Source organism: Bacillus sp. Leaf49 (assembly GCF_001426125.1).
In the GTDB taxonomy this organism is placed as follows: Bacteria; Bacillota; Bacilli; order Bacillales; family Bacillaceae; genus Bacillus; species Bacillus altitudinis.
Window position 1 is genome coordinate 1 of sequence record NZ_LMRK01000003.1, and the last position, 57,671, is coordinate 57,671.

Consider the following 57,671-nt stretch of genomic DNA (forward strand, 5'->3'; position numbering starts at 1 on the left):
CCAGTAGCTCCAGTTGCACCCGTGATTCCAGTGGCACCAGTAGCTCCGGTTGAACCTGTGATACCCGTGGCCCCAGTAGGTCCGGTTGAACCTGTGATACCCGTGGCCCCAGTCGGACCGGTTGAACCTGTGATACCCGTGGCGCCAGTAGGTCCGGTTGAACCTGTGATACCTGTAGCACCAGTAGATCCAGTTGCACCTGTGATTCCCGTTGCCCCAGTAGGTCCGGTTGAACCAGTAATTCCTGTAGCTCCAGTGCTGCCCGTTACTCCAGTAGAACCTGGAGCACCAGATGCTGCCAAAAGCGTATAATCCGGGGACGTATCTGGCGTACCTAAAGGTGGAGCAGAGTTCACAATATACGTACCACCTTCATAAGTGACCACTTGACCGACTGAATACATTGATGCTCTTTCTGGATCATATGTTTCAATACCACTTAATCCTACCCCTATAGGGCCAGTTTTCCCAGAAGCCGCCAAAAGGGTATAGTCGGGGGAAAGTCCAGGTATTCCTGAGGGAGCATCTACCTTAGCAATATAAGTACTGCCATTATACGTGACAACTTGACCAGCCTCGTAATCTTGTGATTGTGAGGGGTTAAAAGGGAGGACACCGGTTAATCCGCCAGCAGGTCCGGTTGGTCCGGTAGGCCCAACCGGACCTGCTGGGCCTCTTCGTCCAACCCTTTGAATTATTTTTGATTGTTTTTCTCCTTTTGCACAAGACGGATCCCCTTGAGGTCTGTTTTGTTTTGAATGTTCTTGTTTAATAAAAGGACAGTCTCTTCTTTGAGGACGATCATGACGTGATCTTTTGTAATGAGGCTGCTCATGATATCTACCGCAAAAGGGACATTTGTGATCGAATTGATTGTACAAATTGCCCATCTCCTAAAATTGATATTTCATTCTATGTACGAATTTTTAAATCGGAAGTAAAACCTAGAAAATTCATCATTTCGAAAATCATCGAATCAAATCATTTAAAAGTTAAATCGTTTTATGTTATGGTGTTGAAAGAATGAAACTAGTATGATTTTTGAAAGAAATGGGGCATCATGTATGAGTCAATCAGTTTTACAACGTGCAGCATATTCCGTGTTAAATTTATCCTCTGTAACAGAAGGTGGCACAATCAAAGAGTCATTTGAACATAGTATGGATTTAGCAAAAAAAGCTGAGAAGTGGGGCTACCATAGATATTGGCTTGCGGAGCATCATAATATGGAAGGGGTTGCGAGTTCAGCAACATCCGTCTTAATTGGATATATTGCCGGAGGGACTGAAAAGATCCGGGTTGGTTCTGGGGGGATTATGCTTCCAAACCATTCTTCACTCGTTATTGCAGAACAATTTGGAACACTGGAGACTTTGTATCCAGGGAGAATTGATTTAGGTCTTGGCAGGGCACCAGGAACAGATCAGTTAACGGCAAGGGCACTTAGACGTAATCTTCATAATGGGGAGGATTTCCCTGAGCAGCTTGAAGAACTTCGGCAATATTTCAAACCGACTGGTCAGGTCAAAAAACATGTAAGAGCCGTTCCGGGAGAAGGATTGGATATACCAATTTGGCTTCTTGGTTCAAGTGGTTTTAGTGCAAGGCTTGCAGGAGAACTGGGACTGCCATTTGCCTTTGCGGCACATTTCTCCCCTAAAAATACCATTCCTGCTTTAGAATTATACAGACAGTCATTTCAACCTTCAGATGTGTTAAAAGAACCTTATGCGATGGTTGGTGTGACGGTTTTTGCTGCTGATCAAACAGAGCGGGCTGAATATTTGGCGACGTCTCATTATCAGCGCTTCTTGAGCCTCATTCGCAATACACCAGGAAAACTCAAAGCCCCTGTTGAAAGTATGGATGGGCTATGGAGTCCATATGAGAAGGCGATGGTGGACGAACAATTAAGTTCGACGATGATCGGGGATAAACAAAAGGTGAAAAAAGAGTTAGAAGCCTTTATTGAGGCGACTCAAGCAGATGAAGTCATGATTAATTCTGATATGTTTGACCATCAAGAAAGAATGCGTTCTTATGAAATCATTGCAGAGATATTTCAAGAGGAACAAGAAAAATAAGAATAAAAAAAGAACTGCCAAGAGCAGTTCTTTTTTATTTATGCTTTAGTAAACACGCGAAATGGTTGTCCAACTGGCAGTACTGTACGACCAAAATGTGTATTCAGCACAACAGCTGCAGAACCATAAAATGAAAGAAGAGAAATAATCAATTCTGCAATACCAGCCATCGTATGAGTCACATCGTACATCACACCAAACGAGCTTAGGGACAGGCCAATGAATAAGAAATCAATAAAGACGAAAATCAAAAACAATACTTTATGTGTTTCCATTGCACCGATCGTCATAAATAAGCTGAAAATCAAATAACCAATAAAAGCAAAACCTAGTTGTTTTGGGTCCGCAGCTCCCGCAAGCGTTTTCCCAAAAACGCCCGCTTGAATGAGCCAAGTGGTTCCAACGCCCATCCAAAAAAGACCGAATGCGCCGAAGGCAGTGGCTCCAAAAATATTATGATGCTTTGAATCTTGTATGGACGCAATCAGCTGCGCGATTCCTCCAAGGAAGATAGCCCAAGGTAAAATAAGGGATGTGCCATCTGTGATTCCTAGTTTTTGTGAAGACGCAACAAGCGTCACCATTGCTAAACCAAACAAACCAAGTGGTGTTGGGTCTGCGATTGATAATCGAATTGCTTGAACATTCTGTTTTTCCATAATGACCTCCTACAATTTGCACTTACAAAAGATACTCGAATTCGATAGAAACGTCAAGCTCTTTTTTAGTAGACACTTGCAACGTCTTCCAAATAAATCTATATTTAATACAATACATCATACATGTGATAGAAAAAGAGGGATGAGAATGAGTAAAGGCTTAGCTGGAAAGACCATTGCCATATGCGGAACAAGAAAAACAGAAGAAATGCGTACACTTGTTGAAAAGCAAGGAGGACAAGCTGTTATTCGTTCTCTTCAGGGCACTGTATTTTTAGCCAAAGAGGAATTGAAGCCAGGCATAGAAACCTTTGTAAAGAAGGGAGCTGACTGGGTCATTTTAACAACGGGTATCGGCACAGACACATTAATTGAAAGTGCAGAAGAGCTGCAGCTTGGAGAAGCTTTTATGAACATTTTATCAAGTGCCCATATCGCTTCAAGAGGATACAAAACGTTTGCGGCTCTAAAAAAACACGGCATTCAGCCAGATGTTTCTGATGAAGATGGAACCGTTCGTGACCTCATTTCAAAGTTAGAAGACAAAGAACTTCAAGGTAAACGGGTCATGGTGCAGCTTCACGGCGAAAATGCACCAGCTCTCATTGATTTTTTACATCACAAGGGAGCAGACGTTTTGCAGCTCATGCCATATCAGCACACGCCCCCTGAACCAGAGGCGGCGGACACTTTGCTTCAAGAAATGAAAGAAGGGAAGGTCCATGCCGTTTGTTTTACAACCGCTGTTCAGGTTCATGCCTTTTTCAAACTAGCAGAAGAATGGGACAAAAAAGAAGAACTGCAACATCTATTCGAGCAGAATGTATTAGCTGTAGCTGTTGGAAAAGTCACAGCTGAAGCTTTAAAAGAAGAGGGGATAAGCCGCATTCTAGCCCCTTCACTTGAAAGAATGGGTGCAATGATTATGGAATTATCTCAATATATGAAAAAACAATCGACGCACGCATAGAAAAAACGCCTTTCACATGACGAGTGAAAGGCGTTTTTGTTAGATTGTCCGTTTTCGATTTGTGCGAATTTTTTTCAAAACGAAATACAGTACGATGAGAACGATGGCAATGACCATAATTGGTGTTGTATACGTGTGAGCGACACTTTGAATGTGGTCCCATTTTGTCCCAAGCTGCATTCCAAGATAAATAAATAGGATGGACCAAGGGATGGCGGCTAATCCGGTCAAAAGAACAAATTTCAGAAATGGCATCTTTGCAATACCAGCTGGAATTGAGATCGCGTGGCGCACGACTGGGATAAAACGAGCTGTAAATACGACACCCGTTCCATATCGGTCAAACCAGCGTTCTGCCGTGGCAATATGATGCTCATGGATGAATAAATACTTCCCATACTTTGTTAAAAAAGGTCTTCCGCCGTAAAGGCCGATCCAGTAAATAAAGCACTGGGCAAGTGTTCCTCCAATCACCCCAGCGATGACGGCTCCAACAAATCCAATGCTTCCTGTTGACACCATATATCCGCCGTAGGCAAGTACAATTTCACTCGGGATAATTTCAATCATCAGTCCAAGTGCAACACCTGCGTAACCAAGGCTTGTCAGCCAGGTTAAAATTTCATTAAACAAGGTTCCCATTCATTTCACTCTGCCTTTAAATACGAATTTTCTTCAAGCATCCTTATAAGAGCCTATGCTTGTTTTGCTTCTCTCATGAGTATGCTTTGCATATATGCTAGCATGGCTGGCCGCATATCATGACGCATCAATCCAATTTCAGCCGCTGCCTTAAATGAGCCCAGCTTATCACCAACGTCAAATCTCATCCCATCTAATTGTTTTGCATAAATGGGTGATTCATGTGCAATGATTTTCAGCGCATCTGTCAGCTGGATTTCGTTCCCAGCACCTCTCTCGATTCCTTGTAGAATAGGAAAAATCGATGGTGTTAACAGATACCTGCCCATCACGGCTAAATCGGAAGGAGCTTCATGAATAGCTGGCTTTTCCACTAAGTCTGTGACTTCAAACACTTGACCGTCTACTCTAGCTGGTCTTATCATACCATACTTACTGACATCTAGACGATCCACTTGCTGGACGCCAATGACCTCTCTTTGTTTGTCTTCAAAGACTTCCATAAGCTGAGAGAGTGCAGGTCTTTCTGACACCATGACATCATCACCTAAAAGGACCGCAAAAGGATCATTGCCAGTAAAATGACGTGCACATAATACCGCATGTCCAAGACCTAAGGGCTCCTTTTGACGAATATAATGAATATTGGCCATATCCGCAATATGTTTGATTTCAGCCAGCTGTTCTTTTTTTCCTTTTTCAAGCAACGTGTGTTCTAGCTCAATCGAACGGTCAAAGTGATCTTCAATCGATTTTTTATTTCTTCCTGTGATAATCAGTATATCTTCAATGCCTGATTGAACAGCCTCCTCAACTATGTATTGAATGGCGGGTTTGTCGATAATCGGCAGCATTTCCTTTGGCTGTGCTTTCGTTGCGGGTAAAAAACGTGTGCCTAATCCGGCTGCTGGTATAACGGCTTTTTTGATGTTCATTGAATCATCGCTCCATTTCTGATCGTTTATTTTCTGATGGAAACACCCATAGGCGGCTTCCAGTAAAAGTGATCATCATGCCAAGAAGGGTACCAATCGCTTTACTAATGAATAATGAGAAGCCTGCTTGCTGCATGACATATAAGACAACATAGGTGAGGAGACACGCGACGCCGTTGACTGTGGCCCACTTGATCCATTCCCACCTGTCCGCTTTCTTTTTTACTTGGAACGTCCATTTTCGATTCCAAACATAACTGTTTAGCATTCCTGCTGTATAGGACAGGCACTGTGCAAGAAAAGAGGGAACAAAGCAAGCAGTGAAAAAAAAGAAGAACAGAAAGTCAATCATCGTATTGCTTGCGCCTATAGTTAAAAATGTGGCATAGGTCCGAATATTTTTCTTTGTCATGCGAAGGATCATCACCTCCTAGTGTTTGAGTGGGTGTATGAATACTGTACAAAAGCGAGTTGACGAATCAGTGAAGAAAAGATGAAAAAAACATGAACAAGCGATATCTGTTTTTTCACCAGCTCGTGATATAATTTGTAAGATGAAACGAACGGTGGTGCACATGCATGTATTTAACAATTGGAGAAACAGCTGAATACTTAGAAGTATCAGAAGCATATGTTGAAAAATTAATCCAGCAAAAAAAGATTCGTTACGTATTTGACGGGGAATCGTATCTCATTTATCAAGGGCAGTTTCAAACCCATATGAAACAGCTAGAACAATATAAAGAGCTCATTCAAGACATCTTAAATGAACCAATCCCTGAGGACCCGGACGTAAAAGATGAAGATTAAAAAAGACTGTACGAGAAGGGAGAACCTTTTCATACAGTCTTTTTTATTGGCTGACACCCGTTTGGACAATGTTCATATGACAATTCACTTGGACATCTGCATCAGGGTAGAGTTTTTGCCATTTCTCCGGTGTCATGGCTTTATCTTTAGAGCGATATCTCAAACCAAGTCCAAGTGGATCAATTTTTTGCTTTTTAAAGGATTGAACAAGGTCTTGCCCTTGCTGGGCCACACGCTTCTCCACTTCTTTTTCAACATGCTGCAAAATAGAAGGCGTATCGATTTTTTTTGATTTCATGAATTCTTTTAACTCACCTTTCAGCTTGATATCAATGGTGATATGAGGCTTTTTTGAAAGGTTTTCAGTTGGTTTAATGTGATAAGACACATGTGATTTGATATTTTCAATAACAACATGGGTTTTCTTTCTGTCATTAAATCGAAACTCATAAATCCCATTTTTATGATTTTCAATCATCGCTTTAAACGTAAATGTATCTTCCCCTGGAATATGCCCAACCATTTTTTCTTGATCAAAAAGAGCGACACCTGACACTTTAATAGAGTTGCTTGTATTTTTAATGTAAGGGAGGTAGGCATCCACGCCTTTTGCCATCATCTGATTCATAAAAATATGCTGATTGGTCACAGGTTGATTGCCGTTTCGCATGTTTTGAGCCAGTAAATCTGAAAGATATACACCGATATTTAAGTTGGTTTGATTCATTTTTGTATGCAATAAATCTTCAACTTCTCCGTCTACTATGGCAAATACTTGACGAGACCCAATGATCGGATCACGATAGATGTAATTCATCAAATCAATCATACCCACTTCTTTCGCCAGCTTTTCACTTATTAAAATCACGAGTACTTGTCCCATGACAACGGGGAAAGGCGATTTTTCCGAAACAAGAAACTGAATATTACTAATGGTATTTGACTTAGCACTTACAATTTGATAGCTTCCTTGTTCTTCGCTTTTAAAAACAGGGAAAACAAAGAAGCCCTTCATTTCTCCATCTTCCAATAAGTCAAATCCCGCCGCCTGCGAGATACTTAATTCATCTAAGAGACGAGGCTGTGCACAGCTCGTTAAGAAAAGACTCAATAACATGAGACATATCAGAATAGAATGTTTCATGTTCGTTTTTTCACCCACCTTTTTTTCAGCAGCAGCCCAATGATCATACATCCAATCAATCCATAGATGAGGATGTATCCGCTATATTCCACCCATTTATTAAATGTCTCAAATGAGGTAGCTCTGATAAAAAATGAAAACATGACGAGAATGAGAAGGCTGAGAACTATTAACGTGGTGCGCTGGCTCGTGTGAAACACTTGTTTTGCCATTCTGCTGGCTGCCCATAATGGAATAGCGATATTCGGAACGATAAGCAAAAGCCATAGCGACACTTCAATAAATTCAAAGCGCTGGATAAACGGAAGTTTGACAATGCTGGTTAATGTCAATGTCGGCCATTTCGTTAGTTCGAGCTGAGCACTTGAGTAGTACGCTATAGAGACGAGAAATACAAGCAAATTCAGGCATGTCGTTAGCAACACTCCCATATGTGCAAATTTTTGCGACGTTTGTGCTTTTTTAATAAAGGGATAATAGACAAGCAATGTTCCAAAACCAAACATGGATAAAGAGGCATCTTTGACCCCCATCATGAGTTGTGAAAATGAATGATCAAACATTGGGAACATAAACCGGATGTGACTATATTTCATGACATAAAAGCAGATAAAGGTCATCCAGTACGTTAGAACAATGCTAAAGAATGCCCAGCCAGCGATTGTTCTAAATCCGCCTGTGTGAATGTAATAGACGAGGATGAGCAGCACTGATGCAAATAAAAGACCAGGAATTTCTTTAAACAGCCAAACATGGATCACATCCATATAATGAACAAGCACAATCAAAGACAATGAAGAAAAATACAAAATGTAGAGAATGTTGATGAATTGTCCGAGCCATTTACCAAACACAGATTGCGTAATGTCACTAAATTCGTCAGTAGGTGCTTTTTTAAACAAAAAGTAAATGAGGAAGATCATCAAATTGACGCTTGCACCAGCAATTAAAATGGCGATCCACCCATCATTATTAATCGTCCGGACAAGATTCGTCTGGAAATTTAAAATACCAACACCTACTTGATTGGCATTGATCAGAAAAAACACAAAAAAAGGGGACACTTGAAATTTTTCTTTCACAGAAGAAGAGCTCATGCCTTCACTTCCTTATTCATAAAAATCATTTTTCCCCTTACGGCCTTGCTTTGGCTTTTGGCGGTGTATTGTTTCATTTTGCGGCCGTAAATTTTCTGGACGTTTTTTCAAAAAGCGGAGCTGGGGACGAATCAAACTACCCTTTAAATCGGCCAATCGAAGTGGAAAGATTGGCTCTAAGTAAGGCTGGCCTATAGACGTTAATTTCATTAAATGTGTAAGAAGAAAAGCCCCCATTAGCGAAATCCCTAGCGCTCCCCACACTTGTGCAGCAAAAAGGAATGGGAAACGTAAGAGACGAATGGTTGTCCCCATTTTATAAATAGGGGTGACAAAAGAGGCAAGAGCTGATAATGCGACTATAATGAGTAGGATATTACTTGTTAATCCCGCTGCAACCGCAGCCTGTCCGATCACAATACCTCCAACAATCCCGAGCGTCTGTCCGACTTTTGCAGGAAGACGAGACCCGGCTTCCCTAAGCAGCTCAATCGATATCTCTAAAAATAATGCTTCAATAATAGGCGGAAAGGGCACGAGATAGCGTGATGCTACGATCGTTTCTAATAAGTCCTTAGGAATCAGTTCATAGTGAAACGTTAAAACAGCTACATACAAAGGGGTTGCAAAAATAGAAAAAATCACAGCAAAAATGCGTAACAGCCGAAAGGAGGATGCTGCGATCCAAGACATGTTATAGTCTTCCATTGTAGAAAAATACTCGAGTAAAATTGTAGGTGCAAGCAGGGTATGAGGCGAACCGTCAACCATAATGGCTATTTTTCCTTCCGTTAAACCTGAGGAAACCCTGTCTGGCCGTTCTGTATTTAAAAACAATGGAAAGATTGTATTGGACACATCATAAAGCATTTGCGCAAGATAATTAGAATCTAGAATTTGGTCATAGTCAACATCTTGAATCCGCTGAAGAACGGTTTCAATGTTCTGTGGGTTGGCGATATCCTCTATGTATACAACGGCTACTTTCGTTTGAGAAAGGGTACCAACTGTGTGTTCAACTACTTTAAGGTCAGGAGTGGGCAGCCTGCGTCTGAGCAAGTTTAAGTTTGTATCCAGCCCTTCCACAAAGGCTTCCTGCGCACTGATAATCCCGAATTCAATCTCAGGTTGGCTCACTTGTCTGCCTTTCTTTTCTTCAATCGGCAAAAGGAGCGCTTTGCCCCAGTCTGTCTCAATTCGAACAGCAATACTGCCTCGATGAAGAGCTTCTTCCACTTTTTGAAGGTCCCTCGTAATCACAGCTTGTTCGATTGGGATGTGTTCTTTCAGTTCTTCAAGGGTGGGTGTCAGATGCAATTGCTGAATAAAAGGCAAGATTTGTTCATGAAGGAGATTGCCATTAATTAAAGGACGAAAAAAAGAAATTCTATAAAGGAAACCTCCGGAACTTGATAATTCATTGATAAAATCAGAGGAACGCGATAGTGCCTCAAATACTGAATTCGGGTCTTTCTGTTTTGATTTGTTTTTCTTCAGCACTTGAACCATCTCCTTCCGCGATTTTCCTCTATTATCCAACCAATCGTCTGAAGATATGCATAAAAAAAGCGTTCAGCTTCATGAACTGGACGCTTTTTTTCCATATTGAACGGCTTCTAATAAAAAGTCAGCCAGATGAATCGCTCTCATGCTAGGCATATGTCCTGCCTTTTTGACGCCAGCTGCCATTTGTAATTGACAACCTGGATTCGACGTCACAATGGCAGCTGCAGCTGTGTTGCTCGCTTCCGTCATTTTATGATCTAAAATTTGCATCGACATGTCTGGCTGCAAGATATTGTAGATTCCTGCAGATCCGCAGCAGCGGCCGGCATCTTTCATTTCTTTAAACGTTACCCCTTGAATGGCTTTCATGAGCACCCTCGGCGCCTGTTGTACATTCATCCCATTTCGTAAATGACAGGAGTCTTGATAGGTGATCACTTGCGCTGGCAAAGCCAGTGGCACGCGGCGGTGAAACTCCAGCTCCACAAGGATGCTTGATATATCGGTTATTTTCTGTGAGAAGGCTTTACTTCGTTTTTGAAAATCTGGATCATCCTGAAGCAAATGACCGTAATCACTTAAAAAGGCGCCGCAGCCGCCCGCGTTCATGACAATCGCATCGGCATCTGTTTCCTCGAATGCTTCAATATTCCGCTTGGCTAACTGTTTTGCTTGGTCTTTTTCTCCGCTATGACCATGTAGCGCGCCGCAGCACGTTTGTATAGGAGGAACGATCACATCACAGCCTGCCAGCTGCAAGAGATGAATGGTCGCTTTGTTTGTGTTTGAGAAAACTGTATCCATTAAACAGCCAGTAAAAAACGCCACCCGTTTTTTTGCCTGACCAATGGCTTTATATTCATTCAAACGTTTTTTCTTTTGAGGTGGCACCTTTGGAAGTGCCTGTTCCATCAACTGTAAATGGGAGGGAAGCACCTTCAGTATGCGCGTCTTTCTGGCGGCTGTTTGCAGTCCAGATGTTTGATAAAATCGAAGAAAACTAGCAGCTTGTCGCATACGACTTTGTGACGGAAAGAGACCTTTAAACACAACACGTCTCATCAATTTGACAGGAAATGATTGTTTTTTATGTTGTTGAATAATGTCTCTGGCATCTTCTAGCAACTGTCCATACTTGACGCCAGAAGGGCAGACTGGTTCACATGCACGGCAGCCAAGACAAAGATTAAGGGAATGTTCAACATCTTCATCTGGCTCAATGACGCCATCTCTTACAGCTTTCATTAACGCAATTCGGCCCCGAGGAGAGTGCGTTTCTTGTTGTCCAGATTCAATATAGGTAGGGCAGGAAGGGAGGCAGAAGCCGCAGCGCATGCAATTAAGCAGCTCCTTTTCATCCATTTGCTCCTGAAACTGCTGCTGGATCTCTTTTTGCTTAGAAGAAGAACTCATGAGACCACCACCCGCTTTCTTGAGGCTTTTCCAAACACTTTATCTGGGTTCATGATATGTGCTGGGTCAAGTGCCTGTTTAATCGCCTTCATGGCAGCGATTCCTTCTTTTTTGACCTTCAGCTCCAAATAGGGCGCTTTCATAAGACCCACGCCATGTTCGCCTGTAATGGTGCCGCCAAGTGCAACGGCTTTTTCAAAAATGGCCTGAAAGGCAGCTTCTACACGTTTCATTTCTTCTTCATTTCTTGCATCTGTCGCACAAGTGGGGTGTAAGTTGCCATCACCTGCATGACCAAACGTACAAATGTTCACCTCGTACTTTCGTGCAATGTCTTCGATTGCACGAACCATATTGGCAATTTCAGACCGGGGAACGGTAGCATCTTCTAAAATCGTTGTAGGACTTAATCGAGCGAGGGCAGATAAAGCAGAGCGTCTCGCTGTTAAGAGCGCACTTGCCTCTTCTTCTGAATGTGCAATCTTGACGCTTTTAGCCCCGTGCTGCTCACAGACTTCTGCGATTTTTTGGATATCACGAGAAACAGCTTCAGGGTTGCCGTCCTGTTCAATTAATAACACAGCTTGAACGTCGGTGGGCAGGCCGATGTTTGCAAAATCTTCAACGACTTCAAGGGTCGGCTGATCCATAAATTCTAATGTAGCAGGAATGATACGCTCAGCAATGATGGCCGATACAGAAGTCGCAGCTTCTTCAAGGCTTTCGTATAAACAAAGCATTGTTTGTTTCGTTTCTGGAAGCGGCAGGAGCTTTAGCACTGCTTCTGTGACAATCCCGAGTGTTCCTTCTGAACCAACGAACAATCGAGTCATATCATACCCAGCGACATCTTTTGCAAGCTTTCCGCCTGTTTTGATGATGTCACCATTTGGCAAAACCACTTCAAGCCCAAGGACATAATCTCTTGTTACTCCATACTTTAACCCCCGCAGTCCCCCTGAATTTTCGTTAATATTGCCGCCTAATGTGGAAATTTTCATAGAGCTTGGATCAGGCGGGTAGAAGAGACCTTTTTCCTCTACTTGATGAATCAATTCCTGCGTAATTAAGCCAGGCTGCACCGTTGTGGTTAAATTTTCTTCGTCTATTTCTAATAATTGATTCATTCTAGTAAAGAGAATCACCAATCCGCCCTGAGTAGGGCATGTTCCTGCGCACAGATTCGTCCCTGAGCCTCTTGGGACGATCGGCACTTTGTAAGAGGCGCACAGTTTCACAATTTGCTGCACTTCTTCTGCTGTGCGAGGTGTCACGATGGCATCTGGCATCTGTTGGAAATTTGGTGTCGCATCATAAGAGTAGGCAAGACGATCCGCCTTGCTGTCTTGGACATTGGGCGCACCGACAATCTCTTTTAATTGATTTGAAAATTCTGAATCTAGCATATGCAATCACTCCCGCTCATTTAACGTCTCTTTTCTAAAAGTATAAAAAAAGAACCGTCACATGACTATAGACGATTCTACAAAATATCAGGCTGTTTTATCGTATTTTTTGTATCATGATCTAAAAGCAGCAAGGCCAAATAAAAAAGCATCGCATCTTGCATACGCTTTGGATCAAGTGTCGTTAAATCCTGAATCCGTTTTAATCTGTAATGAAGTGTATTAATATGGACATGCATAGCTTCTGCTGTATGTTTCAATGAGTAATCCGAAGCGATGAGTACCCGCAATGTTTTCACTAGTTCTGGATAGGGGAAAAGGGACGCAATCGTTCGATCAAGAAACGCATCTTTTGTTTCCTGACTGATTTCCTCCATAAAAAGTTCAAGCGTCAAATCTTCATCAAACACAATGGGTGTTTCAGCATGCGCCAATTTTAAAGCGCGAAACGCTTGATGAAAGGACTGCTTCATGACATGAGAAGCTGCTGGTTTTCCTGCCCCCATTAAAATCCTCGATGGTGACAGCGCTGCGAGCGCAGCATGAATATGGAACAAGCGCTTGTGCCATGTTTCTCGACCATCTGGTGTGGCTTGTAGCATGAGCAAAAAACGTGCATGCCCCCAGCGCACAATGATCTCCTGATTGGTCAGGTGCAATTTGTCCTTCATCAGTTTGTATTGATCCTGCTTCATAAACGATTCGTCCTTACAATCAATGAGAATAGCGACACGCTGCTTGTTGACATCAAAGCCAAGCCGCTGCGCCTTCTCGGTCATACCTGCCGCTGTCTCTGGCAGATGAAGCCAGTCGAATACAAATGCTTCAAGCTGCCGTTCATCTGTTTCCGTTTCTTGAAAAAATTCATGCTCTTGAATGAGCAGCTCCGTCATTTTCCGTAAAATGTCGCCAAAAGGGGAGACATGCCTTGGATCACCTGTCATTCCAATGACCCCAATGACTTCTTGTTTAAAATAAATAGGCAGATTGATACCGGCTTTGACGCCTTTCATCTGCAGCACATCATCCTTTGTGAGAATTCGTTTCTGCCCTTCTAAGGATGTGACATATGCTCCTTCATGAAATTGACCAATGCGTGCTGGATCTGTTGCAGCAATAATGGTACCGTTTGTTTGTGTGATGATGATTTCTTCCGTCAGTACCTTTTTGACCTCATCTACGATTTTTTCTGCCAGTGTCATTGTGAGCAAAACGGTCCCCTCCGAGATGTTTCTTTTTCCACTATCATACCATCATATGCTCAGGCATATCTTTCTTTTCATGTGTTATGCTAAAATAAAAAACGCATATGAAGTAGATGAAAGGAGATACAGTCATGTCACTGCAAAATCGCTTACAAGATTTATTGAAAGAAGGGCAGGCGCTCACAGACTTTGAATATAACAAAGCCGCAAGTCAAAATTGGCCGTTAGAAGGGGCAAAAATGACAGAAGAAGCACGCTTTGCTGATGTTTATATAGAACGTGTAGACAAGGAATCGGAGGAAATGATTCAAACAGAAAATGCTTCCTTTTTAAATACACCTCTTACATACGTAAAAAAACAACAAAAAGAATTCATTTATATCGAGTCGAAGTGGTTTGATGTGGTGAGAGCCGACGGACTTGCCATAGAATGGGATGAAGTATTTCAGACGTATACCGTGTTATTCGGATTGAAGCGTCCTAAAAAAGATACTGGATTACTAAAAGAGATGCTCTCAACATTAAATGGTGCTCAGCTTCAATTTAATGGGCAAGACGGGTTATTTGATATCAACATTCCGCTTCTTGAACTAGAGGACATCAAAGAAGATACACCTTTGATTGGTGTGATCTCAGCAGTGTACCGCTATTTATTCAACTTGCTCATACAGCTTGAAAATGAATGAATCAAAAAACGGCTCACATTCCTGAGCCGTTTTTTAGAGCCATCCTCTTATGAATTGAGCCTCACCCATCCCGAAGCTCCAATCGGCGTCTCCATTTTCCACGATGGAGATCATCACATCCGTCTTGGCAACCCTGCATTCTTTTTCTATACGTTCTGCGATTTGTGCATAAAGCTGTTCCTTTTGCTCTTTCGTCCGCTGTTTACTGACAACACTAATGACAACCAGATCCTTTGTTCTCGGATAACCAAGCCCAGTGTCCTCAATCATCATCTCTTCAGGGCGGTGCTGATGAACAATTTGATAGCGATCTCGTTCAGGTACCCCAAAGGCATCAACCATTGCTTCATGGCAGGTGTCCAGCAGTTTTTTTAATTCCTCTTTTGAACGGCCTTCTATCACGTCAAATCGTAACAACGGCATCAGGTCAACCTCCAAATATGTGTTTAATATACAATCATAATGTAACCAACACTTCGCCGTTTCACTCTTTTGCGACATAAGAAAAAAGCCAAAACATTGGCGCTTGGCTTTTTCGCTCTGGATTAAGGCGTGACAAATTTCACATCATGCTCTTTTCCATATTGAAGGTAATCTTCATTTGGTTGTTCATTCGTCACGACGATGTCTATGTCTTTTAAGTCACAAAACGTGGTCAAGGCATAATGGTCAAACTTACTATCATCGACTAATAAAAAGGTTTTGGCGTTTTTTTCAACGAGCGTTTTTTTAATATCTGTCTCAAGCGGGGAGGAATTCGTGACGCCATGATCAATGGATAAACCAGTTGATGCAATAAATGCTTTATTGACATTGTATGCTTTGAGACGCTCAACACTTTGATAACCAACGAAAGAATTTGTTTTTCGCTCTAGCATACCCCCGGTTGAAAAGATGGTGAGGTGTTCATAAGGCATAGCCTGTGTAATGAAATCCACGTTATTTGTCACAACGGTAATCCGTTTCTCCTTCAAATAGGGAAGCATCTCCAGTGTCGTTGTACCAGAATCAACAAAAATCATATCACCATGTTCAACAAAAGCGGCGGCAGCCTGTCCGATCAATTGTTTTTTACTCAGCTGACGAGTCTTTCGCTCCTGATACACCACCAATGTTGAGTGATTCACAGCGACGCCGCCGTACACTTTCTTTAGCACGCCGGATTCTACCAATGCTTGTACATCTCGGCGTATGGTGTTTTTTGAGACGCCAAAATGCGTCACAAGCTCATCAAGAGAGGCAGATTCCCGGTCAAATACATACTCTTTTATTTGCTGAATACGTTTTGTTTTTATCATGCTACAATCTCCAATCAATACGAATATGCTGATTCTATTATAACAATAATTCCACGTAAAAGATGTCACTGATCAACATGCGAGAATCGAATGATCTTTTTCTCTTATCTTTTCTCATTTTTCATAAAAGCGTATGATAGAGAAAAGAGGATAGAAAGGATATTCAATTCTATGAATGAACACAACATACAATTTTCAAAGCTTGCAAATTTTAGAGAGGTAGGGGGACTCCAAACAACGGATCAGATGGTCATCAAACAAGGAATGATTTATCGATCTGCTGATTTATCACATCTCACGAAGCAAGACATATTGACGTTCTCAACACTTGGAATTCAAACGGTTTGTGACCTGCGTACAAGCTCAGAACGAAAATCACACCCACCAAAGATCATGGAACATGACAAAATTGTTCATATCCCTATGCAGCCTGACAGCATGATGCCTAGCAAATGGACCATGTTTCGTATGCTGATAGCAGAAGGAAAATCTCTATCCTTTACACCGATCATGAAAGATGTATATCAAAGCATGCTCTATGAGCGAAAAAAAGAGATTCAGCAATTGTTTACATTACTGTCAGATGAAAAAAATTATCCGCTTATGCTTCACTGTACAAGCGGAAAGGACCGTACAGGCTTTTTATCTGCTCTTATTCAATTAGCAGCGGGTGTGCCGGTGCATACCGTTTTAAGTGAATACATGCGTTCCAATGAAGGCGTGAAAATGCTAGTGAAAAGACAAGAACGATTTGTTCGCATGATGAGTTTATATCGGGTGTCAAAAGAACAAATTCAGCCCCTGCTTGGTGTGCAGCAAGATTATCTTGAAGATGTACTGAATGAGATGATGGATACATACGGAAGTGCAGAGCGGTATTTACTAGAAGCCTGCGACGTCCCGAAAGATCAGCTACTTAAAATGAAAAACATCTTGCTTACACCATCTGCTGGCATTCCATCACAAAACGCAGAATAAACTTAATATGAGGTGATGCAAACCATGCTGAAAAAGATCAGTATGACGGTTCTGACACTAGTTTTCATGGGTGTCTTCTTATTGATTCCGTCTAGCAGTCTAGCTCGTTCGATGCCAAAAGGGAAGCTTGAGAGCACAAGAGAGATGCGTGCAGTGTGGGTCGCATCAGTTTATAACTTAGATTGGCCTTCAAAGAAAGGACTGCCCGCAGATGAGCAGAAACAAGAGTTCATTCAACTGTTAGACGACATCAAAGCGATGAATATGAACGCCGTCATCATGCAAATTAAACCAACAGCAGATGCCTTTTATCCGTCGAAATTCGGGCCATGGTCTGAATATTTGACTGGTACACAAGGGAAAGACCCTGGATATGACCCGCTTGAATTTATGATAGAAGAAGCACATAAACGCGGCCTTGAATTTCATGCTTGGTTTAACCCTTATCGAATCACCATGAATCATACCGATCTCAACCGGTTATCAGCCGATCATCCTGCAAGAGCACACCCTGATTGGACCATCGCCTACGGAAATCAGCTTTACTTTAATCCAGGCATTCCTGATGCTCAGGACTTCATTGTTGACGGGATAGAGGAAGTAGTGAAAAACTACGATATTGATGCGGTGCATATGGATGATTATTTTTACCCGAATAAAATCGCTGGTGTGCCATTTCCAGATCAAGAAACGTATGAAACTTACGGTCAGAAATTCACACATATAGAAGATTGGCGAAGAGATAATGTGAACGATCTAGTGAAGCAAATCAATAACACCATTAAGAAAGAAAAGCCGTATGTGAAATTCGGTATTAGCCCATTTGGTGTATGGCGCAACATAAAAGATGACCCAACCGGTTCAAACACAACAGCAGGGATGACCAATTATGATGATTTGTATGCTGATACAAGAGAGTGGATACAGCAGCACCATATTGATTATATCACCCCACAAATTTATTGGAGTATCGGCTTTCAGCCCGCTGCCTATGATGTGCTGACGAAATGGTGGTCAAATGAAGTGAAGGGGCAACCTGTTCACTTGTACATTGGCCAAGCGACGTATAAAATCAATCAAAACAGTGATCCTGCTTGGTCTGATCCCGAGGAGTATTTTCGCCAGATCGAGCTGAACAGGCAGTCACAGCTCGTACAAGGAAGCATGCATTTTAGTCTGAAAGATATCAATCGGAATCCCTTGAATGTAAAGAAACGATTAATAGAAGAAACCTATAGCAAACCGGCTCTCATACCAGAGATGCCATGGCTTCATCAAAAAGCGCCTAAAAAACCAATCATTCAATCGGTGAAAAAGACAGAGGATGGTGCAGTTTTACAGATACAAAATGATCCGCGCTCTAGTGCATCCTATTATGCAGTCTATCGATTGTCGAATAAAGGGACATACGAATTTGCGCAAACGGTCAGAAAAGAAACAGGTTCCTTCACACAAACGAAAGACATTTTAGCAAATCAAAAGAAGAGCTATACCTATAAAGTGACTGCACTCAATCGCCTTCATCATGAAAGCAAACCTTCTACAAAAACAGTAAAATAACAAAGACAGCATAAATGAGGGGTTTCCTCCATTTATGCTTTTTTGCTTTCTCTATTTTTCTACTATTTTTATTTTAATTTTCTGAATTCAATCAAGCTTGGCATGAAGCAGCTATTTCAATAATAAATATGATAGAAAAGCGCCAAAGGGGGAAGCACAATGAATTTTGAATTAACGAAAGAGCAGCAAATGATCCGTCAGATGGTCAAAGAATTTGCAAAAACAGAAATTGCACCACACGCTCAAACAGTTGATGAACAGGCAGCATTTCCCGAAAAAACATTTCAAAAAATGGGGGAGCTCGGTTTTATGGGTATACCCTTTCCAGAAAAATATGGAGGTTCTGGAGGAGATACGATCTCGTATGCACTGGCAGTAGAGGAAATTGGCAAGCAGTGTGCCAGTACAGGTCTAAGTTATGCCGCAGCGGTTTCCTTAGGCGCAAGTCCACTTTATTACTTCGGCACGGAGGAGCAAAAGATGGACCATCTTGTTCCATTAGCCTCTGGAACAGCGCTTGGCTCCTTCGGATTAACAGAACCAAACGCCGGATCAGATGCAAAAGGAACAAAAACAAAAGCCATTAAAGACGGACAAGAATATGTCATCAGTGGGGAAAAGTGCTGGATCACAAATGCCAATTATGCCAGAACGATTATTGTCACCGCTGTGACAGATCATGATGAAAACGGACGTCCGATCATCTCCGCCTTTATTGTGGAGAAAGGGCAAAAGGGACTTTCAATTACAAATCCATATGACAAAATGGGGGTTCGCGGTTCAGATACGGCTGAAATCATTTTAGACGAAGTGCGTGTACCAGCGCATCATATATTGGGAGACAAATCGAAAGGATTCAAGCAATTTTTATATACATTGGACGGCGGACGAATTTCCATTGCAGCCTTATCTGTCGGAATTGCACAAGCTGCACTTGATGCTTCACTTTCCTATGCAAAAGAAAGAAAGCAATTTGGAAAGACGCTCTCATCCTTCCAGGCCATTCAGTTTAAGCTGGCGGATATGGCGATGCAAATAGAGCTTGCAAGACAAATGGTCTGGAAAGCCGCTTGGCTGAAAGATCAAGGCAAACCATTTACAAAAGAAGCGGCCTATGCCAAACTGTTTGCTTCAGAAATGGCTACAAAAGCAAGTCTTGATGCTGTCCAAATTCATGGCGGAACAGGCTATATGAAAGAATGCGGTGTTGAACGGCTTGTGAGAGATGCCAAGCTCATGGAAATCGGAGAAGGAACCTCTGAAATTCAGCGGCTCGTGATCGCAAGACAGTTGTTAGCGTAATACCTTAATGAAAACGCTTACTACACATGAGGGAGGAAAGCAATGATGTCGATTCACCCGCAAACGATTGGCTCCCTATTAAGAGAAAAAAAAGAACAGCATCCAGCACATGAAGCCATTGTTTACCCAGAACGTTCTTTACGTTATTCGTACGAAGCGTTTTATCGAGAGGTCAAGGAAACAGGTAAAGGCCTCATGGCATTAGGGGTTCAAAAGGGAGATCACATCGCCATTATGGCACCAAATATACCTGAATGGCTCATTCTTCAATTTGCCTGCGCCTCCATTGGTGCTGTTCTTGTCACTGTGAATACCAATTTTCAATCACAGGAACTCGCCTATTTACTCAAGCACTCTGACAGCAAAATGTTGTTTATTGTAGACGGCTTTAAAGAAACGTCCTATGTCAACATGCTTGAAGAGCTGATTCCAGAACTTCAAACCGCTCATCAAGAGGAGATCACTTCCACACAATTTCCTTATTTAAAAAGATGTATCTATATCGGTCAGCATCTACCAAACGGCATGCTCAGCTGGGATCGTCTTCAAGTGGCAGCCAAAAGAACCGAAGAGTTTGAATGGGAGAAGCGAATGAATGAGCTCACGCCTGATGACGTTATTAATATGCAGTACACTTCAGGCACAACCGGCTATCCAAAGGGCGTCATGCTCAGCCACACAAACATCGTCTGTAATGCGAGTCAGATCGCAGATTGTATGAAATTAACAGAGCAGGACCGTATGTGTATCCCAGTGCCGTTTTTTCATTGCTTCGGCTCTGTTCTTGGTGTACTTGCTTGTCTCACAAAAGGGGGAACGATCATTCCACTTGAATCATTCCATCCAGAACGAGTCCTTCAAACAGTAGAAAAAGAAAAATGCACCGTTCTTCACGGTGTACCAACCATGTTCATCGCAGAGCTCGATCATCCAAATTTCCACTCTTATGACCTGTCCACATTACGAACGGGCATTATGGCCGGTTCACTCTGCCCATCCCATGTCATGAAAGCAGTCATTGAAAAAATGGGACTGAGAGAGCTCACGATTGCCTATGGTCAGACCGAAAGTTCACCGGTCATTACCCAAACAAGAACCGATGATTCGTTTGAAAGACGAGTTCAAACGGTCGGACGTGCGCTTCCTCAAATTGAAGTCAAAATTGCTTTACCAGGAACATCAGAAGAAGTGCCAAGAGGACAGCAAGGGGAGCTTTGTACAAGAGGCTATCATGTCATGAAGGGCTATTATAAAAACGAAGAAGCAACAAATGAAGTCATTGATGAGGACGGATGGCTTCATACAGGGGATTTAGCTGAGATGGATCATGACGGTTATGTGAAGATCACAGGCCGGCTCAAAGATATGATCATCAGAGGCGGAGAGAATGTGTACCCAAAAGAGATTGAGGATGTCCTATACACTCACCCTGCCATTCTTGACGCACAGGTTGTTGGTATTCCTGATGAGACATACGGCGAGGAAGCAGCCGCATTCATTCGGCTGAAACAAGGGAAGTCGGTCTCAATTGAGACATTAACGAGCTATTGTCAGTCACAAATGGCACGCTACAAAATCCCGAAATACTTTTTCATTACAGATGAGTACCCAATGACCGCCTCAGGCAAAATTCAGAAATTCCGCTTGAAAAAGCAGGCGCTTGATCTAATAAAGGAGTGAAGGCAGCGATGTTTGAACAAGTATTGATCGCCAATCGAGGCGAAATTGCCCGTAGAGTGATTCGGACATGTAAACGGCTCGGAATCAAAACCGTTGCCGTTTATTCAGAGGCTGATCAGCATGCACTTCATGTGAAAGAAGCAGACAGCGCCTATTATATCGGCGGCGCTAAAGTTTCTGAAAGCTATTTAAACATGGAAGCGATCATTAAGGTTGCCAAACAAACAAATGCTGATGCTATCCACCCAGGGTATGGTCTTTTATCAGAAAATGCGGCATTTGCTGAGCGCTGCCGGAGCGAGGGCATTACCTTTATTGGACCATCTGCACAAGTCATTCAGCAGATGGGAAATAAAATTGAAGCGAGAAAAACGATGGAACAAGCGGGCATCCCAATCGTTCCTGGTGTTTCAGCCCCGCTCCATGATGCAGACGAAGGGGTTCATAAAGCACAGACACTCGGCTATCCCATTATGCTAAAAGCATCGAGTGGTGGCGGCGGGATTGGTATGCAGCTCGTCCGCAACGATGAAGAGCTGCATCGAGCGTTTGAAGGAAATCAAAAAAGAGCACAAAGTTTCTTTCAAGATGGTACTTTATACATGGAAAAGGTGATTGAACACGCACGGCACATCGAAATTCAAGTTCTTTTTGATTCGTTCGGTCACGGCGTTCACTTATTTGAAAGAGATTGTTCACTCCAAAGAAGACATCAGAAAATTGTTGAAGAGGCACCAGCCGTCTGTCTTGAAGAAACTGTGAGACAGCAAATGGGACAGATGGCCGTCAAAGCTGCCAAAGCGATTGGGTATGAAAATGCGGGCACGATTGAATGTTTAGTCGATCAAAACCAGCAATTTTATTTCTTAGAAATGAATACGAGATTGCAAGTAGAACACCCTGTCACTGAAGAAATTACGGGGATTGACCTTGTCGAGGAGCAGCTAAAAATTGCAGCATTAGAGCCCCTGTCCTTCAGCCAAGAGGATATTCATCAAATTGGGCACGCGATTGAAGTTAGAATATACGCTGAAGACCCTGTGACATTTTACCCTTCGCCAGGCACGATCACTCGGCTTTCTACACCTGATGCCCCATATATTCGTCATGAGTCAAGCGTAACGAGTGGAAGTGTCATTACCCCATTTTACGATCCAATGATTGCGAAAATGATTGTGTACGGTGATACTCGAAAACTCGCCATAGAACGATTAAAAGCAGCATTACAAGCATATGAAATAGAAGGGATCAAAACCAATGTACCGCTTTTAAAGGAAATGGCCGAATCAACTGCCTTTTTACATGGCAGCATCACAACCGATTATCTGATGAAAAAAAGGGAGGAAAACCGTTCATGAAAACTGTCACGATACAAATGGCCGGAAACTTATGGAAGCTTCTTGTGAAACAGGGTGATGATGTGCAAAAAGGACAGGAAGTCGCCATCTTAGAATCCATGAAAATGGAGATTCCCATTGTTGCAGAAGAAGCAGGTGTGATCAGTAAAGTGTATAAGGCGGAGGGGGACTTTGTTGACGAGGGAGAGGTACTTTTGGAGCTGACAGAATAGGGGGAAAGCCGCATGGCATTACCAAAAAACGTGCTCATTAGAGAGGTCGGCCCGCGCGATGGCCTGCAAAATGAATCCGTTTGGCTGGACACAATGGAGAAGCGAACATGGATCCATTTACTCGAAGAAGCCCATCTTCCTTATATTGAAGTCACCTCATTTGTTCATCCGAAATGGGTTCCAGCCTTAAAAGACGCCAAAGAATTAGCCCAATCATTAAACAAAAAAGATGATCTCACCTATGCCGCACTCATCCCAAATGAAAAAGGATTAGCTCATTTTTTTGAAGCAAACCTTGAGGTAGGGGCTATGTTTATCTCAGCGAGTGAGACACATAACAAAAAGAATATGAATCGATCTATACAGGAAACATTGCCTGTGATCAAACAAATGACAGCCGATTTAAAAGCAGAAGGACGGCAAACGCGGGCCTATATTTCAACCGTGTTTGGATGTCCCTATGAAAAACAAGTGCCGATGGACCAAGTGCTGCGATTAACGGAACAGCTGCTGTCCTTCGGCATTGATGAAATATCACTTGGGGATACCATTGGGGAAGCCCATCCGCTACAAGTAGAAAGACGGTTAGACCTTTTACTTGAACGCTTTCCTGCTGATAAAATCGCACTTCATTTTCATGATACGAAAGGAATGGGGATTGCCAATATTTATACAGCATTAAAAGCCGGCATCACTATATTTGATGCCTCTAGCGGGGGGCTTGGCGGCTGTCCTTATGCACCTGGCTCCAGCGGAAACGTGGCGACAGAAGACGTGGTGCACATGCTTCACAAACTCGGGATCGAAACAAATGTCGACCTCCCTCGCTTGATTAAAGCGGCTGAATGGATTGAAGCAAAAGTGGATCGAACCCTGCCAAGTCACTGTTTACGCGCTTTTCAGTCTCACACTACTTGATAAAGGGTGAATCACATGACATCATTGGTCAATTTTTCAATACAAGATGATCACATTGGCATCATGACCTTAAACAGACCAGCACAAGCCAATGCTCTATCAGCTGCTATGCTAGAGGAAATCAATCAAACGATTCAAGAAATCAAACATGATGCAAACATTCGCTCTTTGCTCATGACAGGAGCTGGCGCTAAAGTTTTTTGCGCAGGAGCAGACTTAAAAGAACGGCGATTAATGACAGAACAAGAAGCCAAAGAAGCCGTTCTGACCATTCAGCAAACCTTTACAGACATTGAATCTTTGCCTGTTCCTGTCATTGCCGTGATAAACGGACACGCACTTGGCGGAGGTCTTGAGCTCGCGCTCGCCTGTGATCTCCGCATCGCAAGAGCGGGTGCAGCGCTCGGCCTGCCGGAAACAGGACTAGCTATCCTGCCGGGAGCAGGGGGCACACAAAGACTTCCGCGCCTGATCGGACCCGGGAAAGCGAAAGAAATGATCTTCACAGGCACTTCTTTACGAGCAGAAGAAGCCGTTCAAATCGGACTGATTGAACGTATCTCTACAGCCGATTCACTGATGAATGATGCCATCACACTCGCAAAACAAATCACCAAGAATGGACCGATTGCTTTAAAAGAAGCAAAACAAGCCATTCAATCCAGCCTTGATCACGATTTGCAAACAGGGCTGACGAAAGAATACGAAGCCTATCTTCGGCTAATTCATACAGAAGATCGACTAGAAGGTCTCAAGGCTTTTCAAGAAAAACGAACGCCTTATTACAGAGGGAAATAGCAAGAGAGGGGTATGTTTATGATCGAAGAATATGAATTAAAAAAACAACAAATTGAAAAGGGCGGGGCAGAACGCTACCATCAAAAAAACAAAGAAAAAGGAAAATTATTTGTCCGTGATCGCCTCCATTTGTTATTAGATGAGGATTCTTTCATTGAAGATGCCATGTTTGCAGAGTGCAAAGATGAACATTTACCAGCAGATGGTGTCGTCACAGGAACCGGGCGTATGAATGGGCAGACTGTTTGCGTCATGGCAAACGACTCTACGGTTAAAGCAGGATCGTGGGGCGTCAAAACAGTAGAAAAAATCATTCGAATTCAAGAAACGGCCAAGAAACTCAATTGTCCTATGCTGTATCTAGTCGATTCTGCGGGTGCAAGAATCACTGATCAAATCGCCATGTTTCCAGGCAGAAGAGGAGCAGGGCGCATTTTTTATAACCAAGTCAAGCTGTCTGGGCGTATCCCACAAATTTGTTTACTCTTCGGTCCATCTGCAGCCGGTGGTGCGTATATCCCTGCTTTTTGTGACATTGTCGTCATGGTCGAAGGAAATGCCTCTATGTATTTAGGCTCGCCGCGAATGGCTGAAATGGTGATCGGTGAAAAAGTATCACTTGAGGAAATGGGCGGTGCGAAAATGCATTGCAGCATTTCTGGATGCGGAGATATATTAGCCAAAACAGAGGAAGAGGCCATTCAAATTGCACGTGATTATTTAACCTATATGCCTGCCAACTATACAGAAAAACCAAAAACGACAGCAGCAAAAGCACCTAAACCATCTGAAACCACCATCCAAGACTTAATCCCTAAAGGCCAGAATACCCCATTTGATATGTATCAACTCATCGATTTACTGATTGATGAAGGGTCATTTTTTGAAATCAAAAAGCTGTTTGCCGCAGAGTTAATCACAGGCTTTGGCAGAATGAACGGTCAGCCTGTCGGTCTCATTGCCAATCAGCCAAGGGTCAAAGGCGGCGTATTATTCCACGACTCAGCTGATAAAGCCGCCAAGTTTATTCAGCTCTGTGATGCCTTTCATATCCCGCTGCTCTTTCTTGCGGACATACCAGGATTTATGATTGGAACAAAAGTGGAACAAGCCGGCATTATTCGTCATGGGGCAAAAATGATCTCCGCTATGTCAGAGGCGACCGTTCCGAAAATATCCGTCATCGTCCGTAAAGCATACGGAGCAGGACTATATGCAATGGCAGGCCCTGCTTTTGAGCCAGACTGCTGTCTCGCTCTTCCATCGGCGCAAATCGCTGTGATGGGTCCAGAAGCCGCTGTAAATGCCGTCTATGCAAATAAAATTGCAGAACTCCCGCCCGAAGAGAGGGCTTCATTTATACAAGAGAAACGGAAGGAATACCAGGAAGATATGAATATCTATGAACTTGCCTCTGAAATGATTGTCGATGGCGTCATCCCATTTGACCGTCTAAGAACGGAACTTTGTCATAGATTACTAGCCTACTCATCGAAAGACATGACATTTACGAAACGAAAACATCCGGTCTATCCGGTCTAAAGGGGGCAGACCTCATGATCAACCAGAAACCAGAATGGATACCGGAAGAAAAGCAGAGCCAAAAAACACGTTTGCATCAGTGGATGAAATCTCTTGGTTTTTCTACGTATGACTCATTCTATCTAGCCAGTATTGATCACACAGACTGGTTTTGGAGAGAAGCGGAGAAAGCGGTCGGCATTCAGTGGAAAAAACCATATGAAGCGGCATTAGGTCACCACTCATTGATGTGGCCGAAATGGTATCAGGGCGGCACACTCAACATCACCGAAACGGCTGTGGACAAATGGGCAGAAAAAGAAGAGACGAGGCATCAGCCCGCCATCATTTGGAGCAATGAAGCCGGTGAAGAAAAGAAATGGTCATTTCTCGAACTTCAAGAGAAAGTGAGCCGTCTTGCAGCTGGCTTTTTGAAAGAAGGACTTCAAAAAGGGGATATAGCCATCATCTATATGCCGATGCTTCCAGAAACGGTCGCCGTCATGCTTGCCTTTGCAAAGATTGGTGTGATTTTCAGCCCAGTCTTCTCAGGCTATGGAAGCGAGCCACTCGCTGTACGCATTCGTGCGTCAGGCGCATCCATTGTCGTCACAGCGAATGAAATGATGCGGCGAGGGAAAACGATCAACATGCGGGAATGTGTGGCTGATGCCATCAACAGAACCACAACTGTGCAAAAAGTGATTGTGCACACTTCCTCTCATACTGGATATCAGGACGATGTCCTGCTAAATGATTTGTTAAAAGAACAGCCGATCACCGGCGCAACCTATGTCACAAATGAAGACCCGCTGATGATCTTGTATACGTCAGGCACAACCGGCACACCAAAGGGAGCCGTTCATACACACGCAGGCTTTCCGATAAAGGCAGCTTTTGATGCCGGGCTATGTATGGATGTGGCAAAAGGAGACCGGCTGTTTTGGCTGACTGATATGGGCTGGATGATGGGGCCATTCCTCGTCTTTGGCGGCTTGATCAATGGCGCTGCTATCGTTTTATATGACGGCGCTCCCGATTATCCAGATGAGCAGCAGCTCTGGTCATTCATCCACGAGAAGAAAGTCACTCATTTTGGGCTTTCCCCTACATTTGTTCGTTCTGCGATGCAGCAATCGATTGATGGGGTCGAGTTACCGCATGTCAAAGCCATTATTTCTACTGGGGAGCCGTGGAATGAAGCTCCGTGGCAATGGTTATTTCACACCATTGGTCAAAAGAACATTCCCATCTTAAATTATTCAGGAGGAACCGAGGTTTCTGGTGGCATTGTAGGCAGTACGCTGCTTCGACCCATCAAACCGATTCTCTTTAATGCGGCGATCTTAGGAATGGCGGCAGATGTATACAATGAAGCTGGGCAAAGCGTGATGAATGAGGTAGGGGAGCTTGTGGTGAAAAAGCCATGGGTCGGCATGACATGTGGTTTTTGGAACGAACCGGAGCGTTATGAAGATACGTATTTCAAACGATTTGATGGTGTATGGACACATGGAGATTGGGTCATGCAAACAGAGGACGGAGAATTCCACATCACCGGCAGATCGGATGATGTCATTAATACAGCAGGGAAACGTATCGGGCCAGCTGAAATTGAATCCATCCTTACATGGCATCCTGCCGTGCATGAAGCCGCTGTGATTGGGGTAAAGGATGAGGTGAAAGGGGAGGCGCTCGTCTGTTTCATCGTGACCAGTCCTCATGCTTTTGAAGAAGCAATCCTTATCCAAGAGCTTTCAGCCCATGTTGGTTCACATGCTGGTAAAGCGCTCACACCAAAAGAAGTTCATCTCATTTCAGCTTTACCGAAAACAAGGAATGGAAAAATTGTACGACGTTTACTGAAAGGGGCGTATGAAGAGCAGCCTTCACCCGATCTATCTTCATTAGACAATCCAGATGTATATAAGAGTCTGACCGAATACTTGAATAAGAAACAGAAAAAATAAAAAAGACAGGATGGTTCCTGTCTCTTTTTATTGCACATGAAAATTCGTTCCATCTGTTGTCTCTTTCACAATCCCTGCCCGAATGACATAATCGCCGAAATGTTCATTTTCTTCTCGTTCTTTTGCGTAGCGGGGGAGAATAGAGCCAAGTTCTTTTAGAATGTCTTCCTCACCCACATTTTCACGGTATAATTTACTTAATCTGCTGCCATCAAATGCGGCACCAAGATACATATTATACTTACCAGGTGATTTTCCGATAAATCCAATTTCTCCAAGCGCATGACGAGCACAACCATTTGGACAACCAGTCATTCGAATGGTGATTTCTTTATCACTTAATCCGTTTTCTTCAACGATGTCTTCGATTTTATCAATCAATCGTGGAAGGTAGCGCTCTGCTTCAGCCATCGCTAAACCGCAAGTTGGCAAAGAGACACAAGCCATTGAGCTGCGGCGCAGGGCAGAATGCTGCTGGCCGTCTGATAAACCAAACTTCTGAATGAGCTGTTCGATTTGTTTCTTTTTATGAGTTGTCACATTCCCAATGATTAAATTCTGATTGGCGGTTAGACGGAAGTCACCTGTATGAACTTTGGCGATTTCGCGGATGCCTGTCATCAGCGGATAATCATTATAATCTGTGATGCGTCCGCCTTCTACAAACATCGTATAATGCCATCTGCCATTAATGCCTTTTACCCAGCCATAACGGTCACCGTTATGATCAAAGTGATAGTCCTTTGCCTCTAAAAGAGTAAACCCAAGACGGCGCTCAAGTTCTTCTTTTACATTCTCAAGACCAAGGCGGTCCACCGTATATTTAAAGCGGGCATTTTTTCGGACGGAACGGTTTCCGTAGTCACGTTGAATGGTGATGACTTGTTTGGCAATTTCTACGACTTGTTCAGGTGTACAAAAGCCGATGACCTTTGCAAGCTGCGGATAAGTCGCTGTATCACCATGCGTCATACCCATTCCGCCGCCAATTGCGACATTAAAACCGACCAGTTGATCGTTTTCTATAATGGCAATGAAGCCTAGATCCTGCGAAAAAACATCAATGTCATTAGCAGGAGGGACGGCCACGCCAATTTTGAATTTCCTTGGCAAATAAAGCGGACCATACATCGGTTCAACCTCAGTGTCAGGTGTTGCTGCTACCTTTTCCTCATCAAGCCAAATCTCATGATAGGCTCTTGTTTGTGGAAGTAAGTCATCACTTAATTTTTTTGCCAGCTCGTACACGTCATGATGCACTTCAGATTGATAAGGATTCGATGTACACATGACATTCCGGTTCACATCGCCGCAAGCTGCGATCGTATCAAGCATAGTAGAATGAATGTCTTGAATGGTCTTTTTCATATTCCATTTTAAAATACCGTGAAGCTGAAAGGTTTCACGAGTAGTCAGCTTTAACGTACCGTTTCCGTATTTGTGAGCAAGCTCATCCATCACAAGCCACTGCTTAGATGTGGCGATTCCGCCAGGCAGACGGACACGCAACATAAATTGATAGGCAGGCTCAAGCTTTTGTTTTTGTCGTTCATTTCTCAGATCACGATCATCTTGTAAGTAGCTGCCGTGATGCTTCATCAGTCGGTTGTCATCATCCGGAATTCCCGCTGAGATCGGATCAAGCATCACTTCTTTTAACGTACCCCGTAAATAATCACTTTTTTCTTTGATTTCCTCTACGTCGCTCGGAGGTCCATCCGGCGCTGTTAATGCTGTCTTCACCATGTAAGTAAAAGCTCCTTTCTTTCAAGCATCAAATCAATAAACGTCACGCTGATAGCGTTTTTGTTGCTGTAAGTTGGCAAGATAGCTTTCTGCTTTTTCTTTGCTCATCGCACCTTCTTCTTGAATGATGGATAGAAGGGTATTGTGGACATCATGCGCCATATGCTTTTCATCTCCGCAAATATACACGTAAGCACCTTGCTCAAGCCATTCAAATAATTCTTTGCTTTGTTTCTTCATTTGGTGCTGGACATATACTTTTTCCTCAGTATCTCTTGAAAAAGCCACGTCCATTTTCGTTAAGACGCCATCCTTTAACCACTTTTGCCATTCCGTTTGGTATAAGAAATCCGTCACAAAATGCTGATCACCGAAGAATAACCATGACTTTCCGTTTGCACCCATTTCCTCACGCTCCTGCATAAATGAACGGAAAGGGGCGATGCCTGTGCCTGGTCCTACCATAATGATCGGTGTATCTGGATCTTGAGGAAGCTTAAAGTTTTGGTTGTGCTGAATATAAACAGGTAACGTATCACCTGGCTGCAGGCGCTCTGCACATAAAATCGAACAGACACCTTGGCGTTCTCTGCCATGCGCATCATATCTGACAGCCCCTATCGTCAAATGAACCTCTTCGTCATTTGCTTTGAGACTGCTTGCAATGGAATAAAGGCGTGCAGGGATTTTTCTTAAAATGGACGTGAATTCTGCGGCGGTTCCTTCAAAAGGACCGAAATCACGAGCCGCATCTACTAGGTCCCGGCCTGCGATATATTCTTTCAGTTTTTCTTCGTTTCCTTCTTCTAAAAGGGCATGCAAGGATTCACTTTTTGTCAGTGCAGCGATCTTTTGAAGAAGTGGTTTTGTTAAAACCGTGATCTCAAAATGCGAGGTGAGTGCTTCTTTTAAAGGAAGAGTGTCTCCGTTTTTATGAACGGTGACGGCTTCTTCTTCATTCCATCCGCATGTTTGAATCAGTTCATCGACAAGTGCAGGATCATTTGTCGGGTAAATGCCAAGGCTGTCACCTGGCTCATACACGAGGCCCGATCCTTCAAGAGAAAGCTCTAAGTGACGTGTTTCTTTATTAGATCCACGCCCATTTAGGTTGATATTTTCAAGAACTTCAGCATAAAAAGGATTCGTTCTTGAATATTCAGAAACGGCTTGATTGTTGGCTCCCGCTGATTCTTGCGGCAGTGATACAGCTTCACCTTCACTCAAAGAAGAGGAAACGCCTTGAAGCCATTCTGAAAACGGCTCATCATAATCAAGGTCGCAGTCCACCCGGTCAAACAGGCGTGTACCGCCAAGCTCTAGGAAGCGTTCGTCAAATTCTTTTCCTGTCTGACAGAAGAATTCGTATGAGCTGTCACCTAATGAAAGGACAGAAAAGCTTAAATGATCGAGCTTTGGCGCACGTCTGCCGTGAACATATTCATGGAACGAAAGGGCATTATCCGGCGGATCTCCTTCGCCATGTGTGCTGACAATGACCAGTAAATTGTTTATTTTTTTCAGATTATTCGGTTTAAAATCGGACATAGAAGAGAGCGTCACTTGAAAGCCTTTCTCTTCAAGATGCTGGGCTGTCTTTTTTGCTAACCCTTCGGAATTGCCTGTTTGCGACCCATAAAGCACGGTCACATCTTTGCTCACAGGCTGTACAGATGCTGCGGCAGAAGGCGCCGGAGTGACAGTTTCTGAGCCGGCAAGCGCTGCCTGCGCTGATAAATAACCAGTAAGCCAAATTTTTTGCTGTTCTGTTAAAGTCGGAAGCAGCTGATTGAGTAACTCTGCCTGCTCCTGGCTAAACGGACTGTTCAATACATGAAGTTGCAACAATATCCACCTCACAAGGAATATAAACATAGATTAATTCGATAGGAATTATATATATAGGTTCAATTTGAACTTTACCGAAAGTTTGCCATTAAGTAAAATATATAATATTGATTGTCATGATTAAGATTTCTAATGACAAAACACGGATGAATAGGGGGAGAGGGCACAAAAAAAGGAAAACGGATCACCGTTTTCCTCTTTTTCGCCTGACTTACGCCGTTGGAAGTCCCATCACAGCTTTCACTTCTAAATATTCTTCGATACCGAAGTCTCCCCATTCTCTTCCGATACCAGACTGCTTAAAACCGCCAAATGGGGCAAAGTAATCTGTTTCAGCATTGTTAATGGTGATTTGACCGGCACGAATATGTTCAGCGACATATTTTAATGTTTTTTCATCTTGACCAACAACATACCCGGCAAGACCATACACTGTATCGTTGGCGATCTCAAGGGCATGATCGAGGTCTTGATACGTGATCACACTCATGACCGGCCCAAAGATTTCTTCTTGCGCAATGGTCATATCATTTTTCACATTGGTGAAAATGGTATGCTTGGCGAAATACCCTTTATCGATTCCGTCTGGCTTTCCAGTTCCCCCAGCAAGAAGGGTAGCACCTTCTTCGATTCCTTTTTCAATATAAGATTGCACCGTATCCCATTGCTTTTTAGAAACAAGCGGGCCAGTAGCGTGATCTTCTCTCGGATCACCAACTGTAAACTTCGGCAGGGCGTTCAGCAGCGCTTTTTCAAACTTGCCTTTCATTGATTCTGGAATCAGCACACGTGTAGCTGCAGAACACACTTGACCTGTATTCATCGCAATATGATGAATGGCTGTTTCTGCTGCTTCGTCCACATCTGCATCGTCTAAGACGATAAGAGGGGATTTTCCGCCAAGCTCAAGTGCTACTTTCTTCACATTGTCTGCTGCGTTTTCCATAATTTTAGAGCCGACGGCACCTGATCCTGTAAATGAAACGAAGTCAATATCAGGGTGTGAGCTAATGCCGTCACCAATCACGTCACCCGTTCCGTTTACTAAATTGAAGACGCCTTTCGGTACACCTGCTTCATCAATAATTTCTGCAAGAATCATCGCAGCAAAAGGGGTAATTTCCGCTGGCTTTAAGACAACTGGTGAACCTGCCGCAATGGCACCCGCAATTTTAAGAGATGTCTGATTCGTCGGGAAGTTCCACGGTGTAATCAATCCACTGACACCAATCGCCTCTTTTATAATCGTATGTCCACCACGATCTTCGGTAAATGTATAAGATTTCAGTGCTTCCGCTGCTTTAGAAAAATGTTCATAACCCATTTTGTAATGAACTTCTTCGGACACTTTCAGCGGTGCACCAAGCTCTTTTGTCATCACTTCTACAAGTTCATCCTTGCGTTTTTCGTACCCGCGCACAATGTTTTCCAGCATTTCTACTCGTTCATTTCGAGATGTTTTTGAGAAAGAAGGGAAGGCGGCTCGGGCTGCTTTGACTGCCTTATCTAAATCTTCTTTCGTTCCTAAACTAATGGTGCCAATGACTTCCTCTGTCGCAGGGTTAATGACCTCTGTTGTTTCGTTTCCTGTTGATGCGACCCATTCTCCATTAATAAAGTGTTTCTCTTGATTTCTCATTCTGACATGTCTCCTTTTTATATGTGATTCAATCCAATATTCTGTTTTCAGCTGATATAAAACTGTACCCACTGTGAAAAATCTAAAACAGAGAAACTGCATGAGAAAAAGTTTCTGATATAATACGCAAAGTGGGACATATGTCCTTTTCAACATGAGGGCATCTATCATTTAATGGAACTAGACTGAAAAAAGAAGGAGCTTTTGAACGAATGAAAGGTGTTATTTTCGCATTATTAGGAGGCGCTTGTATTACACTGCAAGGCGTAGCCAACGCCAGAATTAGTCAAGATATCGGGACGTGGCAGGCGGCAACGATCACGCAGCTGACAGGGTTTATCATCTCTCTCGTCATTTTACTCATCGTACGGGATGGCCACTTTAAGGAATACAAAAAAGTGCAGCCTCTTTATTTAATTGGAGGTGCATTTGCAGCCATTATTATCTTTAATGAGGTCACTGCCATTCAAATCATTGGGGTGACACTCACCATCGCTGCTTTACTTATCGCACAGCTTGCGTTTACCTTTGCCATCGATGCAAAAGGATGGTTTGGTGTTCAGAAGAAAAAAATGAAATGGCCCCATTATGCAGGCATCTTTTTAATGATTGCAGGCGTCATCATCTTAAAACTATAAAGGAGGGCATCAGATGGAGGAGCTGCATGATGAATCTCTTTTTTCCTCTTATATGAAGATGCATCAGTTACAGAATGTCTTTCATCAAAAACTCATCTCACATGTGAGCTTGTGGCGTTATCAGCAAGGTGAGCTGATTTGTTCAAAAGGGGATAAAAGGGAGTATATGTACTTGCTGGTGAAAGGAAAATTAAAGATTTTCACCACCACAAAGGAAGGAAAAACGTTTATTCTTTGCTTTAAAAACCCTCTTGAAGCGATTGGAGATATTGAATACGTTCAGCAGACAGATATGGTCAATACAGTTGAAGCCGTTACAGAAGTACATATGCTCAGGATTTCTCATCAAGCCCTCATGCGGCATGCAAAGGACGATCCACGAGTTTTAGCCTTTTTGCTCAAGGGCATCACAAACAAATTTTATACAAAATCAAATGATTTAAGCTTCCACCTTTTATACCCTGTAGAGGTCAGGCTTGCAAGCTATTTATTGTCTGTTTTAACAGGTGATGATGACGCGCACGCACGCACGCTTCGCCTCACGGATGCAGCGAGCTTAATTGGAACAAGCTACCGCCATATTAATCGGGTCATTCAGCAGTTCCAAGAAAAAGGGCTGATTGAAAGGCGAAGAGGAAAGATTACGATTTGTGATCAAAAAGGGCTTTTAGAAATAGCAGAACACAACATTTATGAATAGAAGAAACGAAGGGACTTATATATGATCATAGGAATAATATTAGCTGTCACTGCTGGGGCACTTGTCAGCTTACAAACCATTTTTAATAGTAAAGTCAATGAGCATACAGGCTCTTGGTCAACAACGACGCTAGTTCTAGGAATGGGCTTTATCGCTTCACTTTTGATGGGTCTTTTGTTAGAAGGAACCGGCATGTTTCAATTAAGGCATATGGAAGCCTGGTACTGGATAAGCGGAGCCATCGGGGTAGGCGTTGTCATCTGTCTTGTTCAGAGCATCAAACGTCTCGGTCCCACTTATGGAATCTCGATTGTTCTCACCTCCCAGCTAGGTTGTGCGCTTCTATTTGATTCGCTTGGCTGGCTTGGGTTAGAAAAAGTAACATTTTCTTTTACAAAATTATTAGGTGTACTTGTCATTGTGGCAGGAATCCTCGTATTTAAGTTAACCAAGCTTGAACCAGTAGAAGAGGAGCAGTCAAAAGAAAAAGGGCTGCCACAAAAGTAGCTGCCCTTTTATTTAAATCAACCGCCGCCATAAAACCGTTATGGTAGATAAACCAGTTAAAAGGAGCCTTTTCATGAAAGGCTTTTTTTTCTGTCCATAGTCGCTTGCTTTATATTCTGTTCGATCTTTCGCTACGAGAACACTATAAGCGATTTTTCGTTCGATTGCTTCCGTAAGAGATAACGCAAATGGTGCACTATCAATCACCAAAATCGATTCAGTATTTAAAAAGCTGGATCTTGCATCTAGATTATATGTTCCAATAATACTTAAGTTATCATCAATGACCATTGATTTCGCGTGAATTGAATACGGACCTTGATATTCATACAAATGAACACCCGTTTTCATGAGTTCCTTTTTCGTGCTTAAATATCCTGCAAATGCTAAAGGGTTTGGTGTCGCTGTAAGAGAATTCGTCACGATCGTCGTTTGAATATCATTTGGTAATGGCGTGAGTCCGTCTTTCATTGGCCCTGTCGGTATGACATAAGGCGTCTGGATCAGAACCGAACGCTTTGACCGCTGTGCGAGATCGTTTAACTTTTTCAAGACGATCGGACGTTTATTTAAGCGTTCCACTGGATTTGTGAAAAATGCAATCTGCTTTGCACGAATGGCGTCTTTTGCCCAATCATATGTGGACGTCACAAAGGGTTCTTTTGTACGAATGGCTTCCTGATAAGATCGAAGTAGCTGTTTTCTTAGCTTTTTTCCTTTTTTCGCTTTTGCCTTGGAAAATACATCTTTTGTTCTTTTCGTAAAATCATGATTCCACAAATAAACGAAATACTGCTCCATTTCATCTAATACTTTTCCTTTTTTGGCGTTGTAGAGCAGCACATCTCGGTCATATGCAAAGTCTTTCGGCGGCTGATCTGCAAAGTATTTATCACCAATATTTCTGCCGCCCATGACAGCGACCCTGCCATCTACCAAAAGAAGCTTATCGTGAAGGCGGTTATGCCACGTCCATGGCTTGAACAAACGAAAAGGCTCATAAAAACGAATGGCCATATTCGGGTGATTCGCCACAGCATAACGCAAATGCTTCAGCGGTCCACGCAGGCTATGGCAAATGCCATCTAACAACAGCTGAACTTTTACTCCTCGATCAGCCGCTTCAATTAAAGCACCAAGCACCCATTCGGCGGTTTTTCCTTTTTGAATGGAATAATAACTCAAACGAATGTTCTTTTTAGCCTCTCGAATCATTTGAACTCTCACTTGACCTGATTCAAACCCGTCATCAAGCAGCATGACTTGATTTATGCCTTGGTCGTCTCCTGAGATGGAAGAAGCTTTATAGATGCAATGTTCTTTACATGTTTTTTGAAACGGTAAATAAAACAAGACAAATGCGGTCAAAAATACATACACCACATATAAAAAGATCAGAAAAAACAAGAATTGAAGCACAGTGATCAACTCCTTTCACACAAACCGTTCTTTTTGTTAGCTTATGTTAAAAACAAAATTTCACTCATCCAGCTTTCTAATAAAAAATACAGGATAAAAGAATCATCTTGTTTTCATAGGGCATTTAATTATAGTATGAAATGAGTAAGGGGGAATCGCATTGAATGAACCATTATTTAATATACCAAGTGATGTGTATCAAACGTTAAGTGAAACAGAACGTTATTTACTGCATTATATTCACCAGCATTTAGAGGATATCTCCACCTTATCCATCGTCACATTAAGTGAAAGAGCCAACGTGTCGACGGCGACCATTGTCAGACTGATGAAGAAAATCGGATACAACGGCTATACATCCTTTAAATATCGATTGAAACAAGAAAAGAAAATGACAGATGATAGTGATCAACTAAAAAATATTGACGAAGACATCAAACTAGCCATTCGAAAAAATGAAGAAGAGGTCTTAAAGACGATTCAACTGCAAAGTATTGGGCAAATTGAGGATGCAGTTCAAAAAATCCACGATGCGGACAAAATTTATATTTTTGGCAGAGGCTTTTCAGAGATGATCGCCAAAGAGATGACCATCAAATTGCAGCTCATCGGGAAAACATGTGAAGTTCATGACGACCCGAATATCATTCGGCTCAAATCGCGTGACATTGATAAAAACGAACTTGCCATCTTTGTTTCATTAAATGGAGAAACGTCTGAACTAGTAGAAGCCTGCCAAAACCTCAGTATGAAGCAGGTCACGACCATTACGGTCACAACGAGAATTGATTCTACATTAAGTAAAATATCAGATATGACACTCGTCGGATATAAAGGGGAACAATCATTCTTCCCAGATTATGAAGTCAGGTCCCGCCTGTCGCTTCATGTCATTGCCCGCATTTTACTAGACGCCTATGTGATTCGGATGAAATAAACACTCAAAAAGCCTTCCACACTTTATGATGGGAGGCTTTTTACCGTGAAAACCTTTACACAATCTGAAAACATTTTCACTGAATCGTATGAGATACTTTCTTTAGAGAAAAGAAAGAAGGTGAAACCAATTGATTTATACCTGCACCTTAAATCCTGCTATTGACCTATATATTGCATTAAAAGAAATGCGGGCAGATACAGTCAACCGCACGGAAGATGAGGATTATCAGCCAAATGGAAAAGGTGTTAATGTCTCCATTATGCTAAAGAAATATGGCTTCACCAGCACTGCATTAGGATTTATTGCTGGGTTTTCAGGTTCATATATTGAACAATCGTTAAAAGATCTTTCCATTCAAACCGATTTTATCCCAGTGGATGGGATTACACGCATTAATGTATTTATTAACACAACAGAAGAATACAAGCTTGTGAATCAAGGACCTGCTATTGAGGCAAAAGCGCTTAATGCCTTTCGCGAAAAAATCCCGACCATTCCAAAAGGCAGCATCTTCATTATGTCAGGCAGTCTGCCTAAAGGCGTTCCTGCTAGCATTTTCTCAGAGATAGCCGCTATTTGTCATCAAAACAACGTGAAATTTATTTTAGACACAAGCTCTAAAGCGGTTTTAGAAACACTTCAATACAAACCATATTTACTAAAACCAAATGAAGAAGAGATGGCCGCATTTTTTGGAAAAACCCACCGTTTATCAGAAACAGAACTCGTTGAATCAGGGCGAAAGCTGATCGAGATGGGTGCAGAGCAAGTACTCATTTCCCGAGGAGGGGAAGGAGCACTATTCCTTACAAATGAAGCCGTATTAAAAGGAAATGCACCAATAGGAACGGTCGTAAATACGGCTTGTTCTGGTGATGCCATGCTCGCTGCATTCCTAAGTAAACAGCTGGAAGGACAACCTTCGGAAGAATGCTTACGCTACGGCATTGCAACAGGGGCATCTACCGCCTTTTCAAAAGGGTTAAGTGATTTACATGACATTGATTCATTAATTGAGCAAATACACATTCAGAACATATAAGGGGGAGTTCACATGAGCCGTAAGAAAATTGTCGCTGCCACTGGCTGTCCAACAGGCATTGCACACACATTTATGGCAGCTGAGGCATTAAAAATCGCAGCTGAGCAATTAGGGGTCGACATCAAAGTTGAAACGCATGGTCAAGTAGGAATTGAAAACGCTTTAACGGATCAAGACATTTTGGAAGCAGATGGCGTTATTGTTGCAGCGGACAAAGATGTGAATACAGATCGTTTTCACGGCAAACCACTCATTGAAGTGCCTGTAGCAAAGGGTATCCGCACACCAAATGAACTGATTCAAGGCATTATCAATGGAGAAGCCCCCGTTCATCAAGTGAAAGGAAGAGCTTCTGGAACAGAAAAACCATCTGCGCCTTCATTAGCTCAACAAAAGTCAGCGAATAAGTGGATACACACCATCTATAAGCATTTAATGAACGGTGTATCACACATGCTTCCATTTGTTGTTGGGGGCGGGGTCTTAATTGCTTTATCTTTTCTATTCGGTATTTACTCAGCTGATCCTCAGCATGAAACGTATCATCCGTTTGCTGCCTACTTGAAAAACATTGGCGGACTCGGCTTTAGCTTAATGGTGCCTATTTTAGCAGCATTTATCGCTGATTCAATCGCGAAACGCCCAGGGATGGTTGTCGGATTTATCGGTGGCTTGCTTGCAAACGATGGAGGCGCTGGATTCTTAGGTGGTATTATCGCAGGTTTTGCAGCAGGGTATATCATCGTACTTCTTCAATTCCTGCTTCAAAAATTACCAGCATCACTTGACGGATTAAAATCAATTTTCATCTATCCTGTTATCGGTATTTTCTTAATTGGGGCTGTCATGACCCCGCTATTAGTTCCAATCACAGGGCTAAATCATTCATTAATGGATTTTCTCTCATCAGTTCAATCCACAAATCCATTGCTTTTAGGTTTAATTGTTGGAGCCATGTGTGGATTTGATATGGGAGGACCTTTTAACAAAGCAGCCTATGTCACAGGAACGGCTTTACTCGCAGAAGGTAACCTTTACTTCATGGCAGGGGTGTCAGCAGCATGTATCACACCACCGCTTATCATTGCGATTGCCACAACGATTTTCCGAAAACATTTTACACCACAAGAACGAAATGCTGGGATGATCAACTATATTCTCGGAGCGACTCATATTACCGAAGGAGCCATTCCATTTGCAGCAAAAAACCCAGTCGTTGTCCTGCCAATTATCATGTTTGGTTCCGCCATCTCTGCTATATTGACGTATCTCTTTGGCGTACAGGTTCCTGCTCCGCATGGTGGATTCCTTGTCCTTCCAGTCGTCACAGGCGCATTTCAGTGGGTGCTTTCCATACTCATCGGCTCACTTGTAGGTGCGATTCTATACGGACTTTACCGCAAGAAAATAGACAAACCCGCAGTTTAATAGGGAGGAAGAGAAATGATGGAACATATTTATATGAATCTACATGAAACGGCTTCTTCACAGGCTGGCGTTTTCGCAGCCATAGCTGACATTGCCTCTGAAGCAGGGATTTGTACATCTCCTGAGGCAGTCAAAAAAGGACTAGCTGAAAGAGAAGCTCTTAGTACAACCGGCTTTCAAGATGGATTTGCCATTCCGCATACACAGTCAGACGCCATTCAAGTACCGGCACTCGTCATCGTCCGTACAGAAACCGGAATCGAATGGTACGCTTTTGATGGGAAGCCTTGCTTTTTCTTCTTATCCTTACTCATTCCAAAAAGTGAAGCAGGAACCACTCATTTACAAGCACTTTCTGCTCTTTCACGCGGATTAATGGATGAAACGAGACGACAAAAACTGCTCGAAACAAGAACAAATGAAGAAATGCTCACTTTATTAAAAACAGAGATTCTGACGAGAGAGGATGTTTGACTATGCCTTTACTTTCCACAACACCTATGCTTGAAGCAGCAAAAAAAGAAAAATACGGAATTGTCGCATTCAATGTACATTCCTTTGATAGTATTTACTGGGTACTTGAAACGGCAGCTGAATTAAAATCACCTGTCATTTTGCAAACAACGGTTGGCACGGTCCAATCGCTTGGCGCAAAAGCCATTGCAGATACAGTAAAGGCGGCAGCTGATCAATACCAAATCCCAATCGGCCTTCATCTCGATCATTGCACTGATTTTGATGTGATTCTTACTTGTATACGAGCAGGATATACATCCGTGATGATCGATGCTTCCATGCATTCATATGAAGAAAATGTACGCCGCACAAAAGAAGTGGTTGACCTTGCCTTAAAAGTAGGTGTGAATGTAGAAGCCGAGTTAGGCAAGGTAGGCGGGGTAGAAGATGATATTGTCGTGGATGAAAAAGATGCTGAAAAAGCCATTCCATCAGAATGCCGTCAATTTGTAGAAGAAACTGGTGTACCTACTTTAGCACCTGCGATCGGCACGGCCCACGGCATCTATAAAGGGGTGCCGGATATCGACTTTGACCGCATTGAACAAATTGCAGCGCTTGTCGATGTGCCGCTTGTCCTTCATGGTGGTTCAGCTGTACCAGATGAGGATGTCAAAAGATGTGTCGCACTCGGTATGGCAAAGGTCAATGTGTCCACTGAATTGAAAAATGCATACTCTGAAGCGATTCGTGATCATTTCTCAAACGAACCTGAAAGCTTAGATCCGCGTATGTATTTACAAAAAGCAAAACAAGCAGCCAAAGACATGGTCACATCTAAAATAAAGATCGTTGGCAGTGAAGGAAAAGCCCAACTTTTATATCAATAAGATGAAAAAAAGCAGAGCCGCATCGCTCTGCTTTTTTCACATTATTCGCTTTCTTTCATTTCATTTGATGTACGTACTCGTGCATTTCCCATAAATATGACCGTAATCGCCGCAAGTGCAATCGGGAATAAAGCAATCATAAATACATACGTAATACTTTGTGACATCGCATCAATCACTTTATTTAAAATATCAGGCGGAATTTGTGAGCGTGCCCCCTCTTGAAAAATGGCTTGTGGATCACCAACTGGAGAAGAAGCTCCTTTCATTCCGCTAAAAGCATCTGCTAAACGATTTGTCAGGACATTGGTTTGAATCGTTCCAAAAATCGTCACGCCTAAAGTCATCCCAAGTGATCTCATGAACGAATTGGTAGAATTAGCACTGCCGCGGTAGCGCGGAGAGAGATCATTCATTGAAGCAGATGGCAGAAGGGAGAAGCTAAATCCAACGCCAAAACCTGAAATCATCATAAAGAGCGTAAGCCACAATCTTGCTGTATCAGGCGACATATTGGCAAGCAGCAGCATCCCAGCAAAAAATGAAATCACAGAGATGGTCATTAATCGTCTAAAAGGTACTTTCGTCTGCATCGTTCCACCAATCATACTGCCAATCACGGAACCAATCATCATCGGTGTTAAAATGAACCCGGCACTTGTTGCAGATTCACCGTACACCGCCTGGACGAAGATAGGAATAAAGACAGCTAGAATAATAAACGTCCCGCCATATAAAAACGCCAAAATTTGAGATGTCGCAAACAAACGATTTTTAAACATCCAAAATGAAATAATCGGTTCTTCTGCCTTCCGTTCAACAATGAAGAAGATGGTGCCAAAGACAACAAACACAGCAAATAGTGTCAAGATTTGAACAGAATCCCATGCATACGATTTACCGCCAAGCTCAAGGGCGAACATTAAACTGACAACCGCAACGACAAGTGTAATGGCACCTGACCAGTCAATTTTCTGCTTGCGATGCTCAAGCGATTCTTGATAAAATTTGGCGATTAAGAATACACTGACGATACCAATTGGTACGTTAATATAAAACACCCAATGCCAGCCGATCGAATCCGTAATAATTGCTCCTAACAGCGGTCCTAATACACTGGATAGACCAAAAACTGCACCAAACATACCGGACATTTTCCCGCGTTTTTCTGGCGGGAAGATATCAAAGATAATCGTGAAAGCGATCGGAAGAAGAGCACCGCCTCCAAGTCCTTGAATCGCACGGTAAATAATGAGCTGATCCATTGTTTGTGCGATGCCACACAGCGCAGATCCAATTAAAAAGAAAATAAGTCCAAACAGAAAAAAACGCTTCCGACCATACATATCTGAAAGCTTTCCATAAATCGGCATACCGGCCATCACTGCCACCATATAAGAAGCAGTCACCCAAGCAAATTTATCAAAACTGCCCAAATCGGCGACGATGCTTCCCATTGCTGTTGCGACAATGGTGTTGTCCATCGCTGCCATAAAAATCCCTAACAGCAACCCGACGACAACAAAGCGAGTGGATGCCTTGCCTTTATGATCCACGTTATTCATTTCATTTACCTCCTGCTTACGTTCTCTTCACTTTTTTGCTATGATCAAGTTAATTATAAAGTAAGAGAACATTTATCTTGATGATCAAGATAAATTGATTTTAAAGGGAGGAGAACAAGTTGTCAATAAAGAACGAGGCAGAAGATCGAGCGGACCAGATCATTCATACGATGAGACGCCTTGCTACACGAACAGTCCTATTTCACCAAGCAGCCGCTCAATCGCTCGGCCTTTTCCCAACAGATCTCAAATCAGCAGATTTGTTAAACGAACTTGGACCACTCACAGCAGGTGAATTAAGTGAAAAAACTGGTCTTAGCTCAGGTGCGGTCACCGCTCTCATTGACCGGTTAGAAAAAGCAGGCTACGTCAAAAGGGAGAAGGACCCAAAAGACAAGCGAAGAGTCATCATTGTTCCATTAACGGCTGGGAAATCACAAGTGAAGGAACTCTTTCAATCTTTATCGGCATCCACCAAAAAACTCACAAATGAATACAAGCCAGAAGAATTGGATTTAATCATTCAATTTATTTCAGAAGCAGCTGAAATCATGGATCAAGAGCTGCAATTGCTTAAGTCTAAATCGTAAGAAAGCACACTGATGCGTTAACTACACCGAAATAAGTAAAGCGAGAAATGAACGAAAACAACAAAGATGCTCTCATTGCATCTCTAAAAAAACAAAAAGTTGGAAGAGGAAAATAGGCAATTAAGAGAGCAACTGAAAGTAGCATATGCAGATGTCTATAAAAATTTATAAGAGAGAACAACGTTCACCCTCCTTCAACTAACGGAGCAGTATAGCGCAAGAAGAAGTTGCTGAAATAATGATAAGTATATTAGGATGCTTATCCTAAAAAGGGGAGGTATAACAGAAAGTGGAGATTATAAAGTTTAAGGAAACTGATACAAAAGAGATTATTTCATTGTTTTATGAAACAGTTCATTCCGTAAATTCAAAAGATTATTCCCAAGTACAATTGGATGCTTGGGCACCAAGAGATGAAAAAGAATCTAAAATGAATTCTTGGAAGGAATCATTGAGTCAAAATATAACATTTGTTGCTAAAGTGAATGGTAAAGTTGTTGGTTTTAGCGATTTAACGCATACCGGGTACTTAGATAGACTATTCGTTCATAAAGATTATCAAGGACAAGGTATAGCCACAGCTTTAGTTGATATGCTCGAATCTGAGGCAAAGAAACTAAAGCTTTTAGAAATTGATACCGAAGCAAGTATTACAGCTAAGCCATTTTTTGAACATCTAGGTTACAAAATTGTTTGTTCACAAACTGTGGAAAAAAAGGGGGTTAAGTTGGCTAATTTTAAAATGCTAAAAAAAATAAAATAATCATTTTTTTGTTATGCTAACAGGTGCGTTAGTTTAAAAAGAAAGGGTATAACATATTCGTCATATAAAATATGTTATACCCTTTTATTTATTTAACTTTTTTCAATAGTAGAAAAGATATAATACATTGCAGAGGTGATTCAATGAATGATAGGTCCAGTTATTTAAAGAAGTTAGAAGATTTTTTAGGTGGGACATTTCATCAAGATATTGATTCGCCAGAGGAAGCGTTAGATGAGTTTATCCATCTAAGTTACAAAAAAACCTCCAATGAACCACCAATCTTATTCCCATGCTTCTTTTAATAAACAAATACCTCTTTCGATTTGTTCAAGAGAAAGGTTTGCGAAACCGAGCAGTATGTGCGGTTGTACAGGTGGATTTTCGATAAATAAATGACTTGTTGGATACACTTTAACATGCTGTTGAAGAGCTTTTTCAATTAATTCTTTTTCGGAATAGGGAGTGTGTATACGTAACATGATATATAACCCTGCATTGTCACCAATGATCTCAATTTGTTTTCCAAATAAATGTTGAACTTGTTGTACCAATAAATTCATTTTCCTTTTATAAGTATTGCGCATACGCTTAATATGTTTTGTCCATTCACCACTTTTCATAAATTCAGTCATGGTCAGTTGGTGCAATAACGAAGCATTATGTTCGAAATGTTCAAATTTGCTCATATAGATATTGATTAATGAATCAGGTAACACCATATATGCTAATCGTATAGCTGGTAGAAATGCTTTTGAAAACGTACCAAAATAAATGACATGTGCAGCATCTAAAGAGGCTAAAGCAGGAAATGGTTTTTGTCCATATCGAAATTCTCCATCGTAATCGTCCTCTAATAAGAAACCGTTATTTGATCGTACCCATTGAATCAATTCAATTCTTTGTTGAATCGATAGTGCAGTACCAGTAGGATATTGATGTGAAGGTGTTATGTACAATAATTTCCCGCTTTTATTTACGAGTGAGTCCAATAATACACCTTGTTTTGATGCAGGAATACTTTCAATCTCAAATCCATGTAAATGACAGACCTCACGTACACCGCTATAACCAGGGTTTTCAACAATCATACTAGAAAAACGTTCTTTTAATAGAAATCCCAAATACAACAGTAGTTGCTGTGTATTACTTCCAACGATCATATTTTTGGGGTTAATGATCATACCTCTCGCTTGAAATAAATAATCAGCCAGTTCTTGTTTAAACCCGGGTTCTCCAAAAGGATCTCCATATTGAAAGCTAATGGATTGCTGCAGCACTTTGTTGGAAATTTGCCGCCAGACTTTTAAAGGGAATTGTTCCTCATCAACAGTACTTGCTTTGAAATCAATGAAATCGATCAATTGTATTGGTTCATTTCTAGGTACTTCTGGAATAGAGGTTTGAAGAAATATCGGTTCAAATTCATTGACACTATAGCTTTTACGCTCATTGGCTTGAATATATCCTTCAGCTAATAATTGATCATATGCTTGTAGTGTAGTGTGGCGACTAACACCTAGGTCATTGGCTAGTGAACGAATGGAAGGAAGATTTTCTCCTGTTTTTAACTTTCCCTCCTCGATTAATTTTTTAAATTGCTCATAAATTTGTTTATATTTTGGTTGATTGGCACTGAAAGGGAAAATATAATGTTTCATTTCTTCATTCCTCCCTTCTGACATTTAATAAAGTATAAATCTGTACATTTTTACATGTCAGAATATCAATTATTATACTACTAATTGATATGAAAAGGGGATAGAAGAGTGGATATAGTAAGAGCTCATGAAAATGATTTAAAACAAGTTTCGGTTCTATTTGATCAATATCGCCAATTTTATAAACAGACTTCTAATATAGAAGGTGCTTATCATTTTCTAGTGGAACGATACCGTAAACAAGAGTCTATTTTGTTTGTTGCAAAGCAAGGTGAACAATATGTAGGATTTGTACAACTGTATCCCACATTTTCATCTGTTGCGATGAAAGATGCGTTCATTTTAAATGATTTGTTTGTTATAAACGATTTTCGTCAAAAGGGGGTAGGTAAGCAATTGATGAAAAAAGCATTTTCATTTGCAAACGATAAAGGAGCCAGATTTATCTGTTTAGAAACAGCGACTTCTAATATAAAAGCACAACAATTGTATGAAAAAATGGGCATGACAAGCGATTCTTCAACTCAGCACTATATTTATTATTGGGATTGAACGCAGAAGAATGAAGTTTTGGGATGGCAGAAAATTTAATATAACTCGGTCAAAAAAAGATGAATATGCTTTGTCAGAGACGGATCAGCAAGCTACAATGGCATTGTACACTGAATTGATTGCAACAAAATGACAAAACAGCGATTCCTATGGATTTTGACAAGAAAGACTTTAAAAAACACAAAGGGGGGTAATTTTATTGAATTCTTATGATGAAGATCTAATAAAGGATTTGGAATTAAAAGACCTTCTTAAATATGTCAAAGTACATAAAAATCCAAAAATTTATTTAGACTTAATAGAACAAAAATTTGATTTTGCTGGTTCAAAAATAGATTGGTTACAAACCAATAAACATTATAGTAAGAGCTCAAATCATGAATCGTTACTTTCTGATGCTCTTCTCTTTATAACTGAATTAAAAGAAAAATATTTAGATAATAACTTACAAGTAATTTACATAGGGGATAACCTTACAGAGTTTGGGTACCAGTTTGAATTAAAACATCTAGAAGAGTTACTAGTCTATTTTTTAGATATCCCACAGCACCACTACTTTATATCATTAGAAGGTGATTGGAGTATTTGTATTTCATTTGAAAACGATTTGGATTTCGGATTTAGTTTAAACAAAAAATAAGTTTAAGCGTCACATATAGGAAAAATAAAAAATGAATAAGAAGTGAAAAAACCTTGACTGGCTTTATACCATTCTAGGTTTTTTGCGTTTATTCGTCCTCAAACACGTAAAAGAAGACAAAGAGCTCTTTGTATACAAGTCTCAAAGCACACTCAAACGAGTGTGCTTTTTCTTATAACAAAGAACACCCAAAAACCTGCACAACATTTACTGAAAACATTTGGACTTCTTTGACGCATGCGAGTTGATTAGACTTATAACCAAAGGGAAGAGGGGAGGGATTCCAACTGCACTTAACCAAAAGGGGCACGACTTTATTATCGATGCTGCTTCACACGACCACTTATCTATCAATTGAAGATTTACAGAATCGACTGAATGTCTCTACTCGAACGGTCTACGCTGAAATCAAACGAATGAATAGCTGGCTGGAAACCCATCAGCTTAGTGGCGTCCAGCGAAAAGATCAACGAGGCTACTATTTACATCCACACGAGAAAGAAGTCATTATCGAAAAAGCTGACACTGTTCTTGTCGGTCATGACTATGAACCATGTGTAAAAGAAAGACGTGCCATCTTGCTCCTATCCATTGCATGCAGTGAGAAGCATCTAAAAATTGATGATTTTATGGAGATGACGAAGGTAAGCCGCAATACACTGCTTGAAGATATGAAACAACTAAAAGAAGCACTTTCAAAACAGCAGCTTACACTTCATTATCAGGCGGCCAGTGGCTATTTAATTTCAGGAGAAGAAAGAACAATTCGGTTGGCGCTGAAACCTTATATTCATTTCATTCGCAACATGATAAAAAATGAAAAAACGTTTCCATCGGTTTGGTTAAAGGGTCCTATCTCATATAAGAGAATACATGATCTCCTTCAACAATCCGAACAAGATCTGAAGCTTGAGTTTGCAGATGACATGCTGGATCAGCTGTCTATGGATCTCTTTTTCTACTTTAAACGGATGAAGCTAGGACGTGCTGTACACATTTCAACAGAAGAAAAACGGACATTGCAGAAAACAGATGAATGCTTGGCTGCTATTCGTTTCATGGCGCAAATTCAAAAAGAAACCAGTCTTTTGGTTCATGATGAGGAAATCTATTTTCTTAGTACGCTATGGCTCAGTGCCAAAAAACAAAAACTTCCAACAAGTCAAAAACCAGAAGAACATCTCATTCGAACCATTGCGAGACAAATGATCATTGACTTTCAGCGTTATGCGTGTATTTCCTTCCAGGAAGTAGAAGTCTTGGAACAAAACTTAACCATGCATTTAATTCCGGCCTATTATAGGCTCATCTATCACATTGAGATCATCAATGAATTAACAGATTCCATGAAACATGCACAGCCAGAGGTGTTTGACATCACGCAAAAGGTTGCTTGCCATTTAGAGAAGGCGGCCTGTTCAAAGATGAGCGATCATGAAATTGCCTATGTGGCGATGCATTTTGGCGGCTGGATGAGAAGAGAAGGGATTTCATCGATTGCGAAACGTTCTGTTTACATTGTCTGCGGAGAAGGAATTGGCACAAGTCACATGCTGAAAACGCAGCTTCTTGAATTAATCGGCTACATCGACATACGCGGACTGTTATCAAAACGTTCATATGAAGAATTAACATCCATTGATGCCGACTTTGTTGTGTCAACGACACCTATATCGTTTAAAGGAAAACCTGTTCATCTCGTGCACCCGATTCTCACTGCTTATGAGAAAAAAACATTGCTTCAATATGGAGAAGGCTCAGAACCTAAGCTTGATGAGCACCATGTGAATGCTTTATTCAATATCATTCAGCAGCATACCATCGTTCAAAATGAAAAAGCATTGCTTCATGACCTGAAGGAGCTGCTTCATCCGACATATGTATCACACCAGAAAGGGTGGAAACCAGTGTTAAACGATTTATTAACAGAAGAAACCATTCAGCTCCAGCAAACAGCAGACACATGGCAGGAGGCCATTACAAAAGCAGCGCAGCCTTTGCTTGATCAACAAGCGATTCAGGAAAGTTATGTGAAAGCGATGATCCAGTCTGTTCATCAAAATGGCCCTTATATTGTGATTGCGCCACAAGTGGCGATTCCGCATGCCAGACCAGAAGATGGCGTGAACAAATTAAGCATGTCACTTATGTCATGTCATCAGCCCGTTTCCTTTTCAAAGGATGGAAAAAAGCAAGTTCGGCTCATCATTGTATTAGCTGCCATTGACAGTATGACCCACCTGAAAGCACTCAAACAGCTGACGATGCTGTTAAGTGAAGAAAAACGGGTGAGACAATTGATTGAAGCAGAGGAATTAGCAGCCATTCAACAACTAATCAATCGATTTTCACAAGTATAAAGGAGGAAAAAGAGAATGAAAAAAATTCTTGTTGTATGCGGAAACGGTTTAGGAAGCAGCTTTATTGTTGAAATGAATGTCAAAAAGGCATTAGAAGAATTAGGACTTTTAGCGGAAGTGGATCACACCGATCTCAGTACAAGCAAAAATGAACAAGCAGATCTTTATATCGGAGCAACAGATATTATCGATCAGCTGGATGACGGCACAAGAAAGGTCGCTGGATTAAATAACTTGTTAGACCAGGAAGCCATTAAAGACGTCCTTCGTAAACACATATAATCGACGGAAAAAGGGGGATTCACATCATGATAGAACTGATCATGAACGATATATTGGGCACACCCGCAATTCTCATCGGTTTGTTTGCACTCGCTGGTTTACTTTTGCAGAAAAAGTCAGCTGCCGATACTGTATCAGGCACCTTAAAAACAACAATGGGTTTTTTAATATTAGGAGCGGGCGCCACAGTCGTATCTGATTCACTTGGGGTTTTCAGGAAGATGTTTGAAGCAGCCTTTCACATTCAAGGGGTTGTCCCAAATACAGATGCCATGGCGGCCATTGCCCAAAAGGAATTCGGTACACAGACAGCGCTCATTATGATTTTTGGTATGGTGGTTAATTTGCTTTTGGCAAAATTCACACCCTTTAAATACGTCTTTTTAACTGGTCATCATACGCTATATATGGCGGCTATGCTTGCAGTCGTTCTGTCAACAGCTGGCATGCAAGGAACGCTGCTGATCACCACTGGTTCAATCGTATTAGGTGCAGCAATGGTCATTGCTCCCGCAATCCTTCAGCCGTTTACAAGGAAAGTCACTGGAAATGATGATCTGGCGCTCGGTCATTTCAGTACGTTCGGCTATTTTACAGCGGGAATGATCGGCAAATGGGTCGGGCGCCCAGAGAAATCAACGGAAACCATTCAAGTGCCTAAATCACTCGGTTTTCTAAGAGATACATCGGTGGCCATCTCCATTACGATGGCTTTGCTTTTCTTTGCGATTGCACCGTTTGCGGGAATTTCATTCATAGAAAACATTAGTGGTGGTACGAACTTTGCTGTCTTCATTCTCATTCAGGCCATTACCTTTGCTGCTGGGGTGTACATTATTTTAGCAGGTGTACGGATGGCAATCGGGGAAATTGTGCCTGCTTTCAAAGGGATTGCCGATCGTTTCGTCAAAGGGGCAAAGCCGGCACTTGATGCACCAACTGTTTTCCCATTTGCTCCAAATGCGGTGATCATCGGTTTTTTATGCAGTTTTGCAGGAGGCATCGTGTCTATTTTCCTTCTTCCTTTGTTTGGTTTAACTGTCATTGTTCCTGGACTTGTGCCACACTTTTTCTGCGGTGCGACAGCGGGCGTATATGGCAATGCAACGGGGGGAGTGAGAGGTGCAGTCGCCGGTTCCTTTGTAAATGGAATACTCCTTTCATTTTTACCAGCTTGTTTACTTCCTGTGTTAGGCACTCTTGGCTTTGAAGGGACAACATTTGGCGATACAGACTTCGGTATCATCGGAATATTGATTGGATTGATCAAATTTTTATTTCATCTTTAAAAAGGAGGCATTTCAGGATGACAGCTATTTTCTCACCTTCATTGATGTGCATGGATTTAACACACTTCCGTGAACAAATTCAGCTTCTGAACACAAGGGCAGACCGTTATCATGTCGACGTCATGGATGGTCATTATGTAAAAAATCTGACCTTATCACCCTTTTTCATTGAACAACTTCGGAAACTGACAGATGTTCCGATTGATGTTCATCTAATGGCCGAACAGCCTCAGGAATTTTTAATTGATGCATGTATTGATGCAGGCGCAACGATGATTTGTTTACATCCAGAAGTGGTGCAAAAAGACGTTTTTCGAATCATTCGGCATATCCAAGAAAGAAAGTGTGAGGTCGGCTTTGTTCTCAATCCCGCCACACCAGTTGCAGCATTAGATGCTTTTATTCATTTAATAGACCGGGTGACGATCATGACAATTGACCCAGGGTTTGCGGGTCAGCCTTTTATCAAAGAAATGCTTCCGAAAATGAAAGAGGTGAAAGAAATCAAAGAGAAGGGGGGATACTCATTTTCAATTGAGGTAGACGGCTCTTGTAATGAAAGCACATTCCGATTGCTTGCTGAGGCAGGAAATGAAATTTACATCATCGGCACCTCAGGTTTATTTGGACTTCACGAAGAATTAGATAAAGCATGGGAAATAATGAAGCAATTGTTCGCAAAAGAAACAGCCACAATGAAATCACCTTAGTAAAAAGGAGGATGAAGCCCATCCTCTTTTTTACGCAATTTTACTAAACAAACTATATCCTCATCAAAACATACTCAAAAACTTCAAAAAAGCACAAATTTATAATTGAAAGCGCTTTATTTATGTGTTATTCTTCAAATATCTTTAGTAAACATTTAGTCAAAAATGATGAGGAGTTTGCCTATGACTACACTCAAAGATATTGCTCATGATGCAAAAGTATCCGTCTCTACTGTATCCCGTGTGTTAAATGGCGACCAAACGCTTGCCGTTTCACACGCAACAAGACAAAACATCCTCGACATAGCCAAGAAATTAAACTATACCCCAGTCAGAGCAAGAAAAGCCGATCAAGCAGAAGTAAAAAGCCCACCCGCATCCCCAGTCATCGGTGTCGTTGTCGCCCAATCCATTGACGAAGAATTAAATGATCCTTTTTTTTCATCGATTCGAAAAGGAATTGAAAAAGAATATGCCAAACAAGGTCTGTCCACTCTCCATACCTTTCGCCTAAGAAACATGGATAAAGGGGCGATACTAAAGGATATTGACGGTTTGATCGTCATTGGACGAATCAGCCCTGATACGGTTGAAAAGATGACAAACCGAATGGAACATATCGTTTTCATCAATCATTATGCGGATGAAGATTTGTATGATTGTGTACATGTGGATTTTGTCAGAGCGGCAGATCGTGCCATTCGTCATCTGCAATCTCTCGGCTATACACATCTAGGATATATTGGCGGGAAAGAGAGGGAGCATTATTTTGAAGGAAATGCTGTGATTGAGGATGAAAGACAAACAACGTTTATCAAAAGAATGCAAGAAGCGGGAACTCTTCATATGAATGACATCCACATAGGCGAATATTCGATGCAAGAAGGCTACTCACTTATGCAAAAAGCCATTCAGAAAGGAAATCTTCCAGAAGCCTTTTTTATCGGAAGTGATTCTATGGCAATAGGCGCTATGCGTGCGCTACATGAAGCCGGTCTTCGTGTACCTCAAGATGTCTCAATCGTGGGGTTTAATGATATCGAAGCCGCTTCCTTTTCAAGCCCGCCGCTCACAACGGTTAAAGTATATACAGAACAAATGGGGGAAGTAGGTCTAAAGCTTTTGCTTGAGCGGATAGAGGGAAGAAAGCTTCCCCTAAAAGTCGTCGTGCCAACAAAGCTCATGCAAAGAGGCAGCACATGCCCAATTCATGAAAGGGGGTGAACGAGCATTTCAGCAAACAAAAAAGAGACAAAAAAGCAGGAAGGGAGCTGCTGAGCATGATGGCCAGATCATGCTGAAAACAACGCAGTTCACCCAATTGCTCTCTTATCTCTTTGAAAAGAATAGAATTCCAGTATAATGGACTTCTTTTGTTTCCGCAACTGCATGAATTCTACCAATAATCGTCTGAATTTTCAGTAATCAAAAGGAGGAAACGATGAGTAAAAAAATTCTGATGCTGTGTGTAGCTCTAGTTTTGTCGATGATCTTGTCTGCTTGCGGCAATAACGGTGCGTCTGAAGCAAACGGGAAAGTGACCTTGACTCTATTCTCCACAATGAGTAACAGCGGGGAGAGAAAGGCATTTGAAGAAGTGATCCGTGATTTTGAAAAAGAACATCAAAACATCCGAATTGATGCCAACTTCCCTGGCAACAGCTATGAAGATATGATACGCGTCAAAATGGGGGCAAACGATATGCCAGACCTATTTGATACACACGGCTGGGCCAAGCTGCGATATAGCGAATACGTGGCTGATCTAAAGGAGATGGACTGGGTAAAACAACTCGATCCTTCACTCGATCAAATTTTAAAAGACAAAGATGGCAAAGTCTATGCTTATCCGCTGAATCAAGCAAAAGACGGACTTAGTTTTAATGCCAATCTACTAAAAGAATATGGCATAAAAGTTCCTAAAACACTGAATGAACTGAAAAGTGCTTTACAAACTGTCAAAGCAAAAAGTAAAGGAGACGTTGTGCCGCTCTGGATCCCAGGAGGCGATAATTCAAATATTGCCCAAGTCTTTGATGAGCTGGCAACGCCTTTACTCATTACCGATCAAAAACATCAATACGGAAAAGACCTTGAAAATGGATCATTTGATTGGTCTCACTATACACCGCTTGCACAGTTTATGAAGGAGCTGAAAGATCAAGACCTTTTAAACAAAGATGTACTCACTGCGAAACTATCCCAAGCACCTGAGCTGATGGCACAAAACAAAATCGCTTTCACCTTTGTGGGAGGATCTTTAGGACCTGAGGCGACTGAACTCAATCAATCGATCAAAGTAGGCACCATGCCCGTACCAGCTATTCATGAAGGAGATGAGCAAAGCTGGATTGGCGGGGAACGCTTTACTGTCGCGGCATGGAAAGACTCAAAGCATCTAAAAGAAGCAAAACAATTCATTGACTTTTTAGCAAAGCCTGAAAACGCAAAGAAAATCGCAGAGGGCACTTCCTCTGAAACGGCTTTAAAAGAAGTCAAAGCCAAAAACTATTACTCTACATTTTACGAGCAATATGAAGATATTAAGATTGAACCCTATTTTGATCGAAAATACTTACCGAGCGGCATGTGGGCTGTCATGGCAACGACCGGTCAAGAATTATTAGCAGGCTCCATCACACCAGAACAACTATCGAAGAAAATGGAAGAGGAATATAAGCGTCTGAAAAAACAATAGCAGGCTCATGCTGAAACAGGAGTGAAGCGAATGAGTGACATCACAAAAGAAAAACAGGCGGCGACATTTACCTCTTTTCCAAAACAGAAGATGAAAAATAGCCAAAATTCTTCACTTTGGTGGATGTATCTGCCTGCTGTTCTCGTTGTCAGTGCTTTTATCATTTATCCCTTTTTTAACGGGATTCAGCTCTCTTTTACAAATTGGAACGGTTTCTCACAACAGTATGAGTGGATCGGACTGGATCAATACAAACGATTGCTGCAAGATCCAACTACATGGCTTGTTGTGAAAAATACCCTTCTTTACGGCATCGGGAGCACCATCTTACAAAATATGATTGGTCTTGGATATGCACTCTTATTAAATCAAAGTTTAAAAATGAGAGCCATCACAAGAACCGTGATCTATCTACCCGTCATGATCAGCCCGATTGCTATGGGCTATATTTGGTATTTTGTCTTTGCGTACCAAGGTGGTGCTTTAAACGACGTTGTTACCTTTTTTGGATTTGATCCAATGAACGCACTTGGTAATCCGCAGCTAAACACTTGGATCATTGTGTTTGTGAATACGTATCAATTCGTCGGGATTGCCATGATCATTTATTTAGCAGGACTCCAAAGCATACCTAAAGATTATTATGAAGCAGCACAACTCGACGGAGCTTCAGGTCTTCAGCAATTTTGGCGCATCACATTACCGCTTTTAATGCCATCTATCACCATCAATGTTGTGCTCAATGTGATCGGTGGACTTAAATTATTTGATGTCATTGTCGCGCTCACTGGCGGAGGACCCGGAGATTCCTCGCAATCGATGTCGACTTTTATGTACGATTTGTATTTCAAACGGCAGGATGCAGGCTATGCAGCGACGCAAGGTGTCTTCATGGCTGTCATCATCCTTGTCGTAAGTGTCGCAGCGCTCATTTATTTCAAACGAAAGGAGACCGAGGTGTGATGGATAACGCCTATAAACGAAAGAAAAGATGGTACTCCTTACTCGCCCTTTCGATTACATTGCTTCACCTGATTCCATTTTATATTTTAGTCACGACCTCTCTAAAGGGGATAGGAGATTTTAGCTCAAAATGGTTGTTCCCATCAACGCTTCATTTTGAAAACTTTCTGATGGCATGGACAGATGCTCAGCTTGGCCAGTCCTTTTTGAATACAGTGATCATTACGTTCAGCTCGGCTGCCCTACTCATCATCTTTGGATCACTTGCCGCCTATCCGCTTGCAAGAAGAGGAACAAAGCTGAATCAAGCGGTGTATCTCTTATTCATTTCCATTATGGTCATACCGCCGCTCACAGCCCTTGTCCCTTTATACAAAATGGTTGTACAAATTGGCATGATGAATACTTATCAAATCGCTATTTTAAACAATGTTGCTGCTTTTTTGCCACTGACGATTTTTCTATATGCCGGTTTTATCCGGTCGACGATTCCAAAGGAGCTTGAAGAAGCCGCTCGTATTGATGGCGCGGGAACACTCAGAGTCTTTTTCACCGTCGTTTTTCCGCTGCTGAAGCCGATTACCGCTTCTGTTTTAATCATTGCCTGTGTGTATATTTGGAACGACTATCAATTTGCCATCTTCTTCTTGCAAGATAAAGAGATGCATACACTTACAGTCGCCTTATCCAATTTCTTTGGTCAAAATCAACACCAACTCCAGCTCGTTGGCGCCGCTGCTCTTATTGCGATGCTGCCAATGGTCACGATGTTTTTACTTTTGCAAAAATACTTTATCGCAGGGCTGTCTCAAGGCTCTGTTAAAGGGTAATCCAACCTTGATGTAAAAAGGAGTGTCGTCTATGTCTAAAATTACATTTATCGGTGCAGGAAGTACCGTGTTTGCTAAAAATATATTAGGAGATTGTCTGTTCGTTCCCGCACTTGCCGGCTTTGAATTTGCGTTATATGATATCGACCACAACCGGCTGAAAGAATCAGAAACGATGCTACGTCACTTAAAAGAGAACTACGGTGCACATGTGACCATTCAGTCGTATCACAACCGGAAAGAAGCCTTAAAGAATGCGAAATATGTCATCAATGCCATCCAGGTAGGAGGCTATCAGCCAAGCACTGTTATTGATTTTGAGATTCCAAAAAAATATGGATTAAGACAAACGATTGCGGATACGGTTGGCATCGGCGGTATTTTCCGTTCACTTCGAACCATTCCCGTGATGCTCGACTTCGCAAAGGATATGGAAGAAGTATGTCCACACGCCTTATTATTAAATTACACGAATCCAATGGCCACATTGACTGGCGCTATGCTGCGTTATACTCGGGTTCAAACGGTTGGTCTTTGCCATAGCGTACAGGTGTGTACGAAAGATTTATTTCAATCACTTGAAATGGACCATGAAGGCATTGAAGAAAAAATTGCCGGCATTAATCACATGGCATGGTTATTAGAAGTGAAACGAGACGGTCAAGACTTGTATCCAGAAATCAAAGCAAGAGCAAAAGAAAAACAAAAAACGCGGCATCCTGATATGGTTCGTTTTGAACTAATGGATAAATTCGGCTACTATGTCACCGAATCCTCAGAGCACAATGCAGAATATCATCCGTATTTTATCAAATCTCGTTATCCAGAACTGATTGGACAGTTTAACATTCCGCTCGATGAATACCCAAGACGCTGCGAGGAACAAATCAACAATTGGAATACGATGAAACATGACCTTGTGGGAAACACACAAATCACGCATACGCGCTCTAAAGAATATGGTTCACGTATCATTGAAGCGATTGAAACGAACGTTCCCTTTAAATTTGGTGGAAATGTACTGAACACAGGAGGACTCATTCACAACCTTCCTGAAAAAGCTTGTGTCGAAGTGCCATGTGTTGCAGACCGGAGCGGTATCATGCCATGTTATATCGGAGAGATACCTGAACAATTGGCTGGACTCAACCGGACCAATATCAGCTCACAGCTCATGACGATTGAAGCTGCAATCAGCGGCAAAAAAGAACACATTTACCAAGCGGCATTATTAGACCCGCATACAAGTGCTGAATTATCAATTGATGACACCATCAAACTATGTAATGAATTAATTGAAGCACACGGGGAGATGCTCCCGGCTTATACAGAGCCGAGTCAATACGCAATTTCTTCTAAATAA

General features: G+C 41.9%; 52 protein-coding genes and 4 pseudogenes. 37 read left to right on the top strand and 19 right to left on the bottom strand.

Features of this window, described 5'->3' with window-relative positions; genetic code table 11:
• Positions 1–890: pseudogene (locus ASG46_RS03350) on the bottom strand (BclA C-terminal domain-containing protein); the annotation flags it as partial.
• A 174-nt stretch (positions 891–1,064) separates the two neighbouring features.
• Here ASG46_RS03350 and ASG46_RS03355 point away from each other — a divergent pair.
• Entirely contained in the window at positions 1,065–2,084 is a 1,020-nt protein-coding gene (locus ASG46_RS03355; RefSeq protein WP_008346608.1) for an LLM class flavin-dependent oxidoreductase, read from the top strand.
• 38 nt (positions 2,085–2,122) lie between these two features.
• Here ASG46_RS03355 and ASG46_RS03360 read toward each other — a convergent pair whose 3' ends face one another.
• Positions 2,123–2,743, bottom strand: coding sequence for an acetate uptake transporter (locus ASG46_RS03360; RefSeq protein WP_007499188.1), 621 nt, complete (start codon positions 2,741–2,743; stop codon positions 2,123–2,125).
• Between the two features lie 148 nt (positions 2,744–2,891).
• Here ASG46_RS03360 and ASG46_RS03365 point away from each other — a divergent pair, with 148 nt between their 5' ends.
• Positions 2,892–3,713, top strand: coding sequence for a uroporphyrinogen-III synthase (locus ASG46_RS03365; protein ID WP_035391809.1), 822 nt, complete (start codon positions 2,892–2,894; stop codon positions 3,711–3,713).
• Between the two features lie 39 nt (positions 3,714–3,752).
• On the opposite strand, the gene ASG46_RS03370 is transcribed toward ASG46_RS03365, so the two are convergent.
• The 3 genes from ASG46_RS03370 to ASG46_RS03380 are packed head-to-tail and all read right to left on the bottom strand — an operon-like array spanning position 3,753 to position 5,714.
• Entirely contained in the window at positions 3,753–4,355 is a 603-nt protein-coding gene (locus ASG46_RS03370) for a DedA family protein (RefSeq protein WP_007499192.1), read from the bottom strand.
• Positions 4,356–4,408: 53 nt separating this feature from the next.
• Complete coding sequence (galU, locus tag ASG46_RS03375) at positions 4,409–5,290, bottom strand: UTP--glucose-1-phosphate uridylyltransferase GalU (protein ID WP_039167895.1); 882 nt, start codon at positions 5,288–5,290, stop codon at positions 4,409–4,411.
• Between the two features lie 4 nt (positions 5,291–5,294).
• Positions 5,295–5,714, bottom strand: coding sequence for a GtrA family protein (locus ASG46_RS03380; RefSeq protein WP_056703132.1), 420 nt, complete (start codon positions 5,712–5,714; stop codon positions 5,295–5,297).
• Between the two features lie 155 nt (positions 5,715–5,869).
• Between ASG46_RS03380 and ASG46_RS03385 the strand changes: the two genes are divergently transcribed.
• Positions 5,870–6,100: an excisionase family DNA-binding protein gene (locus tag ASG46_RS03385; RefSeq protein WP_008346618.1), complete on the top strand. Its 231-nt coding sequence runs from the start codon at positions 5,870–5,872 to the stop codon at positions 6,098–6,100.
• Positions 6,101–6,143: 43 nt separating this feature from the next.
• Here the strand turns inward: ASG46_RS03385 and ASG46_RS03390 are convergent, their stop codons facing one another.
• The 6 genes from ASG46_RS03390 to ASG46_RS03415 all read right to left on the bottom strand — a co-directional run bounded on the left by ASG46_RS03390 (position 6,144) and on the right by ASG46_RS03415 (position 13,877).
• Positions 6,144–7,244 (bottom strand): Ger(x)C family spore germination protein, encoded by a 1,101-nt coding sequence (locus ASG46_RS03390; RefSeq protein WP_025207469.1) that lies wholly within the window; start codon positions 7,242–7,244, stop codon positions 6,144–6,146.
• Complete coding sequence (locus ASG46_RS03395) at positions 7,241–8,341, bottom strand: GerAB/ArcD/ProY family transporter (protein WP_025207468.1); 1,101 nt, start codon at positions 8,339–8,341, stop codon at positions 7,241–7,243. Before ASG46_RS03395 ends, ASG46_RS03390 begins: the two co-directional genes overlap by 4 nt.
• A gap of 12 nt (positions 8,342–8,353) precedes the next feature.
• Positions 8,354–9,841, bottom strand: a complete 1,488-nt coding sequence (locus ASG46_RS03400) for a spore germination protein (RefSeq protein ID WP_041507167.1) — start codon at positions 9,839–9,841, stop codon at positions 8,354–8,356.
• Positions 9,842–9,919: 78 nt separating this feature from the next.
• Positions 9,920–11,260, bottom strand: coding sequence for a (Fe-S)-binding protein (locus ASG46_RS03405; RefSeq protein ID WP_056703136.1), 1,341 nt, complete (start codon positions 11,258–11,260; stop codon positions 9,920–9,922).
• The gene (gene glcD, locus ASG46_RS03410) at positions 11,257–12,666 is read right to left on the bottom strand and encodes a glycolate oxidase subunit GlcD (protein ID WP_056703138.1); all 1,410 of its coding nucleotides are present in this window, start codon (positions 12,664–12,666) and stop codon (positions 11,257–11,259) included. Before glcD ends, ASG46_RS03405 begins: the two co-directional genes overlap by 4 nt.
• A 77-nt stretch (positions 12,667–12,743) precedes the next feature.
• Entirely contained in the window at positions 12,744–13,877 is a 1,134-nt protein-coding gene (locus ASG46_RS03415) for a CdaR family transcriptional regulator (protein WP_056703141.1), read from the bottom strand.
• 125 nt (positions 13,878–14,002) lie between these two features.
• Here ASG46_RS03415 and ASG46_RS03420 point away from each other — a divergent pair, with 125 nt between their 5' ends.
• Entirely contained in the window at positions 14,003–14,557 is a 555-nt protein-coding gene (locus tag ASG46_RS03420; protein WP_056703144.1) for a hypothetical protein, read from the top strand.
• A 33-nt stretch (positions 14,558–14,590) separates the two neighbouring features.
• On the opposite strand, the gene ASG46_RS03425 is transcribed toward ASG46_RS03420, so the two are convergent.
• Both ASG46_RS03425 and ASG46_RS03430 read right to left on the bottom strand, forming a co-directional pair.
• Positions 14,591–14,980, bottom strand: a complete 390-nt coding sequence (locus ASG46_RS03425) for a tautomerase family protein (RefSeq protein ID WP_056703147.1) — start codon at positions 14,978–14,980, stop codon at positions 14,591–14,593.
• Between the two features lie 122 nt (positions 14,981–15,102).
• Complete coding sequence (locus tag ASG46_RS03430) at positions 15,103–15,855, bottom strand: DeoR/GlpR family DNA-binding transcription regulator (protein WP_017359514.1); 753 nt, start codon at positions 15,853–15,855, stop codon at positions 15,103–15,105.
• A 90-nt stretch (positions 15,856–15,945) separates the two neighbouring features.
• Between ASG46_RS03430 and ASG46_RS03435 the strand changes: the two genes are divergently transcribed.
• The 10 genes from ASG46_RS03435 to ASG46_RS03480 all read left to right on the top strand — a co-directional run bounded on the left by ASG46_RS03435 (position 15,946) and on the right by ASG46_RS03480 (position 28,152).
• Complete coding sequence (locus tag ASG46_RS03435; RefSeq protein WP_056703150.1) at positions 15,946–16,833, top strand: tyrosine-protein phosphatase; 888 nt, start codon at positions 15,946–15,948, stop codon at positions 16,831–16,833.
• A gap of 24 nt (positions 16,834–16,857) precedes the next feature.
• Positions 16,858–18,393, top strand: a complete 1,536-nt coding sequence (locus tag ASG46_RS03440; protein ID WP_056703154.1) for a glycoside hydrolase family 10 protein — start codon at positions 16,858–16,860, stop codon at positions 18,391–18,393.
• A gap of 159 nt (positions 18,394–18,552) precedes the next feature.
• A complete protein-coding gene (locus tag ASG46_RS03445) occupies positions 18,553–19,695 on the top strand; it encodes an acyl-CoA dehydrogenase family protein (RefSeq protein WP_056703157.1) in 1,143 nt (380 codons plus the stop codon).
• A 42-nt stretch (positions 19,696–19,737) separates the two neighbouring features.
• On the top strand, positions 19,738–21,375 hold the full coding sequence (locus tag ASG46_RS03450) for an AMP-binding protein (RefSeq protein ID WP_056703160.1): 1,638 nt from the start codon (positions 19,738–19,740) through the stop codon (positions 21,373–21,375).
• A gap of 8 nt (positions 21,376–21,383) precedes the next feature.
• Positions 21,384–22,733: an acetyl-CoA carboxylase biotin carboxylase subunit gene (locus ASG46_RS03455; RefSeq protein ID WP_041092797.1), complete on the top strand. Its 1,350-nt coding sequence runs from the start codon at positions 21,384–21,386 to the stop codon at positions 22,731–22,733.
• The gene (locus ASG46_RS03460) at positions 22,730–22,945 is read left to right on the top strand and encodes an acetyl-CoA carboxylase biotin carboxyl carrier protein subunit (protein ID WP_008346646.1); all 216 of its coding nucleotides are present in this window, start codon (positions 22,730–22,732) and stop codon (positions 22,943–22,945) included. The genes ASG46_RS03455 and ASG46_RS03460 overlap by 4 nt, the downstream gene beginning before the upstream one ends.
• Positions 22,946–22,957: 12 nt before the next feature.
• On the top strand, positions 22,958–23,863 hold the full coding sequence (locus ASG46_RS03465) for a hydroxymethylglutaryl-CoA lyase (protein WP_056703163.1): 906 nt from the start codon (positions 22,958–22,960) through the stop codon (positions 23,861–23,863).
• A 15-nt stretch (positions 23,864–23,878) separates the two neighbouring features.
• Positions 23,879–24,661, top strand: coding sequence for an enoyl-CoA hydratase (locus ASG46_RS03470; RefSeq protein WP_056703166.1), 783 nt, complete (start codon positions 23,879–23,881; stop codon positions 24,659–24,661).
• A gap of 18 nt (positions 24,662–24,679) precedes the next feature.
• On the top strand, positions 24,680–26,203 hold the full coding sequence (locus tag ASG46_RS03475) for an acyl-CoA carboxylase subunit beta (RefSeq protein WP_056703169.1): 1,524 nt from the start codon (positions 24,680–24,682) through the stop codon (positions 26,201–26,203).
• Between the two features lie 14 nt (positions 26,204–26,217).
• Positions 26,218–28,152: an AMP-binding protein gene (locus tag ASG46_RS03480; protein ID WP_056703171.1), complete on the top strand. Its 1,935-nt coding sequence runs from the start codon at positions 26,218–26,220 to the stop codon at positions 28,150–28,152.
• 27 nt (positions 28,153–28,179) lie between these two features.
• Here ASG46_RS03480 and cysI read toward each other — a convergent pair whose 3' ends face one another.
• From cysI to ASG46_RS03495, 3 genes are all read right to left on the bottom strand, one after another.
• A complete protein-coding gene (gene cysI, locus ASG46_RS03485; protein ID WP_056703174.1) occupies positions 28,180–29,898 on the bottom strand; it encodes an assimilatory sulfite reductase (NADPH) hemoprotein subunit in 1,719 nt (572 codons plus the stop codon).
• Between the two features lie 33 nt (positions 29,899–29,931).
• Entirely contained in the window at positions 29,932–31,743 is a 1,812-nt protein-coding gene (locus ASG46_RS03490; RefSeq protein WP_056703176.1) for an assimilatory sulfite reductase (NADPH) flavoprotein subunit, read from the bottom strand.
• Between the two features lie 214 nt (positions 31,744–31,957).
• Complete coding sequence (locus tag ASG46_RS03495; protein WP_035391854.1) at positions 31,958–33,385, bottom strand: aldehyde dehydrogenase family protein; 1,428 nt, start codon at positions 33,383–33,385, stop codon at positions 31,958–31,960.
• Positions 33,386–33,597: 212 nt separating this feature from the next.
• On the opposite strand from ASG46_RS03495, the gene ASG46_RS03500 reads away from it, so the two are divergent.
• The 3 genes from ASG46_RS03500 to ASG46_RS03510 are packed head-to-tail and all read left to right on the top strand — an operon-like array spanning position 33,598 to position 35,230.
• The gene (locus tag ASG46_RS03500) at positions 33,598–34,023 is read left to right on the top strand and encodes a DMT family transporter (protein WP_008343684.1); all 426 of its coding nucleotides are present in this window, start codon (positions 33,598–33,600) and stop codon (positions 34,021–34,023) included.
• Between the two features lie 13 nt (positions 34,024–34,036).
• Positions 34,037–34,723, top strand: a complete 687-nt coding sequence (locus ASG46_RS03505; protein ID WP_025207452.1) for a Crp/Fnr family transcriptional regulator — start codon at positions 34,037–34,039, stop codon at positions 34,721–34,723.
• A 21-nt stretch (positions 34,724–34,744) separates the two neighbouring features.
• Positions 34,745–35,230 carry a DMT family transporter gene (locus ASG46_RS03510; RefSeq protein WP_046343697.1) on the top strand — a complete coding sequence of 162 codons (486 nt, stop codon included), beginning with the start codon at positions 34,745–34,747 and terminating at the stop codon, positions 35,228–35,230.
• A 12-nt stretch (positions 35,231–35,242) separates the two neighbouring features.
• Here ASG46_RS03510 and ASG46_RS03515 read toward each other — a convergent pair whose 3' ends face one another.
• Complete coding sequence (locus tag ASG46_RS03515; RefSeq protein ID WP_056703179.1) at positions 35,243–36,649, bottom strand: phospholipase D-like domain-containing protein; 1,407 nt, start codon at positions 36,647–36,649, stop codon at positions 35,243–35,245.
• Between the two features lie 160 nt (positions 36,650–36,809).
• Between ASG46_RS03515 and ASG46_RS03520 the strand changes: the two genes are divergently transcribed.
• The 5 genes from ASG46_RS03520 to ASG46_RS03540 all read left to right on the top strand — a co-directional run bounded on the left by ASG46_RS03520 (position 36,810) and on the right by ASG46_RS03540 (position 41,405).
• On the top strand, positions 36,810–37,586 hold the full coding sequence (locus ASG46_RS03520; protein ID WP_007499235.1) for a MurR/RpiR family transcriptional regulator: 777 nt from the start codon (positions 36,810–36,812) through the stop codon (positions 37,584–37,586).
• 130 nt (positions 37,587–37,716) lie between these two features.
• A complete protein-coding gene (gene pfkB, locus ASG46_RS03525; RefSeq protein ID WP_056703182.1) occupies positions 37,717–38,631 on the top strand; it encodes a 1-phosphofructokinase in 915 nt (304 codons plus the stop codon).
• A gap of 12 nt (positions 38,632–38,643) precedes the next feature.
• Positions 38,644–40,059, top strand: coding sequence for a PTS fructose transporter subunit IIC (locus tag ASG46_RS03530; protein WP_035704496.1), 1,416 nt, complete (start codon positions 38,644–38,646; stop codon positions 40,057–40,059).
• Between the two features lie 15 nt (positions 40,060–40,074).
• The gene (locus tag ASG46_RS03535) at positions 40,075–40,533 is read left to right on the top strand and encodes a PTS sugar transporter subunit IIA (RefSeq protein WP_056703185.1); all 459 of its coding nucleotides are present in this window, start codon (positions 40,075–40,077) and stop codon (positions 40,531–40,533) included.
• Positions 40,534–40,535: 2 nt separating this feature from the next.
• Entirely contained in the window at positions 40,536–41,405 is an 870-nt protein-coding gene (locus ASG46_RS03540) for a class II fructose-bisphosphate aldolase (protein ID WP_035391866.1), read from the top strand.
• Positions 41,406–41,448: 43 nt separating this feature from the next.
• Here the strand turns inward: ASG46_RS03540 and ASG46_RS03545 are convergent.
• Positions 41,449–42,970, bottom strand: a pseudogene (locus ASG46_RS03545) (MDR family MFS transporter); the annotation flags it as partial.
• Between the two features lie 170 nt (positions 42,971–43,140).
• On the opposite strand from ASG46_RS03545, the gene ASG46_RS03550 reads away from it, so the two are divergent.
• The 4 genes and pseudogenes from ASG46_RS03550 to ASG46_RS21585 all read left to right on the top strand — a co-directional run.
• Positions 43,141–43,560, top strand: coding sequence for a MarR family winged helix-turn-helix transcriptional regulator (locus tag ASG46_RS03550; protein WP_050805674.1), 420 nt, complete (start codon positions 43,141–43,143; stop codon positions 43,558–43,560).
• A gap of 35 nt (positions 43,561–43,595) precedes the next feature.
• Positions 43,596–43,731: pseudogene (locus ASG46_RS21230) on the top strand (DUF6262 family protein); the annotation flags it as partial.
• A gap of 118 nt (positions 43,732–43,849) precedes the next feature.
• Positions 43,850–44,323 carry a GNAT family N-acetyltransferase gene (locus ASG46_RS03555; protein ID WP_017359536.1) on the top strand — a complete coding sequence of 158 codons (474 nt, stop codon included), beginning with the start codon at positions 43,850–43,852 and terminating at the stop codon, positions 44,321–44,323.
• 143 nt (positions 44,324–44,466) lie between these two features.
• Positions 44,467–44,568, top strand: a pseudogene (locus tag ASG46_RS21585) (contact-dependent growth inhibition system immunity protein); the annotation flags it as partial.
• Positions 44,569–44,607: 39 nt separating this feature from the next.
• Here ASG46_RS21585 and pdxR read toward each other — a convergent pair.
• The gene (gene pdxR / locus ASG46_RS03560; protein ID WP_056703187.1) at positions 44,608–45,984 is read right to left on the bottom strand and encodes a MocR-like pyridoxine biosynthesis transcription factor PdxR; all 1,377 of its coding nucleotides are present in this window, start codon (positions 45,982–45,984) and stop codon (positions 44,608–44,610) included.
• Positions 45,985–46,092: 108 nt separating this feature from the next.
• Between pdxR and ASG46_RS03565 the strand changes: the two genes are divergently transcribed.
• From ASG46_RS03565 to ASG46_RS03615, 11 genes are all read left to right on the top strand, one after another.
• Positions 46,093–46,536 carry a GNAT family N-acetyltransferase gene (locus tag ASG46_RS03565; protein WP_008343718.1) on the top strand — a complete coding sequence of 148 codons (444 nt, stop codon included), beginning with the start codon at positions 46,093–46,095 and terminating at the stop codon, positions 46,534–46,536.
• 199 nt (positions 46,537–46,735) lie between these two features.
• A complete protein-coding gene (locus tag ASG46_RS03570; RefSeq protein ID WP_008343720.1) occupies positions 46,736–47,176 on the top strand; it encodes a hypothetical protein in 441 nt (146 codons plus the stop codon).
• A gap of 287 nt (positions 47,177–47,463) precedes the next feature.
• A complete protein-coding gene (locus tag ASG46_RS03575) occupies positions 47,464–49,536 on the top strand; it encodes a BglG family transcription antiterminator (protein WP_268414352.1) in 2,073 nt (690 codons plus the stop codon).
• A 15-nt stretch (positions 49,537–49,551) separates the two neighbouring features.
• Positions 49,552–49,818 carry a PTS sugar transporter subunit IIB gene (locus tag ASG46_RS03580; protein WP_017359544.1) on the top strand — a complete coding sequence of 89 codons (267 nt, stop codon included), beginning with the start codon at positions 49,552–49,554 and terminating at the stop codon, positions 49,816–49,818.
• A gap of 26 nt (positions 49,819–49,844) precedes the next feature.
• Positions 49,845–51,107, top strand: a complete 1,263-nt coding sequence (locus tag ASG46_RS03585; protein WP_025207436.1) for a PTS ascorbate transporter subunit IIC — start codon at positions 49,845–49,847, stop codon at positions 51,105–51,107.
• Between the two features lie 17 nt (positions 51,108–51,124).
• A complete protein-coding gene (gene alsE, locus ASG46_RS03590; RefSeq protein WP_007499263.1) occupies positions 51,125–51,817 on the top strand; it encodes a D-allulose 6-phosphate 3-epimerase in 693 nt (230 codons plus the stop codon).
• 183 nt (positions 51,818–52,000) lie between these two features.
• Positions 52,001–53,041 carry a LacI family DNA-binding transcriptional regulator gene (locus ASG46_RS03595; protein WP_041507192.1) on the top strand — a complete coding sequence of 347 codons (1,041 nt, stop codon included), beginning with the start codon at positions 52,001–52,003 and terminating at the stop codon, positions 53,039–53,041.
• 217 nt (positions 53,042–53,258) lie between these two features.
• Positions 53,259–54,515 carry an ABC transporter substrate-binding protein gene (locus tag ASG46_RS03600; RefSeq protein ID WP_056703192.1) on the top strand — a complete coding sequence of 419 codons (1,257 nt, stop codon included), beginning with the start codon at positions 53,259–53,261 and terminating at the stop codon, positions 54,513–54,515.
• A 30-nt stretch (positions 54,516–54,545) separates the two neighbouring features.
• The gene (locus tag ASG46_RS03605) at positions 54,546–55,478 is read left to right on the top strand and encodes a carbohydrate ABC transporter permease (protein WP_025207432.1); all 933 of its coding nucleotides are present in this window, start codon (positions 54,546–54,548) and stop codon (positions 55,476–55,478) included.
• Positions 55,478–56,308: a carbohydrate ABC transporter permease gene (locus ASG46_RS03610; RefSeq protein WP_056703195.1), complete on the top strand. Its 831-nt coding sequence runs from the start codon at positions 55,478–55,480 to the stop codon at positions 56,306–56,308. The genes ASG46_RS03605 and ASG46_RS03610 overlap by 1 nt, the downstream gene beginning before the upstream one ends.
• A 31-nt stretch (positions 56,309–56,339) precedes the next feature.
• Positions 56,340–57,671 (top strand): alpha-glucosidase/alpha-galactosidase, encoded by a 1,332-nt coding sequence (locus ASG46_RS03615; RefSeq protein WP_007499268.1) that lies wholly within the window; start codon positions 56,340–56,342, stop codon positions 57,669–57,671.

Excerpts from the sequence above, each read along its gene's own strand:
- ASG46_RS03510 (WP_046343697.1), top strand. The coding sequence starts at position 34,745 with ATGATCATAGGAATAATATTAGCTGTCACTGCTGGGGCACTTGTCAGC.
- ASG46_RS03425 (WP_056703147.1), bottom strand. The coding sequence starts at position 14,980 with ATGCCGTTGTTACGATTTGACGTGATAGAAGGCCGTTCAAAAGAGGAA.
- ASG46_RS03360 (WP_007499188.1), bottom strand. The coding sequence starts at position 2,743 with ATGGAAAAACAGAATGTTCAAGCAATTCGATTATCAATCGCAGACCCA.
- ASG46_RS03535 (WP_056703185.1), top strand. The coding sequence starts at position 40,075 with ATGATGGAACATATTTATATGAATCTACATGAAACGGCTTCTTCACAG.
- ASG46_RS03450 (WP_056703160.1), top strand. The coding sequence starts at position 19,738 with ATGATGTCGATTCACCCGCAAACGATTGGCTCCCTATTAAGAGAAAAA.
- pdxR (WP_056703187.1), bottom strand. The coding sequence starts at position 45,984 with ATGAAACATTATATTTTCCCTTTCAGTGCCAATCAACCAAAATATAAA.
- ASG46_RS03480 (WP_056703171.1), top strand. The coding sequence starts at position 26,218 with ATGATCAACCAGAAACCAGAATGGATACCGGAAGAAAAGCAGAGCCAA.
- ASG46_RS03370 (WP_007499192.1), bottom strand. The coding sequence starts at position 4,355 with ATGGGAACCTTGTTTAATGAAATTTTAACCTGGCTGACAAGCCTTGGT.
- ASG46_RS03385 (WP_008346618.1), top strand. The coding sequence starts at position 5,870 with ATGTATTTAACAATTGGAGAAACAGCTGAATACTTAGAAGTATCAGAA.
- ASG46_RS03455 (WP_041092797.1), top strand. The coding sequence starts at position 21,384 with ATGTTTGAACAAGTATTGATCGCCAATCGAGGCGAAATTGCCCGTAGA.
- ASG46_RS03420 (WP_056703144.1), top strand. The coding sequence starts at position 14,003 with ATGTCACTGCAAAATCGCTTACAAGATTTATTGAAAGAAGGGCAGGCG.
- ASG46_RS03530 (WP_035704496.1), top strand. The coding sequence starts at position 38,644 with ATGAGCCGTAAGAAAATTGTCGCTGCCACTGGCTGTCCAACAGGCATT.
- ASG46_RS03470 (WP_056703166.1), top strand. The coding sequence starts at position 23,879 with ATGACATCATTGGTCAATTTTTCAATACAAGATGATCACATTGGCATC.
- ASG46_RS03495 (WP_035391854.1), bottom strand. The coding sequence starts at position 33,385 with ATGAGAAATCAAGAGAAACACTTTATTAATGGAGAATGGGTCGCATCA.
- ASG46_RS03355 (WP_008346608.1), top strand. The coding sequence starts at position 1,065 with ATGAGTCAATCAGTTTTACAACGTGCAGCATATTCCGTGTTAAATTTA.
- ASG46_RS03610 (WP_056703195.1), top strand. The coding sequence starts at position 55,478 with ATGGATAACGCCTATAAACGAAAGAAAAGATGGTACTCCTTACTCGCC.
- ASG46_RS03435 (WP_056703150.1), top strand. The coding sequence starts at position 15,946 with ATGATCTTTTTCTCTTATCTTTTCTCATTTTTCATAAAAGCGTATGAT.
- ASG46_RS03395 (WP_025207468.1), bottom strand. The coding sequence starts at position 8,341 with ATGAGCTCTTCTTCTGTGAAAGAAAAATTTCAAGTGTCCCCTTTTTTT.
- ASG46_RS03465 (WP_056703163.1), top strand. The coding sequence starts at position 22,958 with ATGGCATTACCAAAAAACGTGCTCATTAGAGAGGTCGGCCCGCGCGAT.
- ASG46_RS03595 (WP_041507192.1), top strand. The coding sequence starts at position 52,001 with ATGACTACACTCAAAGATATTGCTCATGATGCAAAAGTATCCGTCTCT.
- ASG46_RS03390 (WP_025207469.1), bottom strand. The coding sequence starts at position 7,244 with ATGAAACATTCTATTCTGATATGTCTCATGTTATTGAGTCTTTTCTTA.
- ASG46_RS03580 (WP_017359544.1), top strand. The coding sequence starts at position 49,552 with ATGAAAAAAATTCTTGTTGTATGCGGAAACGGTTTAGGAAGCAGCTTT.
- ASG46_RS03460 (WP_008346646.1), top strand. The coding sequence starts at position 22,730 with ATGAAAACTGTCACGATACAAATGGCCGGAAACTTATGGAAGCTTCTT.
- galU (WP_039167895.1), bottom strand. The coding sequence starts at position 5,290 with ATGAACATCAAAAAAGCCGTTATACCAGCAGCCGGATTAGGCACACGT.
- cysI (WP_056703174.1), bottom strand. The coding sequence starts at position 29,898 with ATGGTGAAGACAGCATTAACAGCGCCGGATGGACCTCCGAGCGACGTA.
- ASG46_RS03540 (WP_035391866.1), top strand. The coding sequence starts at position 40,536 with ATGCCTTTACTTTCCACAACACCTATGCTTGAAGCAGCAAAAAAAGAA.
- ASG46_RS03615 (WP_007499268.1), top strand. The coding sequence starts at position 56,340 with ATGTCTAAAATTACATTTATCGGTGCAGGAAGTACCGTGTTTGCTAAA.
- ASG46_RS03605 (WP_025207432.1), top strand. The coding sequence starts at position 54,546 with ATGAGTGACATCACAAAAGAAAAACAGGCGGCGACATTTACCTCTTTT.
- ASG46_RS03550 (WP_050805674.1), top strand. The coding sequence starts at position 43,141 with ATGAGACGCCTTGCTACACGAACAGTCCTATTTCACCAAGCAGCCGCT.
- ASG46_RS03405 (WP_056703136.1), bottom strand. The coding sequence starts at position 11,260 with ATGAGTTCTTCTTCTAAGCAAAAAGAGATCCAGCAGCAGTTTCAGGAG.
- ASG46_RS03445 (WP_056703157.1), top strand. The coding sequence starts at position 18,553 with ATGAATTTTGAATTAACGAAAGAGCAGCAAATGATCCGTCAGATGGTC.
- ASG46_RS03585 (WP_025207436.1), top strand. The coding sequence starts at position 49,845 with ATGATAGAACTGATCATGAACGATATATTGGGCACACCCGCAATTCTC.
- ASG46_RS03600 (WP_056703192.1), top strand. The coding sequence starts at position 53,259 with ATGAGTAAAAAAATTCTGATGCTGTGTGTAGCTCTAGTTTTGTCGATG.
- ASG46_RS03505 (WP_025207452.1), top strand. The coding sequence starts at position 34,037 with ATGGAGGAGCTGCATGATGAATCTCTTTTTTCCTCTTATATGAAGATG.
- ASG46_RS03380 (WP_056703132.1), bottom strand. The coding sequence starts at position 5,714 with ATGATCCTTCGCATGACAAAGAAAAATATTCGGACCTATGCCACATTT.
- alsE (WP_007499263.1), top strand. The coding sequence starts at position 51,125 with ATGACAGCTATTTTCTCACCTTCATTGATGTGCATGGATTTAACACAC.
- ASG46_RS03430 (WP_017359514.1), bottom strand. The coding sequence starts at position 15,855 with ATGATAAAAACAAAACGTATTCAGCAAATAAAAGAGTATGTATTTGAC.
- ASG46_RS03475 (WP_056703169.1), top strand. The coding sequence starts at position 24,680 with ATGATCGAAGAATATGAATTAAAAAAACAACAAATTGAAAAGGGCGGG.
- ASG46_RS03500 (WP_008343684.1), top strand. The coding sequence starts at position 33,598 with ATGAAAGGTGTTATTTTCGCATTATTAGGAGGCGCTTGTATTACACTG.
- ASG46_RS03365 (WP_035391809.1), top strand. The coding sequence starts at position 2,892 with ATGAGTAAAGGCTTAGCTGGAAAGACCATTGCCATATGCGGAACAAGA.
- ASG46_RS03440 (WP_056703154.1), top strand. The coding sequence starts at position 16,858 with ATGCTGAAAAAGATCAGTATGACGGTTCTGACACTAGTTTTCATGGGT.
- glcD (WP_056703138.1), bottom strand. The coding sequence starts at position 12,666 with ATGCTAGATTCAGAATTTTCAAATCAATTAAAAGAGATTGTCGGTGCG.